Source organism: Archangium sp. Cb G35 (assembly GCF_001896145.1).
GTDB lineage: Bacteria > Myxococcota > Myxococcia > Myxococcales > Myxococcaceae > Archangium > Archangium violaceum.
This window is the reverse complement of record NZ_MPOI01000025.1, coordinates 1-57671: the sequence shown is the minus strand read 5'-3', so window position 1 is coordinate 57671 and position 57671 is coordinate 1. Positions and strand designations below refer to the sequence as shown.

At 66.9% G+C, this 57671-nt stretch carries 44 protein-coding genes (1 of these 44 running past the window's edge); 23 read left to right on the top strand and 21 right to left on the bottom strand.

Going from position 1 to position 57671, the window contains the following annotated elements:
• On the bottom strand, positions 1-274 hold the 5' portion of the coding sequence (locus BO221_RS50115) for an RNA ligase family protein (protein WP_073568087.1). 713 nt of this gene lie to the left of the window's left edge; 274 of the gene's 987 nt are visible here — the first part of the coding sequence; the start codon lies at positions 272-274; its stop codon lies beyond the left edge, outside the window.
• Positions 275-375: 101 nt separating this feature from the next.
• Entirely contained in the window at positions 376-1134 is a 759-nt protein-coding gene (locus tag BO221_RS56915; protein ID WP_233166628.1) for an iron chaperone, read from the bottom strand.
• A gap of 193 nt (positions 1135-1327) precedes the next feature.
• On the opposite strand from BO221_RS56915, the gene BO221_RS50100 reads away from it, so the two are divergent.
• Positions 1328-1843: a peptidylprolyl isomerase gene (locus BO221_RS50100; protein ID WP_073568059.1), complete on the top strand. Its 516-nt coding sequence runs from the start codon at positions 1328-1330 to the stop codon at positions 1841-1843.
• A 71-nt stretch (positions 1844-1914) separates the two neighbouring features.
• Positions 1915-2715 (top strand): alpha/beta fold hydrolase, encoded by an 801-nt coding sequence (locus tag BO221_RS50095; RefSeq protein ID WP_073568085.1) that lies wholly within the window; start codon positions 1915-1917, stop codon positions 2713-2715.
• A 271-nt stretch (positions 2716-2986) separates the two neighbouring features.
• Here BO221_RS50095 and BO221_RS54590 read toward each other — a convergent pair whose 3' ends face one another.
• Complete coding sequence (locus BO221_RS54590; protein ID WP_143196159.1) at positions 2987-3301, bottom strand: hypothetical protein; 315 nt, start codon at positions 3299-3301, stop codon at positions 2987-2989.
• A gap of 388 nt (positions 3302-3689) precedes the next feature.
• Between BO221_RS54590 and BO221_RS50085 the strand changes: the two genes are divergently transcribed.
• Positions 3690-6479: an ATP-binding protein gene (locus BO221_RS50085; RefSeq protein ID WP_073568057.1), complete on the top strand. Its 2790-nt coding sequence runs from the start codon at positions 3690-3692 to the stop codon at positions 6477-6479.
• 16 nt (positions 6480-6495) lie between these two features.
• Here the strand turns inward: BO221_RS50085 and BO221_RS50080 are convergent, their stop codons facing one another.
• The 3 genes from BO221_RS50080 to BO221_RS50070 all read right to left on the bottom strand — a co-directional run bounded on the left by BO221_RS50080 (position 6496) and on the right by BO221_RS50070 (position 10892).
• On the bottom strand, positions 6496-7800 hold the full coding sequence (locus BO221_RS50080; protein WP_073568056.1) for a hypothetical protein: 1305 nt from the start codon (positions 7798-7800) through the stop codon (positions 6496-6498).
• A gap of 141 nt (positions 7801-7941) precedes the next feature.
• The gene (locus tag BO221_RS50075; RefSeq protein WP_073568055.1) at positions 7942-9246 is read right to left on the bottom strand and encodes a hypothetical protein; all 1305 of its coding nucleotides are present in this window, start codon (positions 9244-9246) and stop codon (positions 7942-7944) included.
• Between the two features lie 191 nt (positions 9247-9437).
• Entirely contained in the window at positions 9438-10892 is a 1455-nt protein-coding gene (locus BO221_RS50070) for a hypothetical protein (protein ID WP_073568054.1), read from the bottom strand.
• Positions 10893-11236: 344 nt separating this feature from the next.
• Between BO221_RS50070 and BO221_RS50065 the strand changes: the two genes are divergently transcribed.
• A complete protein-coding gene (locus tag BO221_RS50065; protein WP_073568053.1) occupies positions 11237-11920 on the top strand; it encodes a DUF4386 domain-containing protein in 684 nt (227 codons plus the stop codon).
• On the opposite strand, the gene BO221_RS50060 is transcribed toward BO221_RS50065, so the two are convergent.
• Entirely contained in the window at positions 11898-12569 is a 672-nt protein-coding gene (locus BO221_RS50060) for a Crp/Fnr family transcriptional regulator (RefSeq protein ID WP_233166627.1), read from the bottom strand. The genes BO221_RS50065 and BO221_RS50060 overlap by 23 nt on opposite strands.
• Positions 12570-12723: 154 nt before the next feature.
• On the opposite strand from BO221_RS50060, the gene BO221_RS50055 reads away from it, so the two are divergent.
• The 3 genes from BO221_RS50055 (at position 12724) to BO221_RS50045 (ending at position 15572) form a co-directional block, all read left to right on the top strand.
• Positions 12724-13791: an alpha/beta fold hydrolase gene (locus BO221_RS50055; protein ID WP_073568052.1), complete on the top strand. Its 1068-nt coding sequence runs from the start codon at positions 12724-12726 to the stop codon at positions 13789-13791.
• Positions 13788-14591, top strand: a complete 804-nt coding sequence (locus BO221_RS50050; RefSeq protein WP_073568051.1) for a MerR family transcriptional regulator — start codon at positions 13788-13790, stop codon at positions 14589-14591. Before BO221_RS50055 ends, BO221_RS50050 begins: the two co-directional genes overlap by 4 nt.
• 195 nt (positions 14592-14786) lie before the next feature.
• Positions 14787-15572: a hypothetical protein gene (locus BO221_RS50045; protein WP_073568050.1), complete on the top strand. Its 786-nt coding sequence runs from the start codon at positions 14787-14789 to the stop codon at positions 15570-15572.
• Between the two features lie 11 nt (positions 15573-15583).
• Here BO221_RS50045 and ppk2 read toward each other — a convergent pair whose 3' ends face one another.
• Both ppk2 and BO221_RS50035 read right to left on the bottom strand, forming a co-directional pair.
• On the bottom strand, positions 15584-16384 hold the full coding sequence (gene ppk2, locus BO221_RS50040; RefSeq protein ID WP_073568049.1) for a polyphosphate kinase 2: 801 nt from the start codon (positions 16382-16384) through the stop codon (positions 15584-15586).
• A gap of 7 nt (positions 16385-16391) precedes the next feature.
• Positions 16392-16760 carry a co-chaperone YbbN gene (locus tag BO221_RS50035; protein ID WP_073568048.1) on the bottom strand — a complete coding sequence of 123 codons (369 nt, stop codon included), beginning with the start codon at positions 16758-16760 and terminating at the stop codon, positions 16392-16394.
• Positions 16761-17031: 271 nt separating this feature from the next.
• Between BO221_RS50035 and BO221_RS50030 the strand changes: the two genes are divergently transcribed.
• From BO221_RS50030 to BO221_RS49975, 12 genes are all read left to right on the top strand, one after another.
• On the top strand, positions 17032-18846 hold the full coding sequence (locus BO221_RS50030) for a glycoside hydrolase family 15 protein (RefSeq protein ID WP_073568047.1): 1815 nt from the start codon (positions 17032-17034) through the stop codon (positions 18844-18846).
• 24 nt (positions 18847-18870) lie between these two features.
• Positions 18871-19245 carry a DUF202 domain-containing protein gene (locus BO221_RS50025; protein ID WP_143196158.1) on the top strand — a complete coding sequence of 125 codons (375 nt, stop codon included), beginning with the start codon at positions 18871-18873 and terminating at the stop codon, positions 19243-19245.
• An 18-nt stretch (positions 19246-19263) separates the two neighbouring features.
• Positions 19264-20322: a 2-hydroxyacid dehydrogenase gene (locus tag BO221_RS50020; protein ID WP_073568045.1), complete on the top strand. Its 1059-nt coding sequence runs from the start codon at positions 19264-19266 to the stop codon at positions 20320-20322.
• Between the two features lie 47 nt (positions 20323-20369).
• On the top strand, positions 20370-21827 hold the full coding sequence (gene pyk / locus BO221_RS50015) for a pyruvate kinase (RefSeq protein WP_073568044.1): 1458 nt from the start codon (positions 20370-20372) through the stop codon (positions 21825-21827).
• A 45-nt stretch (positions 21828-21872) separates the two neighbouring features.
• Positions 21873-22958: a zinc-binding dehydrogenase gene (locus BO221_RS50010; protein WP_198956346.1), complete on the top strand. Its 1086-nt coding sequence runs from the start codon at positions 21873-21875 to the stop codon at positions 22956-22958.
• Positions 22959-22973: 15 nt separating this feature from the next.
• Entirely contained in the window at positions 22974-23951 is a 978-nt protein-coding gene (locus BO221_RS50005) for a glucokinase (protein WP_073568042.1), read from the top strand.
• A gap of 80 nt (positions 23952-24031) precedes the next feature.
• A complete protein-coding gene (locus BO221_RS50000; protein WP_073568041.1) occupies positions 24032-25129 on the top strand; it encodes a 6-phosphofructokinase in 1098 nt (365 codons plus the stop codon).
• 285 nt (positions 25130-25414) lie between these two features.
• On the top strand, positions 25415-26944 hold the full coding sequence (locus tag BO221_RS49995; RefSeq protein WP_073568040.1) for an efflux transporter outer membrane subunit: 1530 nt from the start codon (positions 25415-25417) through the stop codon (positions 26942-26944).
• A gap of 10 nt (positions 26945-26954) precedes the next feature.
• Positions 26955-27956, top strand: coding sequence for an HlyD family secretion protein (locus BO221_RS49990; protein WP_233166626.1), 1002 nt, complete (start codon positions 26955-26957; stop codon positions 27954-27956).
• Between the two features lie 36 nt (positions 27957-27992).
• The gene (gene rbbA, locus BO221_RS49985; protein WP_073568039.1) at positions 27993-30773 is read left to right on the top strand and encodes a ribosome-associated ATPase/putative transporter RbbA; all 2781 of its coding nucleotides are present in this window, start codon (positions 27993-27995) and stop codon (positions 30771-30773) included.
• Between the two features lie 2 nt (positions 30774-30775).
• Complete coding sequence (locus tag BO221_RS49980; protein WP_073568038.1) at positions 30776-31900, top strand: ABC transporter permease; 1125 nt, start codon at positions 30776-30778, stop codon at positions 31898-31900.
• 111 nt (positions 31901-32011) lie between these two features.
• Complete coding sequence (locus tag BO221_RS49975) at positions 32012-32809, top strand: isocitrate lyase/phosphoenolpyruvate mutase family protein (protein ID WP_073568037.1); 798 nt, start codon at positions 32012-32014, stop codon at positions 32807-32809.
• Positions 32810-32832: 23 nt separating this feature from the next.
• Here the strand turns inward: BO221_RS49975 and BO221_RS49970 are convergent, their stop codons facing one another.
• The 3 genes from BO221_RS49970 to BO221_RS49960 form a co-directional block, all read right to left on the bottom strand.
• Positions 32833-33180 (bottom strand): VOC family protein, encoded by a 348-nt coding sequence (locus BO221_RS49970; protein ID WP_073568082.1) that lies wholly within the window; start codon positions 33178-33180, stop codon positions 32833-32835.
• Positions 33181-33447: 267 nt separating this feature from the next.
• On the bottom strand, positions 33448-34203 hold the full coding sequence (locus tag BO221_RS49965) for a cyclopropane-fatty-acyl-phospholipid synthase family protein (protein ID WP_073568036.1): 756 nt from the start codon (positions 34201-34203) through the stop codon (positions 33448-33450).
• A gap of 53 nt (positions 34204-34256) precedes the next feature.
• Positions 34257-34763, bottom strand: a complete 507-nt coding sequence (locus BO221_RS49960) for a hypothetical protein (RefSeq protein WP_073568035.1) — start codon at positions 34761-34763, stop codon at positions 34257-34259.
• A 259-nt stretch (positions 34764-35022) separates the two neighbouring features.
• Between BO221_RS49960 and BO221_RS49955 the strand changes: the two genes are divergently transcribed.
• Positions 35023-43170, top strand: a complete 8148-nt coding sequence (locus BO221_RS49955) for a S8 family serine peptidase (protein ID WP_073568034.1) — start codon at positions 35023-35025, stop codon at positions 43168-43170.
• Between the two features lie 53 nt (positions 43171-43223).
• Here BO221_RS49955 and BO221_RS49950 read toward each other — a convergent pair whose 3' ends face one another.
• The 9 genes from BO221_RS49950 to BO221_RS49915 all read right to left on the bottom strand — a co-directional run bounded on the left by BO221_RS49950 (position 43224) and on the right by BO221_RS49915 (position 55142).
• Positions 43224-44759, bottom strand: coding sequence for a PAS domain-containing sensor histidine kinase (locus tag BO221_RS49950; protein WP_073568033.1), 1536 nt, complete (start codon positions 44757-44759; stop codon positions 43224-43226).
• 185 nt (positions 44760-44944) lie between these two features.
• Positions 44945-46984: a molybdopterin-dependent oxidoreductase gene (locus BO221_RS49945; RefSeq protein ID WP_233166625.1), complete on the bottom strand. Its 2040-nt coding sequence runs from the start codon at positions 46982-46984 to the stop codon at positions 44945-44947.
• A 296-nt stretch (positions 46985-47280) separates the two neighbouring features.
• Positions 47281-47667: a VOC family protein gene (locus BO221_RS49940; protein ID WP_073568031.1), complete on the bottom strand. Its 387-nt coding sequence runs from the start codon at positions 47665-47667 to the stop codon at positions 47281-47283.
• A 199-nt stretch (positions 47668-47866) separates the two neighbouring features.
• The gene (locus BO221_RS49935) at positions 47867-48571 is read right to left on the bottom strand and encodes an outer membrane lipoprotein-sorting protein (protein WP_073568030.1); all 705 of its coding nucleotides are present in this window, start codon (positions 48569-48571) and stop codon (positions 47867-47869) included.
• Positions 48572-48644: 73 nt separating this feature from the next.
• Positions 48645-50921 (bottom strand): membrane dipeptidase, encoded by a 2277-nt coding sequence (locus tag BO221_RS49930; RefSeq protein WP_073568029.1) that lies wholly within the window; start codon positions 50919-50921, stop codon positions 48645-48647.
• A 145-nt stretch (positions 50922-51066) separates the two neighbouring features.
• A complete protein-coding gene (locus BO221_RS49925) occupies positions 51067-52257 on the bottom strand; it encodes a cytochrome P450 (RefSeq protein ID WP_073568028.1) in 1191 nt (396 codons plus the stop codon).
• A 53-nt stretch (positions 52258-52310) separates the two neighbouring features.
• Positions 52311-53660, bottom strand: a complete 1350-nt coding sequence (locus BO221_RS49920) for a hypothetical protein (protein ID WP_143196156.1) — start codon at positions 53658-53660, stop codon at positions 52311-52313.
• 130 nt (positions 53661-53790) lie between these two features.
• Positions 53791-53949 (bottom strand): hypothetical protein, encoded by a 159-nt coding sequence (locus BO221_RS55255; RefSeq protein WP_158080055.1) that lies wholly within the window; start codon positions 53947-53949, stop codon positions 53791-53793.
• Positions 53946-55142, bottom strand: a complete 1197-nt coding sequence (locus BO221_RS49915; RefSeq protein WP_198956345.1) for a PepSY domain-containing protein — start codon at positions 55140-55142, stop codon at positions 53946-53948. Before BO221_RS49915 ends, BO221_RS55255 begins: the two co-directional genes overlap by 4 nt.
• A gap of 332 nt (positions 55143-55474) precedes the next feature.
• On the opposite strand from BO221_RS49915, the gene BO221_RS49910 reads away from it, so the two are divergent.
• The 3 genes from BO221_RS49910 to BO221_RS49900 all read left to right on the top strand — a co-directional run bounded on the left by BO221_RS49910 (position 55475) and on the right by BO221_RS49900 (position 57512).
• Complete coding sequence (locus BO221_RS49910; protein ID WP_073568026.1) at positions 55475-55951, top strand: hypothetical protein; 477 nt, start codon at positions 55475-55477, stop codon at positions 55949-55951.
• 66 nt (positions 55952-56017) lie between these two features.
• A complete protein-coding gene (locus BO221_RS49905; protein WP_073568025.1) occupies positions 56018-56398 on the top strand; it encodes a VOC family protein in 381 nt (126 codons plus the stop codon).
• A 109-nt stretch (positions 56399-56507) separates the two neighbouring features.
• Positions 56508-57512 (top strand): hypothetical protein, encoded by a 1005-nt coding sequence (locus BO221_RS49900; RefSeq protein WP_073568024.1) that lies wholly within the window; start codon positions 56508-56510, stop codon positions 57510-57512.
• Positions 57513-57671 lie beyond the last annotated feature (159 nt).

Below are 57671 nucleotides of genomic sequence, written 5' to 3'. Positions count from 1 at the left end.
CGTAGATGTACACGGCGTCCCCTTCAGCCCCCACCGAGCGGGCGATGGTCCGAGCCGCGGCGCCAAGCTGCACGCGCAGCAGTTGCCACCCGAAGAAGGGCTCCTCCTCGGTCAGCCAGGCCTTGCGCTTGCCGAAGTGGACCTGCCCCGCTCCCACCGCCACCACGAGCTGGGCACCATGGAGCTTCTCCAGGGCCACCCAGGACCCTCCGGGTGCGGGCTGCGCCCTGGGCTCACCCGAGGCTGGCATCTTGGCGTATGGACGGAAGCGCATGACCATGGTCGTCAGAGGACGCCGGGCCTGGAGCGGAGCTGACACCTCCGCTCGCCTTCCGCGGAGCAGGCATCAGCGGCGGGGACGTCCATGCTCCCCGGTCACTTCGCTGCTTGGGCGCGCCGCTTCTGGAGGAAGGCGACCACCCGCTCGATGAGCGCGTACGGAATGGGCGCGTTCAGGGGGAACTTGAGCGTGTCCTTCGCGTCGCGGTACGGCGCGAGCTCCTTCTCGATGGGATCGTCCGAGCGGTAGACCGGGTAGAGCCCGATGTGGTGTTTCCAGGCCGCGAAGTACACCGCGTTCCGCTCGTCGAGCATGAGCGCGGGCATCCCATAACTGATCTTCTCGTGGGCCTTGGGGAGCACCTTGCGGATCGTCTTGCGCACCTTCCCGAGGATGGCCTGGACGTCCTCGGGAGCCGCGGCGATGTACGCGTCGATGCTGGAGGGCTTGTTGGCGCCCTTCTTGGCCGGTGGGGACTTCGGGACGGCCTTCGCGCGGGGCGTCTCGCCACTGCCCGGCCGGAAGCGCATGACACTCCACACGGAGTCGAGCGCGACCTGGCGCACGCCCTCGATGCCCTGGTGCTTCAGGTGCTTCCACAGAATGTCCCGGTTGAGGTCCGTGTCCAGCTGTCCCGCCTTGGGGTAGGCCACCCACGCGATGCGGTCCTGCTTCGCGGCCTCGACAAGGGGCGCGCACTTGCTGTCCACCTCGGCGAGCGTCTTGACGAAGACGAGGACGCCTTCCTTGGCCGAGGCCGTGGTCGTGACGTCGTCGAGGTCCACGTCCCTGGGCTTGCCGAGGACACGGATCTTCATGCCTTCCTTGATGTTCAACTTCTTCGCGAGGCTCATGGCGCCATCTTCTCGGGCCTCCCCGGGGCGGTGTCAACGACCGGACGTCCGTTCTCCCTGGCCGGCCCGGCGCGCGATGGCGCTGGGTAACGAGCGCGCGGTGGTCTACAAACTGGAACAGTCGCAGACCTGGACTACATGCTCCGCGCGTACATTCGCTTCCCCACCCGTTCCATAAAAGGAAGGAAAGAACATGGCGAACATCAAGGACCCCGAGAACACCCTCGTGATGGAGACGACCAAGGGCAAGGTCGTCATCGAGCTGCGCCCCGACCTCGCGCCCAACCACTGCGCCCGCATCAAGGAGCTGGCGCGGGAGGGCGCCTATGACGGCGTCGTCTTCCACCGCGTGATCGAGGGCTTCATGGCCCAGACCGGTGACGTCAAGTTCGGCAAGACCTCCGGCCCCGACTTCAACCCGAACCGCGCCGGCATGGGCGGCTCCAGCAAGCCGGACCTGAAGTCCGAGTTCAACAACGCCAAGCACACCCGCGGGGCGTGCTCGATGGCGCGGGCGCAGGATCCCCACTCCGCCAACTCGCAGTTCTTCATCGTCTTCGACAACGCCACCTTCCTGGACAAGCAGTACACGCTCTGGGGCATGGTCATCGAGGGCATGGAGAACGTGGACAAGATCAAGCGCGGCGAGCCGGTGCGGGACCCGGACAAGATCGTCTCGCTGAAGGTCGCGGCGGACATCGCGGGCTGATGGATGTCCAGCGGGAGGCGGTCCTCGGGGCCGCCCTCCGCTCACCCCCTGCCCTTGCCGGCAAGGACACCATGACGACCTGGCGCAGTGGAACCTGCGAAACGAACGGCATCAACGTCCACTACCTCCGAACCGGAGGCGCCAGGCCTCCCGTCGTCTTGCTCCACGGATTGACCGGGAATGGTGCCTGCTGGACGCCCCTGGCTCGCGCGCTCGAGGGTGAGTTCGACGTCGTCATGCCCGACGCCAGAGGGCACGGCGGTTCGAGCGCGCCGCTCCACGGCTACCGGTACGACGATCTCGCGAGCGACGTCGAGGGCCTCATCCGCGGCTTGGAGCTCCCTCGTCCAGTTCTGCTTGGCCACTCGATGGGCGGCATGACCGCCGCGGTGGTGGCGAGCCGATGGGCGGGAGGCCTCCGCGGCCTCATCCTGGTCGATCCGACGTTCTTGAGCCCCGAGCGCCAGCGCGAGGTGCGCGACAGCGATGTCGCCGAGCAACACCGCCGAACCCTCGGCATGCGGAAGTCAGAGCTCGTCGCGCAGCTCCGAGCCCGGCACCCGCGCCGCTCACCCGAGCTCGTCGAGCTTCTTGCCGAGGCGAGACTGAAGACCCCTCTGGGCGCCTTCGACGTTCTCACGCCCCCCATGCCCGACTATCGCGCCGTGATGAGCGCGATTGACGTCCCGAGCCTGCTCGTCATCGGAGACAGCAGCCCTGTCGTCACGCTCGAGATGGCAACGGAGCTGCGGAGACTCAACCCACGCGTGCGAATCGCACAGGTACAGGACGCGGGCCACGGCCTTCCGTTCGAACAACCCAAGCGCCTGGGCGAGGTGGCCGCGTCGTTCTTGCGTGAGCTGGCGCAGTAGGTTGTGCCTCTCGGAGGGACACCCTTGCGGGTACGCCGACCGGCTCGCTCGTGACGTGGTCGATGGATGGGAACCACAATTTCATAGGCAAAGCCGTCGGCATGTTCATGGACATGGACAACATGCTCGGCGCCGACATCGAGAAGGGGCTCGCCCAGCTGAAGACCGTCGCCGAGGGCAAGCAGGTTCCCCTCGGTGGCGGCGTGTCCTGGGATGCCGGACCGGGAGGCCCGGGAGTGAAAGTCCCAGGCCTCGTGGGCGGAGCGGAAGCTCAGCCCTCGGCGGCGGACTGCTCCGCGGCCTGGTTCTCCGCGCTGCAGACGAGCGAGGACGCATCGTCCTGGCGGGACTCCCCCTGCATCACCAGGTCCTCCATCGGGGCGGGCGCGACGCAGGTGGCATCACAGGAGGAGGGGATGTACCGCCCGCAGGTGGTGAGCGTGCCTCCGATGGCGCAAGGGTCACCGCAGCACGACGCCCCGGCCTCACAGATTTCGGAGCACTGCTCCGGAAGGGCGGAAGCAGATAGCGGCGCGAGGAAAAGCAGGGCGGTGGCGGCCAGCAGGGACTTCAGCATCGTGCGCATGGTTGCTCCTTTTGGGTGGGGAACAGCCGCGCCAATGTGAAACGCCTGTCGCTTTTCGTAAATGAGGAGTTTCACGTAACTGGGACTCTCCCGAGGTGTCGGCGGCCCGCCCTCTCAGGCTGCTGCGCCGGATGGACGCCTCCGCTTCCTCGGTTGTGGAGGCCCAGCACAGGGCAGACGTAGCGAGCCCAGGCCTGCCGGGCAGATTCAGGGGTCAACGCTCATCCTCGCTCGCAAAGGGTGTGGGCAGGCATTGGATCCAGCCCACACGCAAATCATGCGCCTGGCATCGGGTTAACAGGACATGTTCTGGCTCCGAATACTGAAGCTCCCCATCGCGCGATGGGCCGCCGCCGTTCTGGCCTCCGGACCGGCACTCGGAATCGGGATGTTGTTCAAGCCGCGCGAGCCAGCCTTCCTCCTGGTGGCACTCGCGATGGTGGCAGCCAGTGCCTCGTATGGAGGGCTCGTCCCGGCGCTTCTGACCCTCGCGCTCGAGTGCCTGATGTTCGCCTTCGTCCCCAACGTGACACAGATGGGGATCTTCGTCCCCCTGGCCATCGGGGTCTCGCTCTTCAACGCGCACGCGCGAAGCACCTCGAGGAAACCTCTCGCCTCGCGGCTGGACGCGGAGGGAGAGTCCCTCCGGCGGGCCTCGAGCAAGGAGCAACGGGACCAGGCTCTCTTCCACTCCGCCATCGAGCAGTTCGGCCAGCGTCTGGTCTCCCGCCCGGATCTGCCCTCGTTCCTCCACGAGGCGGTCTTCCTGCTGGCCAATACCCTCGAGGTAGAGTTCGTCGAGCTCCTGGAACTCAGCAGCGATCGCCAGGCCCTCCACCTCCGGGCGGGGGCAGGCTGGAAGGAGGAGGGGGCGCGCCAATTGAGCCAGGAGATGGGGAAGCGCTCGCCCGCGGGTTTTGCCCTGCTCACGCGCGAGCCAGTCCTCATCGAGGCTCTCCAGGAGGAGGAGCGCTTCCAGGTGCCTCCACGGCTCCGCGACCACGGGGCCGTCAGTGGGCTGTGTGTCCTCATCGAGGGAGTGGACTCCTCCTTCGGCGTGCTCGGGGCGTACACCCGGACGCGGCGGAGTTTCACCCAGGCGGAGCTCCAATTCGTCCGGAGCGCGGCCGGGGTGCTCACGCGCGCCATCCGGCTCCAGCAGCAGTTCGAGGCGCAGCGGCGGCTCGAGGAGTGGCTCCAACTGCTCGCCGAAGAGCTCCGGGACTACGTGCTCTGCCTGCTGAGTCCCACCGGGCACGTGACGGACTGGAATGCCGGAGCCGAGCGGCTCACTGGCTGGAAGGCCGAGGAGATTCTCGGCCAGGAGCTTTCCCGCTTCTACCCCGCCGAGCTCGTGGCCCGGGGGAAGACCGGCCGCGCACTGGGGATGGCGGAGGCCGAGGGGCGCTTCGAGGAGACGGGCTACCGTGTCCGCAAGGACGGCTCGCGCTTCTGGGCGGACATGGTGCTCACCGCGTTGCACGCCCCTGGGGGGGCCCTCCGGGGCTTCTCCCTGGTGATGAAGGACCGCACCTCGCTCCGGCAGGCGGAAGAAGAGCGGGGACGGCTGGTGGAGCAGCTCGCGGAGGAGGAGCGCCTGGCCGCCGTCCTGACACAGCTCCCCGCTGGCGTGCTGATCGCGGAGATCCCCAGCGGGCGGACCGTGCTCTGGAACCGGCAGATGGAGGAGATCACGCGCCTGCCCTTCCAGCCCTTCGCCTCGCTCGAGGAGTACCAACACCACCGCCGGATCCTTCGTTTTCACCCGGACGGCCGGGCCTACCAGCCGCACGAGCTGCCCCTGGCGCGGACGATCCTGACGGGCGAGGTGGTGAAGGACGAGGAGATGATCATCGAGCGGGGGGATGGGACCCGAGGCGTCGTGCTCGTGAGCGCCGCGCCCGTGCGGGATGCGGAGGGACAGCCGATCTGGGCCGTGCTCACCGTCATCGACGTCACCGAGCGCAAGAAGGCCGAAGAGGCCCAGCGCTTCCTGGCGGAGGCCAGCCGCATCCTCGGCGAGTCGCTGGAGCTCGAGGAGACGCTGACGCGGCTGGAGCATCTGGACTTCCACCAGAGCACCAACGGGTGCGGGTTCCTGCTCCTGGAGGAGGATGGGAGCCCCGAGCGGCTCTCGGCGGACGTGCCCCCTGCCCGGGCCACGTTGCTCCACGCAGTCCTTCGGCACACGGTGGGCGAGGTGCTCGAGACAGGCAGGCCGTTGCTGGTACCCGAGGTGGGGGAGCAGCACCTCCGGGCCCTCGCGCCGGACGAGGAGCACCTGCGCCAGTTCCGTGAGGCACCGCTCGTCTCCTATGTGGTCGTCCCCCTGGTGGCCCGGGGCCGGATCATCGGGGTCATCGGCTACGTTTCCACCCGCCCGGAGAGCCCCTTCGGCCAGCAGGAGCTGGCAACCGTGGAGGAGCTGGCCCGCCGCGCGGCGCTGGCCATCGACAATGCCCGGCTCTACCAGCAGGCCCAGGACGCCATCCGCGCCCGGGACGAGCTCTTCTCCATCGCGGCCCACGAGCTGAGGACACCGCTCAACGCCCTGCACCTCAAGGCCCAGGTTCTCCAACGCTCGCTGCACAAGCAGCCCGCCCTCGAGCAGGACAACCGGTTCGGGGAGGGCATCCAGGTCATCGCCCAACAGGCCGATCGGCTCTCCCGGATGATCGGCAACCTGCTGGACATCTCCCGCATCCGGGTCGGTCAGCTCCAGCTCGAGCCCGAGGAGTTGAACCTCGCCTCCCTGGTGAAGGATGTCGTGGAGCGCATGAGGGAGTCGCTCGGCGCCGCCGGCTGCGAGCTCCACGTGGAGCTCACGGAAACGGCTCCCGGCCAATGGGACCGGATGAGGCTCGAGCAGGTGGTGACGAACCTCCTCTCCAATGCGCTGAAGTACGGAGTGGGCAAGCCCATCGAGGTGCGGGTGTGGGAGCACGAACGGTCGGTGATGCTGAGCGTGCGCGACCACGGGATTGGCATCCCGCCCGACAAGATCGAGCACATCTTCGGCCGCTTCGAGCGGGCCGTCTCCGGACGCCAGTTCGCCGGGCTCGGGCTCGGGCTCTATGTCACCCGGCAGATCATCGACGAGCACGGCGGCCGCATCCGCGTGGAGAGCCACCCCGGCGAGGGCTCCACTTTCACGGTGGAGTTGCCGCGCACCGGATGAGCCGGCCCTTCCACGCTCACACGGAACCAGATGCCGCACGCCCCTCGCCAGGAGCCGTCTCCAGAGTGGGCAGGTGCCAGAGGAGTGGCTCCCGCTCCTCCCCGGGCCTGAGGGCCGGGCTCGTCACACTCCGCGGGAGCGGGGCCACCTGGGCCTGCTCGGGGGCTGGAAGAGGGAGGAAGGTGGCCTTCCCCACCGCCAGGTGGCGCTCCAAGCGCACGTCAATCCGGACCGCGCCTCCAGGACCCGCCAGCGCCAGGGCCTGCAGGGCCGCATGGAGCAACTGGCGCGAGAGCACGTGGACGTCGGCTTCGACGCGCACCGGCTCCTGCTCGCCCAGCACCAGCTCGACCCGCTGGCGGAGCGCCTCTTCCCGGAGCAACCCGCTCAGTTCCCGCACCAACCCGGTGAGCGCGAGCGGGCGGCGCTGCCCCTCCTCCAACGAGGCCAGGGAACGCCAGACGAGCGCCCGGTGGCGGATGTCCTGGACAGTCTCCTCGGCGAGCCTCAGCAGGCGGAGGGCATACTCGAAACGGCTCACCGTGGCTTGACGGGCGGCCATCCGAAACCCCTCGAGCGAGGACTCCCTCAACCGCTCCACATCCTCGCGCAACACCCGCAACGCCTGCTCGTCCCCGGGAGCTGCCATCACCTTGCGGATGTCGCGCTCGAGCTGGCGCAAGAGCAGCTCCGCTTCGATGCCATGGGCCGCGCACATCAGCATGTCGCGAAGCCGGCGCGAGACCTCCGGCCGCCAGACCGCGGTGGTGAGGACCCCGGCCACCTTGCCCTCCGCGTCCCGGATGGGGATGCCCTGGCCGGTGTAGATATGGAAGCCACTGATGAAGTGCTCTGGCCCCACCACCTCGAAGAAGCCCCCCGTCACCAGCGGGGTCCCCAGGCCAGTGGAGCCACACACCTCCTCCGACAAAAGAGACCCCAGACCTGGCACCCGCTCGGGTCCGTGCAAGCTCTCCTCGTCCCCCAGGAGGGAGAGCGCGACCGCATTGGGGTCTCCGAGATAGACGGCATGACGCTCGGTCCCCGCGGCCCCGGAGAGGACTTCCATGTAGGGCCGGGCAGCGGTGATGAGCGCCTGCTGCTGCTCGACGAGCCGCTCGAAGTCCCGCTCCGAGAGCCGCTCCGCCTTCGCTGCCTTGGGGTTCGCCCCCAGCTCATGCGCCCGCTCCCAGGCTCGGAGCATGGGCTCGCGAAGCAGTGAGCCGTCGATGAGTCCCGTGGAGACGTAGCGGGCCCAGGCCTGCCGGGCAGATTCAGGAGACGAGGCTTGTTCTCGCGTGCCGAAGGGGTGGGTAGGCATCCGCTTCAGACCTCCAGTTCGCGCGCGAATCACGCGCCGGGCATGGGCTCAACAAGACAGGGTGACCCACTCGTGCCCCGTCCCCTCCGCGCCCTGCCCGCCCGAAGGCCCCTCATCCAGCGTTGCTCCCTCGGGACGCGCTCACACGGGGCCTGATGCCGGACGCCCCTCGCCAGGGGCCGTCTCCAGAGCGGGCAGGTGCCAGAGGAGTGGCTCCAACTCCTCCCCGGGCCCGAGGGCCGGGCTCATCACACTCCGCGGGAGCGGGGCCACCTGGGCCTGCTCGGGGGCCGGGAGGGGGAGGAAGGTGGCCTTCCCTGCCTGCTGCTGGCGCTCCAAGCGCACGTCAATCCGGACCGCGCCGCCAGGACCCGCCAGCGCCAGGGACTGCAGGGCTGCATGAAGCAACTGGCGCGAGAGCACATGGACGTCGGCTTCGACGTGCACGGGCTCCTGCTCGCCCAGCACCAGCCCGACCCGCTGGCGGAGCGCCTCTTCCCGGAGCAACCCGCTCAGTTCCCGCACCAGCTCGGTGAGCGCGACCGGGCGGCGCTGCCCCTCCTCCAACGAGGCCAGGGAACGCCAGACGAGCGCCCGGTGACGGATGTGCTGGGCGGTCTCCTCGGCGAGCCTCAGCAGGCGGAGGGCATACTCGAAACGGCTCATCCCGGCCTGACGGGCTCCAATCCGAAGCCCCTCGCGCGAGGACTCCCTCCACCGGTCCACCTCCTCGCGCAACACTCGCAACGCCTGCTCGTCCCCGGGAGCTGCCATCACCTCGCGGATGTCGCGCTCGAGCTGGCGCAGCAGCAACTCCGCCTCGATGCCATGGGCCGCGCAGATCAGCATGTCGCGCAGCCGGCGCGAGGCCGCCGGCCGCCGGACCGAGGAGCAGAGGGCCCCGGCCACCTTGCCCTCCGCGTCCCGGATGGGGATGCCCTGACAGGTGTAGATATGGAAGCCACTGATGAAGTGCTCGGGCCCCATCACCTCGAAGTAGCCCCCCGTCGCCAGCGGGCTCCCCAGGCCCGTGGGGCCACACACCTCCTCCGACAAAAGAGACCCTAGACCTGGCACCCGCTCGGGTCCGTGCAAGCTCCCCTCATCCCCCAGGACGGAGAGCACGGCCGCGTCGGCGTCGCTGAGCTGGATGGCATGGCGCTCGAGCCCCGCGGCCCAGGAGAGGACCTCCATGTAGGGCCGGGCAGCGGTGATGAACGCCTGCTGCTGCTCGACGAGCCGCTCGGTGTCCAGCACCGAGAGCCGCTCCGCCTTCGCGGCCTTGGGGTTCACCCCCAGGTCATGCGCCCGCTCCCAGGCCCGGAGCACGGGCTCGCGAAGCAGCGAGTCGGAGATGAGGCCCGTGGAGACGTAGCGGGCCCAGGCCCGCCGGGTGGATTCGGGGGTCGACGCTTGTTCCCGCGTGCCGAGGGGGTGGGTAGGCATCCGCTTCAGTCCTCCAGTCCGCACGCGAGTCACGCGCCCGGTATGAGGTTCAACAAGACAGGGAACCTCGACCGTGCCCGGCGCTCTCCGTCCCCTGCCCGCCCGAAGACCCCTCATTCAGCTTGGCGTATAGGGAAGGACTGGAGGCCTGCTGAGGGAGTGGGCAAGAGTTCTGGGCATGGACGTGGAGCTCAGTCCTTCCAGGCGCCGAGCAGCGTGAGCAGGGTCTCCGCCAGCCGGGTGTTCTGGTAGATCTCCCTCATGATCCGGATGGGCGACGAGTAGAGCGAGTCGCTGGCGAAGATCGCGGACCAATCCAGGGCATCTGGATTGATATTCGCGCCATTGACCTTCACACCGGCGTCTCGCATCACCTTCAAGAACTCCCAGGCCATGAGTCCATGACCGATCGCTCCCGGGTGGACTCCGTCGAGACCGATCAACCCGCCCTGACGGAGCCGGCCGGTCTCGTCCGCGTGGTAATACTTGGAATCGACCTTGGGGTAGATGAATTCGAAGGAACTCGGATATTGATAAGGCGGCTGGGCGTCGTTCCTCTTCCAGGCGATGTCGTGAAACGCCTTGCAGAGATCGACGATGAAGAATCTCGGCTTCCCCGCTCGCGCGTTCGCGGCCTTGACCAGGCTCTTGATGGTGTCGTTGTACCGGTGGATGCACCGATCGATGTGCAACGCATCCTGGAGGGACAGCTGGTACTTCGAGGTGTGGGCGAAATCCTCCTCGAAGGGGAAGTACGTGTAGTACTTGTAATAGATGGAGCCGTCGATCTCGTAGGTCTCGCCCACTCCCTTGGCCAGGGGGGCGATGGTCACCTCCGGCACCGTCCCCACGAAGACGCGCCAGTCGTGCGCCTTGTTGGCGGCCATGATCCGGGTGACTTCGGTCATGAGGTGTTCGTACTCCGGGGCGAAGTCGTCGGGGTGCCAGAGATTCCAGCCGAAAGAGTCACGCTCGAAATAGCCGAGCTGGTAGGGGCGATTCCTGGGATCGTTCGGGGTCTGCTGGATGCGGAGCTGAATCACCGTGGCCAGTGCGTTGTTCGCGCCCAGCCAGAGCAGCAGGTTCTCCACGCCCTCGGCCCGGGCATGATGTTCCAGCCAGCCGAGCTGGCTGATGCCATCGAGCGCCGGCTCCAGCCGCGGATTCAGTACCTTGAGCGCGGTCCGGTAGTACGAGGCATTCGGTACGCCCAGGAACTCGTCCCGGCGGCCGTTGGCGGCCCGGATGGCCTGCTTGCAGACGGCGGGCGTCACCTGCCAGGCATCGGCGACGGTGGCCCCCCAGAACGCCGCGTTGTGCCAGAAACGGTCCCCGCCGGGATAGGGCGTGTTCTCGCTGCCCTCGCCTCTTTCGTAGAAGGTCTCCGATTCGTCGAGCACATCGTTGATGGTTTGGAGAACAGTCAGCCACTCGAAGCTGCGGATGTTGCTTCCATAGCGCGCCTCCAACCGGCGCATGACGCGCTCGAGATCCACGGGCAGACCGCCGTGCGGCCAGACGGGGTAGCGATAGGGGCCGGCCTGAAGCACCTGGGCGATCAACGTCGAGTAGCACTGATCCGTCCGGGCGCTCGACAGGGAGCGGAACCCCTGCGCGAGACTGTCTCCCATGGTGAAGAGCTTCATTCCCCCCTCCTCGCGTATCGCTCCACGTTTGGAGCAGCCCACGAGCATGCCCGAGTTGGCTCGCGAGGAGAGCCGGGCCTGAAGTGCAAGAGGCTGTTCACCAGGTTGCTCTTCGTCACCCCGCCGAGCGCGCCGGCACCTGGGCCGCCGGTGGCGATGGCCCAGGCCGGCTTCTCTCCGCCATCACTCCGAGCCGCGGAGCCTGCACACCCACCGCGCCAGGTCTCGACCCGGCCACCGTAGGAAGCGCGGCTCGCATTTATTGACCCTCGTCAATGCGGGCGAGGGCGCCCCTCCCCTACTTTCCAGGCCACACCGTCGCTGAACGTTCTAGAACCCTCGAAATGAACACCACTCGCCTTCACTCCCGCACCCTGGGGATTCTCTTCATCCTTCCGTTCTTCGCCTACGGCATCGGCACCGCGCTCGTCACCTCCGTCCTGAAGGAGCCGGTGAACCTGGCCGCGGTGGCCGGTCAGAGGACTCCATTCGTCGGGGGCGCGCTGCTGCTCCTGTTGAACTCCATCATCGTCGTCGGGATTGGTGTTCTGTTCTTTCCGATACTCCGTGAGCGGAGCCCGAGCATCTCCGTCGCGTACGTCTGCACGCGGGTGATGGAGGCGGTGCTCCTCCTCGTCGGGGTGGTGTTCCTTCTGTCCATCCTGCAACTCGGAGAATCCGCCCAAGGGCAGACGACGCCGGAGCTGGTCACCCTGTTCAAACTTCTCTCGAAGGGGAACTTCTGGGCGTACCAGCTCGCGATGATCATCCTGGGGGCCGGAAGCGTGCCGTTCTTCCTGTCGCTGTACCAGTCCCGGCTGCTGCCCTCGTTCCTCCCGCTGTTGGGCGCGGTGGGCTACGGGCTTCTGGCGCTGGGGTCCGTGTTCGAGCTCTTCGGGCTGCCGTGGGGCGTCCTCTTCTCCGGGCCCGGGGGCCTGTTCGAGCTGTTCCTCGGCGGCTGGCTCATCGCCAAGGGGTTCCGGACGGTCACTCCTTCCGTCGCGGTCACTCCTTCCGTCGCGGCGTAGCCGGCTTGCCGCGCGTGGCGATGCGCTTTCGGATCCGGCTCAGCGACTCGGGCTTCACGCCGATGTAGCTGGCCAGCTGGTACTGGGGAATCCGCTGGAAGATGTCCGGCCGCGTCTTCGAGAGCTTGAGGTAGCGCTGCTCCGGGCTATCGGTGAGATAGGAAGCGAGCCGCTCCTGCTGTTCCCCCAGAACCTTCTGCATCGCCATCCGGGAGATGCTTTCGAAGCGCGGGAAGCGCCGATACAGGTCCTGCTCGCGTTGCTCGTTGCCCACCACCACCGTGGTGTCCTCCGCGCAGACCAGGAAGTGATCCGCCGGGGTCCGGTTCATCAGGCTGTGAATCGAGAGGACCCAGTCGTCCTCGGTGAAGAACCCGTTGCTCCGCTCTTCACCGTCGACGACGTAGTACTGGCGGACGCAGCCCTGGAGGACGAAGTAGGCCTCGGTGCAGACCTGGCCCGCCATGAGCAGGTGCGTGCCCTTCGGCCAGGACTTCACCACCATGCTGTCCAGGATGGCCTGGGCTTCCTCGTCCGACAGCGGTGCGATGCGGCGGAAGTAGTCGACGAGCTTCTGTTTCATGAGCGTGTTCTGGTGAGGCGGACGCACGGGCCCCAGGGTACGCGCCTCCTGGCCCAGATGCTGCATGACTATCGCACCAACACCCAGGGGCTCGGCAACCTCATCCGGGTCCGGACGTGCGGGAGCTGAGCTGGAACTCCCGCACGCGCTTGACTCTGCCCCAGGGGCAGACCTCCACCCTTCGCGCATGTCACCCAGAGACAGGTCGCGGAGGAACATCATGGTTGTAGCACTCGGAGCACTCGCCCTGCTGGTGGGCGCGGCGGTGGGCACCTGGTGGTGGATGGGGCGAGCCCTCTTCGAGCCGGGCACCGTGGAGCAAGCGTTGGCGGAGCGGGGCGAGACACTGGAGGTGCCACCCGGACAGCGAGCCGACGCCTCGAGCTGGCAGGTAGCCCCGGGCGTGCAACTGCACCACGTGGCCGTGGGCCAGGGGCGAGACCTCGTCGTCGTGCACGGCGGCCCGGGCCTGCCCCCGGCGGCTCCGTGGCGGGCGGCCGTCCTCGCCAGCGATACCCTGCGCTGGCACTTCTACGATCAGCGCGGCTGTGGTGCCTCCTCCCGTCCCCTCCTCCACGCTCCGCCTGGAGGCACGTGGCAGGCCATGCAGGAGGTGGAGGCACGGCTGGGGCTTGCCGCACAGCTCGCGGATCTGGAGCGTATCCGGCGCCTCCTCGGGCAGGAGCGCCTCACGCTGGTGGGGCACTCCTTCGGAGCGCTGGTGGCCGCGCTCTATGCGGCGGAGTGGCCGGAGCGGGTGCGGGCCCTCGTGCTGGTGGCGCCCGCGCCGCTCGTGACGATGCCCGCCGGCGACGGCGACCTGTTCACGCAGGTGCGGGCCCGGCTGGATCCGGAAGGGCAGCGCGCGCTGGAGGCATGGATGGAGCACACCTTCGACTTCCCCTCGCGCCTGAAGGAGGACGAAGCGAAGCTGGCCGGGCACTTCGCGGACTTCGGTCCCCTCTACGCCCAGGCCATACAGCGGGAGCGTCCCGAGGCGCTGCTGCCCGGCTCCGGCGCCCCCGGGGGGTGGCTTTCCCTGGGGCTCTACCTGAGCCTGGGACGCCACCACGACTGGAGTGCCTGGCTGCGCCGGGTGCGCTCCCCTACCCTCGTCATCCACGGGGCCGAGGACCTGCAGCCGCGTGCCGCCACCGCCCGTGTGGTACAAGCCCTGCCCCACGCACGGCTGGTGGAGCTCCCGGGCAGCGGACACTTCCCCTTCGAGGAGCAGCCCGAGGCCTTCGCGGCCACGCTGCGCGCCTTTCTCGCGGAGGTAGAGCATTGAGTGGACCGCTGTATGCCATCGGAGAGGTGTCGCGCATCACGGGACTGAGCGTGAAGGCGCTGCGCCTCTACCAGGAGAAGGGGCTGCTGCCTCCCTCGCACGTGGATCCTTCCTCTGGCTACCGCTACTACACCGAGCGTGACATCGCTCAGGCCCACACCCTGCGCGCGCTGCGGGACCTGCAACTGTCGCTGGAGGAGATCCGCGGGGTGCTCGCGCACCTGGAGCAGGGGTCCTCGCTCACCGAGCAACTGACGCGGGTACGCGCCCGGCTCGCCGCGGAGGCGGCCAGCGCGCAGCGGGCGGTGACGGCCCTGGACACATTGCTGCGTCAGCAGTCGCAGGCGGAGGCGTACCTGCGCGCGCCCCCGCCATTGCTCGAGCGGTGGTTGCCACCGATTCGCGCCGCCGTGCACCGCGCCCGGGGGCGCTACTCGGACGCCGCGGTGGTCTTCCCGCGCCTGCTCGCCGCGTGCGGTCCGCGGGTGGCGGGTCCACCCTTCTGCCTCTATCACGAGGCGGAGTATCGCGAGGAGGACGCGGACATCTCCTGGTGCGTGCCACTGGCTTCCGGGGCCCACCCGGAGGGCGTCCATGTGGAGGAGCTGCCCGAGGTGCAGGTGGCCACGCTCGTACATACCGGGCCGCCCGATTCGGTGGGTCCCTCCTGGGCGCGTCTCTTCGCCCACCTTCATGCGCGGGAGCGCACCCCGGCCCTCCCCCTGCGCGAGACGTTCCTGGGGGCGGGCACGACACCCGCTTCCTCGTGGCTCACCGAGCTCGCGCTGGCCTGGGAGTAGCGCCTTCCAACACCGCAGCACCTGGGTGCCGTCTCCAGGGCAACGGGGGTCTCATCCCCAAGGACCCGTTACGGCCCCGAACCCGCTCACTATCTTGCTCGCACACAGGACGAATAGACGCCCTCGTTGCGGCCTCTGCCTCGGAATCCGCGAAGGCGCGAAAACGAGGGCTCTACCTTCTGCAAGGAGCCAACGATGAAGCGCTTCAAGGCGATGGTCTCTCTTTTCGCGATGACCATGACCGGGTGTTACGCCTACTACGACCCCTATTATTACGACTACGCCTATTACGACCCATACTGGTACGGCTACGACGCCTACTACGCCTACAGTTGGGTCGATCCCTATGGCGTCTACTACTTCTCCGCCCCGGTCACGGCTCAGGTCGATGTGAACGCGGCCGCGACGGCGATCGCCGACCGGGCCAACACGTACTACACCCCTGCCGGGTGCGCGGGGGCGGTGGCCTCGGGCTCCACGGTGACCTACAACTTCAACAACTGCTCTGGCGCCTTCGGGCTGAACTCGGTCTCCGGGACCGTGCGGCTCGAGCTCTCTGATGTCAACGGCCAGCTCGTCCTCGTCGCCACCTCCACGGACCTGACCGCGGATGGACGCCCCTATATCCTCGATCTGAACGCGGTCGCCACGCGCTCGGGCACCCAGCGAGTGGTGACGATGACGTCACGCAGCCGCTCTCCAGACACGGCTGACTCCCGGAATGAGCAGATCACCATGAACTGGGAGCAGGGAAGCGGGTGCGTGACCATGAATGGCCAGGGCGGTAGCACCCGCGACGATATGACCACCACCGCGACCGTCACCAACTTCCAGCGCTGCCAGAACCAGTGCCCCTCCGCCGGCAGGGTGACGGTGGAAAGCAAGGACGGCGCCTTCACCACGGAGTTCAACGGCTCCTCGACCGTCAACGTGACCGGCCCCGACGGAGACACGAAGCGCTACGAGCTCAACTGCCCGTGATGGGTGGACGCTCAGTACCTTTCGGGTATGTGATTCTTCCCCTCGAGTGAAGCGCCATCGTCATAGGCCTCGCGCATGGAACGGCGGGGCAGCTTGACCTTCTGGCGCTTCACTTTCTTGTGGGGAATCTTGTCCAGCAGGAAGCGGATGCAGTTGAGCCGCGCCCTTTTCTTGTCGTCGGACCGCAAGATGAACCAGGGTGCATACGGCGTGTCCGTCGCGGCGAACATCATGTCACGCGCACGGGAGTAGTCGTACCAGCGCGTCCAGGACTCGATGTCCATCGGGCTCAACTTCCACTGCCGGAGGGGGTCCGAGATCCGTGCTTCGAATCTCTTCTGCTGCTCCTCCATGCCGACCTCGAGCCAGATCTTCAGCAGGAGGATTCCACTCTCGACCATGTACTTCTCGAAGACGGGGCAGCCTTTCAAGAAGCGTTTGTGCTCCTCGGGAGTGCAGAAGCCCATCACGAGCTCGACTCCCGCCCGGTTGTACCAGCTGCGGTCGAAGATCACGATCTCGCCCGCGGCGGGGAAATGGGGCACGTACCGCTGGAGGAACATCTGGGTCTTCTCCCGGTCCGAGGGCGCCGGGAGGGCCACCACGCGAAACACCCGGGGACTCACCCGCTCCGTGATGGCGCGAATCGTTCCGCCCTTGCCCGCGGCGTCCCGTCCTTCGAACACCACGATGACACGCAACCCCTTCTGCTTGACCCAATCCTGAAGCAGGCAGAGCTGGGCCTGGAGCTTGCGAAGCTCTTTCTCATAGGCTTTCCGCTTCAGGGGTTCCGTGTGAGTGATTGTCGTCATGGCTTTATCATTGCTGAGACCGAAGCTCCACGACCCGCTGGCGGACCTCGTTCATGTCCAGTGCGCGCACCTGGCGGATGAGCTCCTCGAGCTCCGCCGCCGACAGCTCTCCCGCCCGCTCGAAGAGCATGAGGCCGTCGCGGAGGGCCATCACCGTGGGAAGGGAGCGGACCGCGAACGCGTCTGCCAGCTCGGGCTCCTTTTCGATGTCGATCTTCCCGAAGCGGATGTCCGGATACTGCTCGCTGGCCTGCTCGAAGACGGGGGAGAAGGAGTGACACGGGCCACACCAGACGGCCCACCAGTGAAGGATGACGATTCCCTCCTTCGACACGATGTCCTTGAAGTCGTCCTTGCCAATTTCGATGGTCGCCATGGCTCTCACCTTGAGTCGACTCCCAGGAGAGTGCCAGTGCGGCCTCGAAGGCAGGTGAGACTGCCCTGCGGGAAGGCTGCCAGACGATTGGTGCGCCGCCAGAAGTCTCTCAGCCTGGTGCCTGCCTGGTCCAAGAGGTGAGGCTGCGTCAGGGCAAGCCCTTAGTGCAAGTTGACGCCCCGGTGGGGTCGGCCCATTTTTTTCAGGCGAAGCAGACCAGGCGCTGGAGGGCGAGAATATGTCTACGATAGAGACGACGCAAGGCAGGGAAATGCACCGGACTGGATGGGGAAGCGATACCCGGCCAGAGCCTGCTGCCCTCATCGAAGATCATGCGCTCATCGGAGATCTGTACACGGCCGCGCTCATTGCTCGAGATGGGTCCGTCAACTTTCTCTGCCTCCCGGATTTCGACTCGGATGCGTGCTTCGCGTCGCTGCTGGGAACACCCGACAACGGGCGGTGGAAGATTGCTCCGAAGGTGGCTGTACGCGACGTGCGGCGACGCTACCGCGGCAAGACCCTCATCCTGGAAACGGAGTTCGTGACGGATGAGGGCGTGGTACGGCTCGTGGACTTCATGCCCCTGCGGAAGGGATGCCCCCACCTGGTGCGGTGGGTGGAGGGGGTCCGGGGCAAGGTGACGATGCGCTCGGAGCTTCGCCCTCGATTCGCCAATGGCTACACCGTTCCCCTGGTGAGCAGGCGGGACGGGAGCTTCGCCGCCGTGGCCGGCCCGGACGCGGTCTACCTGCGCGGCGGGACCGGCGAAGCGCCACCACCGTTCGACTCGGAGTTCACCGTTCAGGCAGGCCAGCGGATTCCCTTCGTGCTCTCCTGGGCACGGCCCTACGAGGGAATCCCGGATCTGATCGACCCTGAGGCGGCCTTGCGCGAGACGGAGTCCTATTGGGAGGGGTGGGCCGCGCGGATCCGCCCGCCCAGGGAACATGAGGACGTGGTCATCCGATCGCTGATCACCCTCAAGGCATGCACCTTCCAATCCACGGGGGCGATCGTCGCAGCTCCTACGTTCGGGCTCCCGGAGACCCCGGGCGGAGAGCGCAACTGGGACTACCGGTTCTGCTGGATCCGTGACGCGGCCTTGACCTTGAACGCGTTCATGCGTGCCGGCCTCGGGGAGGAGGCGAAGGCGTTCGGTGATTGGTTGGTGAACGCCATTGGAGGCGCGCCGGGCCAGATGCAGATCATGTACGGCATCCGGGGCGAGCGGCGCCTCACCGAGGTCGAGCTGGGCTGGCTGAAAGGCTATGAAGGTGCTCGGCCCGTGCGGATCGGGAACGGTGCCTATTCGCAATTCCAGCTCGACGTCCTGGGCGAGTTCGCCTGGGTTGTCTACCTCCACGCGCAACTGGTGGGCACGTTGCCTGAACGCGGCCAGAAGGCCCTCAAGGCCATCGCGACCCAGGCTTCCAGGGTTTGGACGGAGCCAGACCATGGCATCTGGGAGATGCGGGGCCCGAAGCATTCGTTCACCGCGTCCAAGGTGGCGGCGTGGATCGCCGTCGATCGTTGGGTGCGTGCGATCGATGAGTACGCCTTGAAGGAAGACAAGGCGCCGTGGGTGAAGCTGCGGCAGACCATCTTCGATGAGGTGTGCAGCAAGGGTTACGACTCCAAGCGCAACACGTTCACGCAGTACTACGGCTCCGAGGGAGTGGACGCGAGCCTGCTCGTCATCCCGCTCTCCGGGTTCCTCCCGGCGGATGATCCCCGTGTCGTTGGAACGGTGCGGGCCATCGAGGAGGAATTGATGCCGGACGGGCTGGTGCTGCGCTACCGGACGGAGGAGAGTGTCGACGGTCTCGTCGGAGAGGAGGGAGCCTTCCTCGCCTGCTCCTTCTGGCTGGTGAATACCTACTACCTCATGGGGCGGGACGAGGACGCGCGGCGTCTCTTCGACAAGCTGTCGGGGCTCTGCAACGACGTGGGGCTGCTCGCGGAAGAGTACCTGCCCGGGGCGCGCCGGCAGATCGGCAACTTCCCCCAGGCGTTCAGCCACCTGGCGCTCGTGAACAGCGCCTACAGTCTCGAAGACGAGCGCCAAGCCACGATGTATACGTAGGCCTGAAAATCGAGCTGCTCGCGCATGGACACCTCCTCTCCGCCTTCGAGTGACAAGCCCTCCCGGCTCACGCTCGAAAACACCCACATGGCGGCGACGCGGACCCTCCTCTCGATGGTGAGGACAGGCGCGGCAATCTCGGGCGGCGGCGCGCTTGTCACAGAACTGCTCATCAAGGGGTGGCCCCGCTGGGTGGTGCTCCTCCTCTCTTCCGGCTTCGTCTTCCTGGGTTACGCACTGATGTGGTCGGCATTGAAGAAGGGCCGGAAGATGAGGGCGCAGCTCGAGCGCGAGCAGACCGGGGAGGGATTTCTCCTCCCGCTCGGAGAAGTCACGGCCTGGACGGTGGCCCTGCAGCTCCTGATCGCGACCGTGCTGGTGCTCTATCTCATCAGCTAGGGTGTTTTGAATGGAGGCATGAACATGCTCACCGCCGTCTATGACACAAAGCCTTACGACCAGGCACACCTGCTCGCGGCGGCTCCTCGGGACATCCTCCAGTGGCAGTTCTGGGATTTCCGGCTCAGCGCCGAGACCGCGCGGACCGCGAGCGGGGCACAGGCCGTCTGTGTCTTCGTGAATGACGCGGTGGATCGGCCGTGCCTGCGAACGCTCGGCGAGCTGGGCGTGAAGCTGCTCGCCCTTCGTTGTACGGGGTATAACAACGTGGATCTCCACGCCGCACGGGAGGCGGGCATCACCGTCACTCGCGTGCCCGCGTACTCCCCCTACGCCGTGGCCGAGCACGCGGTGACCCTGCTGCTGACGCTCAATCGGAAGATCCACCGCGCATTCAACCGTGTACGCGAGCAGAACTTCTCGCTGAACGGCCTGGTTGGCACCGACCTGCACGGCAAGACCGCCGGGATATTCGGCACCGGCAAGATCGGCCGCATCACCGCCCAGATCCTGCGCGGCTTCGGCATGCGCATCCTGGCCTTCGACGCGTACCCCGCGGCTGAGTGGGCGCGGCAGACGGGTGTGGAGTACGTCGACGCCAGAACCCTCGCGCGCGAGAGTGATGTCATCTCTCTCCACATTCCACTGACGCCCGAGACGCGGCACATCATCCGCGGTGAGACCCTGGCGCTGATGAAGCCGGGGGTCATCCTGATCAACGTGAGCCGTGGAGGACTGGTCGATACCACGGCGCTGATCGCCGCATTGAAGGAAGACAAGCTGGGCGGCGTGGCGCTGGACGTCTACGAGGAGGAGGAAGGCATCTTCTTCGAGGACCTGTCCGGCCAGGTGCTCCAGGACGATACGCTGGCACGGCTCCTGACGTTCCCCAAGGTCCTGGCCACCGCCCACCAGGCGTTCCTGACCCAGGAAGCACTGAATGACATCGCCCGGACGACGGTGGCGAACCTGGAGGCGCTGGCCGAGGGCCGTCCCTTCGTCGACGGTTCCGTGCTGACCGAGGGCGCGCCCCTCTTCACCAGCTCCGCGCTGGCCGAAGGTCCCACCATCCAATAGCGGAACCCGGTTTCGGGAAACCCTGTTCAGTTCGATACGGAGGCTCCATGCCACTCCCTGCTCAGAAGACCAAGATCGTCGCGACGATCGGGCCCGCTTCCGACAAGCCCGAGGTGCTCGAGCGGATGATCGCCGCCGGGTTGAACATCGCACGACTGAACTTCTCACACGGCGAGTTCACGACGCACGCCGCGACGATTGCCCGCCTCCGGGCGGCGGAGAAGACCGTGGGGCGCCCGGTCACCATCATGGCGGACCTGCCCGGTCCCAAGATGCGGCTCGGCAAGATCGACCCGGAGCCCATCAATCTCCTGGCGAACGACCGCTTCACCCTGACCACGGAGCAGATCACCGGCAACGCGAGACGCGTCTCGATGAGCTTCGAGGCGCTGCCGAAGGTGGTCAAACCCGGTGACCGCCTGTTCCTGAACGATGGACTGGTCCAGCTCGTCGTCGAGCGCGTGACGGGCAACGATGTGGAGTGCGTGGTGGCGGTGGGCGGCGAGCTTCGTTCCCGCAAGGGGCTGAACCTTCCGGGAATCCGCCTGGGAATCAGCGCCTTCACCGACCGGGACCACGCCTGCCTCAACTTCGCCCTGGAGCACGGGGTGGACGCCGTCAGCCAATCCTTCGTGGAAACGGCGGCGGACATTGGGGTCGTGCGCGAGGCGGCCGCCGCGCGTGGGAAGCAGCCCTTCATCATCGCGAAGATCGAGCGCGCCGGCGCCATCCAGCACATCGAGGAGATCCTGGACGCCGCTGACGGAATCATGGTGGCGCGCGGAGACCTGGGCGTCGAGGTGCCGATCCAGGAGGTTACCTTGATCCAGAAGCGGTTGATCTCCCTGGCGAACCTCGCGGGCAAGCCGGTCATCACCGCCACGCAGATGCTCGAGTCCATGGTGTCCAGCCGCCTCCCGACGCGCGCGGAGGCCACGGATGTGGCCAATGCGATCCTCGACGGCACCGACTGCGTCATGCTGTCCGCCGAGTCGGCCATGGGCCTCTATCCGGTGGAGGCCGTCGCGATGCTCGCGAGCATCGCGGCCGCGACCGAGGCGAAGCGCCCGGCCAGGCGGCTCGTCCACCTGCGGGAGCTCTCTCCCGAGTACAAGCCGACGACGGCGGCGGAGGCCGTTGCGTCGGTCGTGGAAGACGCGCTGGAGACCGCCCCATGCGCGGCGGTGGTGGTGCCGACGCAGAGTGGGACGACCGCCCGGATGATCTCCCGGTTCAAGCCAGCGGTGTGGGTGGTCGCGGCGAGCAGCGACCCTGAGGTCTGCCGTGGCCTGGCATTCTCGTACGGAGTGCTGGCCGTCCTGCAGCCTGACGAGCCGGCGGACTGGCGAAGGTTTTCGTTGGACTGGGTCCGCCGGCAGCAGGTCCCAGGACCGCTGGTCATGCTCGTCTCGGGTCCCTCGAAGAGCGACCCGCGGGCGAACTACCGCCTCGAGTTCATCAATACCGGCGAGCGGGACTCCGCTCCCGGGCTGGAAGCTCCGTGATGATGTCCCTGGTTTGACCGAGAACTCTTCGGGGAGGCACGAGCGATGGCACAAGCAGCCGCCAGGCAACGAGAAGAAGTGATGCGGGGCGTGATCCTTCCCGGCAACAGGACGGTGGAGTTCAAGGAGTTCCCCGTCCCCCAGCCGCAGCACGGGCAGGTGCTGGTCAAGATCATGGCCTCGGCCATCTGCGGAAGCGACATCCGCGCCATCTATCGGGCTCACATCGGAGAAGGGGCCGAGCGTTACATCCCCGGCATGATCGCGGGACACGAGCCGTGCGGGCAGATCGCCGCGGTCGGACCGGGTTGTCAGGCGCTGAAGGTCGGCGATCGCGTGTCCGTCTACCATATCAGCGGCTGTGGGGTCTGCGACGACTGCCGCCACGGCTATCAAATCAGTTGCACCAGCCCGGTGCGGGCGGCGTATGGCTGGCAAAGGCATGGAGGCCATGCGCCGTGGATGCTGGCGGACGAGCGCGACTGCATCCCGCTGCCCGCGAGTCTGTCATACGTTGACGGCGCCATGTGCGCTTGCGGTGTCGGTACCGCATGGGAGTCCCTGACGCGCATTGGCGTCAACGGTGGGGACGCCCTGCTGGTGACGGGCCTGGGGCCGGTGGGCATGGGCGTCGCGATGCTGGGCAAGGCGTTGGGCGCCAACAAGGTCATCGGAACGGAAATGTCGCCGGTGCGGCGAAAGCTGGCCATGGACCTTGGCCTGGTCGACGAGGCCCTGGACGTGGATGACAGAACGCTGTCCCGGATCAAGGACCTCACACGCGGGCGGGGATGCGAGGCCAGCATCGATTGCTCGGGGACCGCGGGGGGGAGGCTGCTGGCCTTGCAAGCCACCCGGCAGTGGGGACGATGCGCGTTCGTCGGTGAAGGCGGCAAGATCGAGTTCGACGTCTCGCCATTGCTGATTCATCCGCAGATCACCCTGTTCGGGTCCTGGGTGACCTCGCTCAGGCACATGAGCGATCTCCTGGACCGCCTCGACCGATGGGGGCTGCATCCGGAGAAGATCTGCACCACCCGCTTGCCGCTGAGCGAGGCGGCACGTGGCTACAAGATGGCCGACCAGGGCGAGGCCGCCAAGGTGTGCTTCGTTTTCGACGGCGGAGTTTGAGAGGAGTCACGCCGCATGCTGGTACTTGCCGGAGATGTAGGCGGAACGAAGACCGCGCTTGCCTTGGCGCAAGGCGGGCTCATCATCGAACGGCGCGTCTATCCGAGCGCCGCGTACGCGAGCCTCGAGGCATTGGTGAGCGAGTTCCTGGGCCAGCGGGGCCGGGAAATCTCGCGGGCGTGCTTTGGCATCGCCGGCCCGGTGAGCGAGGACAGCTGCCGGACCACCAACCTGCGCTGGGTCGTCGAGGCGAGGAGCCTCGAGCGCACCCTCGGGATACCGCGCGTCACCCTGGTCAATGATTTCCATGCCCTGGCCATTGGGATCACCGTTCTGCCCGCATCCGACCTCGCCGTCCTGAACGACTCACCGTCGGATCCCAAGGGGCCGTGGGCGTTGATCGGCGCCGGGACCGGGCTCGGAGAGGCGATCGTCGTCCACACGGGGAACGGCTACGAGGTGCTCGCCTCCGAAGGCGGCCACACGGACTTCGCGCCGCGAAACGAGTTGGAGATCGAGCTGTTGAGGTTCCTGTTGAAGAGCCACGCGCGCGTCTCCTATGAGCGGGTCGTCTGCGGGCGCGGCCTGGTGGCACTCTACGAATTCATGCGGGGCCGCTCTCCGGGGGCCGAGTCCCGCATGGTGCGCGAGGAGATCGCCGGCGCGTCCGGCGACGCCGCCCCGATCATCTCCCGCCACGGGCTCGCCGGCGACGATCCGCTCTGCGCTCAGGCGCTATCGCTGTTCGTCTCCATCTACGGCGCGGAAGCGGGGAATCTCGCGCTCAAGGTCGTGGCACGCGGAGGGGTCTTCATCGCGGGAGGCATCGCCCCGAAGATCCTGCCCAAACTCCTCGACGGGACCTTCCGTTCCTCTTTTGTCGCCAAGGGCCGGCTCAGCCCCCTGCTCGAGACGACACCGGTGAAGGTCGTGCTCAACAGCGACGCTGGACTGCTCGGCGCGGCAGCGCTGGCGGCCCGCCTTGCCCTTTAGCGCCGGCAGGCCCCTTCCTTGTTCAAGGTGGGGACGATGGCCAACATGAACAGCGGTTGAAATAAAGGGGATGCACGGTCATGCTTGACCCCAAGAAAATCAAGCGAATCGCAATCAATACCGGCGGCGGCGACGCGCCAGGTCTCAACGCCGTCATCCGGGCGGCCACCCTGGCGGCGATCGAACGTGGCTGGGAGGTCTACGGCATCCGCCACGGCTACCGCGGCCTCCTCGACACCCGGGAGCTCATCCCGCTGACCCGCGAGACCGTGCGCGGTATCACGCACCTCGGTGGCACCATCCTGGGCACCGCCAACAAGGGCAACCCCTTCGAGTACCCCATCCAGACGCCCGAGGGCGTCCGGCTCACCGACATCTCCGACAAGGTGGTCGAGAACTTTCGTGCGAAGCAACTCGACGCCCTCATCTGCATCGGTGGCGACGGCTCGATGCGCCTCGCGCAGAAGTTCATCAAGAAGGGCATTCCCATCGTCGGAGTGCCGAAGACCATCGACAACGACCTCTCGGGCACGGTGACGACGTTCGGTTTTGACACCGCGGTGAGCACGGCGACCGATGCCATCGACAAGGTGCACTCCACCGCGGAGGCACACGAGCGGGTGATGGTCGTCGAGGTGATGGGCCGGTACGCGGGCTGGATCGCGCTGGCTTCGGGCGTCGCCGGGACCGCCGATGTCATCCTCATGCCGGAGATCCCATTCGATCTCGAGAAGGTCTGCGAGAAGGTCATGCAGCGCGAGCGCGCCGGCCGCACCTTCTCCATCGTGGTGGTCGCCGAGGGAGCCACACCCAAGGGTGGACAGTTGATGGTCCGCGGGCCCAAGGAAGCCGGCCGTGAGGTCCTGCTCGGTGGCATTGGCCAGTATGTCGCCGACGAAATCACGCGAAGGACGGGCAAGGAGACGCGCAGCCTGGTGCTCGGGCACTTGCAGCGCGGCGGCGGCCCCACGACCTTCGATCGCCTGATCGCCTTGCGCTTCGGCGCCGCGGCGGTGCGCACCCTCGCGGAGGGGCAGGTCGATGTGATGGTCGTGCTCGATCCTCCCACGGTGAGGACCATCCCACTGGCTTCGGCCATCGAACGAATGAGAGCCGTGCCGCTCGACAGCGACACCGTTCTCACCGCGCGCGCGTTGGGAATCAACCTGGGCGACTGAGCCCCTGGCCAAACGGAAGCCTGCAACGCTTTTGCGTATTTGGAGATTCAGGACACCCGCCTGGTCAAGCGTGGCGGGTTGTGGACACAACCTCGGGCCGGGAGAAACGGGTTCTTGCTCGCACGCGCGGTTAAGGGCAAAGGTCGCTGCGGGGGGGAAGGTCAGACAGCTCCGGGCGCGCTCGTTGACACGCCCACCCTTCTCCCGCCACAGGGGGATTCAGGTATGAGTGGTCATGACGGTGCCAGGCGGGCGAAATCCAGAGGGGGTCCCTCTTTCCTTGGCATGGCGCCACTGCTCGTCGTCGTCGTTGCGCTCGGCGGGTGTACCACCGTGGGGCCCGATTTCACGCGGCCAGAAGTCTCACTGACCGAGAACTGGGGTGCGAAAGGCGATCCGCGGGTCGCTGCCCAGACCGCCACCGACAGTCAGTGGTGGAAGGCTTTCAACGATCCGGCACTCAATCGCCTGGTCGAGCTCGCCAACCAGCAGAATCTGCCCTTGCAGGTCGCTGGCCTGAGAATCGTGGAGGCGCGTGCGCGGTTGGGGGTCGCCACCGGCCAGCAGTATCCGCAGGTGCAGGCGGCCTTCGGCAACGTGACAGCGCAGGGAATCAGCAAGAACGCCGCCAATGTGTCCGGGCTCGACACCCATTTCGTCAATTATGAGTTGGGGTTCGATGCGGTCTGGGAGCTGGATTTCTGGGGCAGATACAGACGGGGCGTGGAAGCGGAAAGCGACATCGTCCTCGCGTCGGTCGCTGACTACTACTCCGCACTCGTCTCGCTGACGGCGGAGGTCGCGCGAACCTATACCGTGATTCGGACCTTCGAGGTGCTCATCGGGCAGGCTCGCGAAAACGAAAGAATTCAGCAAGAGGGCCTGCAGATCGCCGAATCGCGCTTTCGCAACGGCGCGACCTCGGAGCTCGATGTGACCCAGGCCACCACCCTCCTGGAAAGTACCCGGGCGTCCATCCCCGTGCTCCAGACCGGGCTGCAACAAGCCCGCAATGCCTTGAGCACCCTGCTGGGACAGCCACCGGGCATGGTCGAGGAACTGCTCGCGGGACCCCAGGAGATTCCGCAGGCGCCCACCCTTGTCGCCGTCGGCGTGCCCGCGGAGATACTGCGGCGGCGTCCCGATATCCGCGCCGCCGAGCTCTTCGCCGCCGCGCAGTGTGCCCGAATCGGCGTCGCCAAGGCGGAACTCTATCCGTCGTTTACCCTGTTCGGCACGATCGGTCTTCAAGCGACCAGCGGCGCGGGCACATCCTTCAATCTGGGTGACAGCTTGTTCTACTCCCTGGGTCCTCGGATTCGTTGGCCCTTCTTCAATTACGGACGCATCAAGAACACCGTGCGCGTCGAGGACGCACGCTTCCAGCAATTGCTCGTGGGCTACCGCAATGCCGTGCTCCAGGCGGCTCAGGAGGTGGAGAACTCCCTGGCCGGCTACCTCAACGCGCAGGAGACCGTGGTCTTCGAGCAACGGGCCGTGAATGCCGCCCAGAGGTCGGTGGAGCTCTCCTTCGTGCAATACCGGGAAGGCGCGGTGGACTACCAGCGCGTGCTCGACGCGCAGCGCTCACTCTTGCAGCAGCAGAACAACCTGGCGCAGGCGCGTTCCTCGGTCGCGACCAGCTTGATAGCCCTCTACAAAGCGTTGGGCGGAGGTTGGGAGTCGCGCCAGGACCAACCCATCGTCACCGAGCCCACGCTGGACGAGATGAAGAAACGGACCAACTGGGGCGAGATGCTCACGCAGCCAAGCGCGCCCGAAACCAAGCAGTCTCCCGAGCCCGCGAAGCACTAAGGGGTCGAACGTGTCCAAGATTTTCTCGAAGAAGGGTTTCAAGTGGATCCTGGTGGTGGCCGTGGTCGCGGTGGCCGCGCTCTTGGGCTTCCGGTATTGGAAGGGGAAGCAATCCGCGTTGCCAGAGGGGATCGCCTCGGGGAACGGCCGGCTGGAGGCGAAGCTCGTCGACGTAGCCGCCAAGGAACCGCTGAGGGTCCTCGAGCTCCTGGTGGACGAGGGAGCCATCGTGCAACCCGGACAGGTGTTGGGTCGGCTGGACACCACCACCCTTCAGGCGCAACTGACCGAGGCCAACGAGAGCATCGCGGCCGCCGAGGAAAAACTGGCGTTCTCCAAGGCCTCCATCGTCAAGCAGAAGAGCGAGATCGAGCTCGCCGAGATTGAGCTCGAACGTTCCCGTCGATTGGTCAAGGATGGCGCAGGCTCGCAGCGGGAGTTCGATGTCCGCAACGCGAAGGTGGAGACGGCCAAGGCCAGCCTCGCGGAAGCGGAAGCGATGCTGCAGACCTCCAAGCAGCAGGTGGAGGTAGCCCGGGCAAACGCGGCGACGATCCAGACGCGCATCGACGACGCGACGCTGAAGTCCCCCGTTCTCGGGAGAGTCCTCTATCGCCTGGCCGAGCCCGGGGAGGTTCTCGCCGCCGGCGGAAAGGCGCTGACGCTGGTGAATCTGGAGGACGTCTATATGGAGATATTCCTCCCTTCGGAACAAGCGGCCCGCGTGGCGATTGGGGCCGAAGGGCGGATCACCCTGGACCACGCTCCCGACCGCTCCATTCCCGGACAAGTCAGTTTCGTGTCCCCGGAAGCCCAGTTCACTCCCAAGCAGGTCGAGACGCGCAGCGAGCGCGAGAAGCTGATGTTCCGCGTCAAGATTCAGGTGCCCAAGGAACTGGCGAGCCAATACGTCGAGAGCGTCAAGACAGGCGTTCGAGGTGTCGGCTATGTCAAGACCGACTCCTCCGCGCGCTGGCCTGGCTGGCTCCAGAATGTCGTCGCGTCCCGGTAGTGAGCGCCATCCGTTGAGCAGCCCGGAGACTCATCCATGGTCTCATCCGTGTCTTCCGCCGGAGCGAGCGGCAAGCCAGTTGTTTCCGTCAAGGACGTGACCCACCGCTATGGCAAGGTCGTTGCGCTCAATGGAATCTCCCTCGATATCCCCAGCGGCATCATGGCGGGAATCGTGGGCTCCGATGGCGTCGGCAAGTCGACGCTCATGGCGCTGATCGCCGGCTCCAAGGAGATCCAGGACGGGAGTGTCATGGTCCTCGATGGGGACATGCGGGACGTGCGGCATCGGCGCGCCATTGGCCCGAGGGTCGCCTACATGCCGCAGGGCCTTGGAAAGAATCTCTATCTCGAACTGAGCGTCTACGACAACGTCGACTTCATGGCGCGTTTGTTCGGGTTGTCGGCCCAGGAGCGTCAGAGCAAGATCAACGAGCTGCTCGCCGCCACCGGGCTCGACCCATTTCCGGATCGCCCGGCCGGCAAACTCTCGGGCGGAATGAAGCAGAAGGTGGGGCTCTGCGGCGCTCTGGTCCACGAGCCGGACCTCCTCATTCTCGACGAGCCCACCACGGGCGTGGATCCGCTCTCCAGGCGCCAGTTCTGGACGCTCATCGACGAGATCCGGGCGGGACGCCCCAGCATGAGCGTCCTCATATCCACCGCCTACATGGACGAGGCGCAGAACTGGGACTGGATCGTGGCCATGGACGCCGGGCGCGTGCTGGCAACGGGGTCTCCCGCCGAGCTGATGGAGCGGACGGGCACGAAGGATCTGGAGCGATGCTTCATCGCCCTGCTTCCGGAAGAGATGCGGCGGGGGCATACGGAGCTGTCGATTCCGCCCCGGGTCTCGGGCACGTCCGAGATTGCCATCGAAGCCAATGGCTTGACGATGCGCTTTGGCAACTTCACCGCGGTGGACCATGTCACCCTGGCGATCGAGCGCGGCGAGATCTTCGGCTTCCTCGGCTCCAACGGCTGCGGAAAGTCGACGACCATGAAGATGCTGACCGGGCTCCTGCCGCCCACCGAGGGAAGCGCGAAGCTCTTCGGCAGCTCGGTCGAAGCCGGCAGCATGGAGGTGCGCGAAAACCTCGGATACATGACGCAGGCCTTCTCTCTCTACGGCGAGCTGAGCGTCAACCAGAACCTCGCCTTGCATGCGCGCCTGTATCACATCGAGCCCGAGAAGGCGAAAGCCCGCATCGATGAGTTGACCGAGAGGTTCGGGCTGCGCTCGCACCTCGATGCGTTGGCCGACGACCTGCCCATGGGCTTGCGCCAGCGGCTTTCCCTGGCCGTCGCCGTTCTGCACGAGCCCCAGATATTGATCCTGGATGAACCGACCTCGGGCGTCGATCCCGTCGCTCGGGACAGCTTCTGGGAGCTGCTGATCGATCTCTCGCGCAAGCAGGGCGTGACCATCTTCGTGACGACGCACTTCATGAATGAAGGGATGCGCTGCGACCGCATCTCCCTCATGAACGCGGGAAGGGTGCTGGCCTGTGACGCGCCACAGAAGCTGATCGAAGCACGGAACGCCTCCAGCCTGGAGGAGGCCTTCATCGGCTACATGGAAGATGCGATTGCCGACGCCGCGTCACGCCGCGGAGCTCCCGTCCAGGAAACAGCGGTGGAGAAGGCGGGTACCCCCTCAGCACCTCCGCCGGTGCAGTCCGGCCTCCGGCTGCGGGTTGGCCGGATGCTCGCGTATTCCCGCAACGAGACGATGCAGATCCTTCGCGATCCCATTCGATTGACGTTTGCCTTCCTGGGGTCCGCGCTGTTGATGCTGGTCTTCGGATTTGGGATCACCACCGATGTCGAGCGCATCCGCTATTCATGGCTCGACCTCGACCAGTCTCCCGATAGCCGGATGTATCTCGAGCAATTCGCCGGTTCGGGCCGGTTCTTTTCCCCTACCCCGCCGGCCTACTCGGACGAGGAAGCCTTCAGACGCCTGCAATCGGATGACATCTCGGTCGTCCTGGAGATCCCACCCAACTTCGGCAGGGACTTCCGCCGCGGCGTCGGGCCGGAGATCATGGCTCAGGTGGACGGTGCCATGACCTTCCGCGGCGATACGGTCGAGCAGTACGTCCAGGGGGTGCACAATACCGCGCTGAGCGATCCCGCCAGTGGTCTGCAGACGGCCACACCCCAGAAAGGCCAGGCGGGCATCGAAGAGCGGTACATGTACAACCCGACGTTCCAGAGCATCTACTCCATCGTGCCGAGCGTTCCGGCGCTGCTGCTGCTCTTGATACCGGCGATTCTCATGGCGGTCAGCATCGTGCGTGAGAAGGAGCTGGGCTCGATGATCAATTTCTATGTCACCCCGACCGGCAGGTTCGAGTACCTGCTGGGGAAGCAGCTTCCCTATATCGCGATCGGGATGATCAACTTCCTCATCCTGACCCTCCTGGCGCTGATCGTGTTTCGTGTCCCCATCAAGGGCAGTTTCTTGATGTTGATGCTCTGCACGTTGCTGTACGTCACGGCGACCACGGGCCTCGGGATGATCACGTCGATATTCACGAGCAGCCAGGTCGCGGCCGTCTTCGTGACGGCCATTCTCACCATCGTGCCGACGATCCAGTTCTCCGGGCTGCTGCAGCCCGTCTCGACGCTCGAGGGAAGCGCCGGGTTCATCGGCTCGATCTGGCCGGCCTCCTACTACATGCACACGAGTGTGGGTGCCTATACCAAGGGCCTCGGCGCGTCCCTCTTGCTAGGGGACATTGCCTTCCTGGCCTGCTGCATTCCAATCTTCTGGGCGATCAGTGTCGCTGGCCTGAGAAAGCAGGAGAAGTAGCTGTGAAAGCACTGCTGAACATCTTCTGGCTTGGGCTGAAGGAAATCCGCAGCTTGACGAGCGATCTCGTGATGGTCGCCTTCGTCATCTATGCGTTCAGCTTCGCGATCTACGTCCAGGCGACGGGAACCTCGAGCGAGGTCAACAACGCATCGATTGCCTTCGTGGACGAGGACGGTTCCGCCTTGTCCAAGGAGCTGTTCAACGCCTTCTATCCACCGCGGTTCAAGCTGCCGGAGAATATCTCGGCCGACGAAGTCCAGGGGAGGATGGATAGGGGCCAGTACATGTTCGTCGTGGTGATCCCACCCCGCTTCGAGCATGACCTTCGCTCGGGGCGCAATCCCGCCATCCAGGTGAACATCGACGCGACCGCCATGCAGCAGGCGGGCATCGGCGCCGGCTACATCAAGAACATCATCAACGACCGTGTCTCGTCCTTCCTCTCGCGCACGGAAGCCTCGCCCAGCAAGCCGGTCAACCTCGTCGTTCGCAAGCTGTTCAACCCGAACGGAGTCTCTTCGTGGTTCAAGAGCGTGGTGGCCATCATCAATCAGATCACGCTCCTGACGGTCGTTCTCACGGGCGCCGCGGTGATCCGCGAACGCGAACATGGAACGCTGGAACACCTGCTCGTGATGCCGCTGAGCTCGTTCGAGATCGCGATGGCGAAGGTGTGGGCCAACAGCCTCGTGATTCTCGTCGCAACCGGGGCTTCGCTCTTCCTGGTGGTGCGGATGGCGCTGAAGGTGCCGTTCGCCGGGTCGGTCCTCCTGTGGTTCCTGGGGGTCGTCCTCTATCTCTTCTTCGCGACGGCGCTTGGGATCTTCCTGGGGACGGTCTCGCGGTCGATGGCCCAGTTCGCGCTCTTGATCACGCTGGTGATCCTCGTGCTGATGCTTCTTTCGGGCGGGAGCACACCGGTGGAGAGTCAGCCGAAATGGCTGCAGTACCTCACCTACCTCCTGCCCGCGCGGCATTTCGTCAGCTTCTCGCAGGTGATCATCTACCGCGGCGGCGGCCTGAGCGCGGTCTGGACCCAGTTCCTGATGGTGAGTGCGATAGGCCTCGGGTTCTTCACGTACAGCCTGGCGCTCTTCCGGAAATCCATCGCGGCGGCCAAGTAGGTCCCGGGCGGCCGTGGAGCGCGCGGTAGCCCTCACCAGGTCCGAAAACGGCCAGCACCGCGCCGCGGTCCGTGCGATAGAAGCGGCCAGTCGAACACCTGGGAGGAAACAATGACCAAGACCGCCGACTTCCGCCGCCTGCATCAGTCCGGCATCCTGATCCTGGCCAACGCATGGGACGCCGGGAGCGCGCGCCTCATCGAGAGCCTGGGCGGCAAGGCCGTCGCCACCACCAGCGCCGGGGTCGCCTGGGCCTGGGGCTACAAGGACGGCCACGCCCTGCCGCTCGAGCGCCTGCTGCAGACCGCCAGCGCCATCACCCGCGCCATCGATGTGCCCCTGACCCTCGACATGGAGCGCGGCTTCGGCAACACGCCGGAGGAAGTGGCCTCCGCCGTGACCGCCGTCGCGCGCCTGGGCGTCGCGGGCCTCAACATCGAGGATGCCGACCTGCCGCCCGAAAACCTCGCCGCCCGCATCAAGGCGATCCGCGCCGCCCTGAAGCGCGAAGGCCTCGACATCTTCATCAATGCCCGCACCGACGTCTATCTGCGTGGGCTTGCCCCCGAGGGACAGCGCGCCGCCGAATGCATCCGCCGCGCAGGCCTCTACGAGGAGGCGGGCGCCGACGGCATCTTTCCCGCGGGCATGACCGACCTGGGGGATATCGCCGCCATGGTGAAGGGCACCCGCCTGCCGGTGAACATCATGGCCCGCCCCACCCTCGCCCCCGCCGCCGAGTTGGAGAAGCTGGGAGTGCGGCGCATCACGGCGGGCAGCACGATCTCCGAGGCCATGTACGCCCATGCGGCGCGGCTGGCGGGCGGTTTCCTGAAGGATGGGCTGTCGGCCCCGGTCACCGCCGAGTCGATGCCCTATCCGCAGGTGAACGGGCTGATGAAGGCCTGAGAGCGACCTTCACCGCGGTTCCGCTAGGGCTGCCAGAGGCCGTGTTGCACGTCTCCCTGGATGACGATTGCGAAGCTTCCCCGCTGCCCCTGCCGGGTCGGAGGGTAGGCAACGATGGCGCCCTGGTTTTCGGCCTCCTTCGCTGCTCGGTGGATGTCCTCCACCGCGACGTAGGTCCGGATGATGGGCGCCTCGTGCGCGGCCAGGGGCTTGCGAATGCCCACCAGGGATCCATCCCGCGCTGTCGCGACACGGGCTTGCCCGAGGTCCGCATCCGGGGGACCAAAGGTGAGACCGTGCACGCGCTCGTAGAGCCCACAAAGGGCGTCGACGTCGTTGCTGACGATTTCCAGGTAGTAAATGGCCTTCATTGAAGTTCCCTCTGTCCTGGTGTCGGGCCCCAACCGTTGAGCGGACCGGCACCCCAGGGAGCCCGACATTACCGCCACTGCCAGCAGAGCCGCACCAGCCAACGCGCGTTTGAACATGACATCCTCCTCTCGTTCGCAGTCTCCCGGGTCTTGCCAAGGACGTCGACCGAGAAGTCTCGGACCTGCGCGCGCGTTCCCCTCAGCTGGGCCACCCGTCGAGCGGAGCCAGCCCCGCCCCGGATTCGTACAGCAGCGCGATTCGCTCACTCATGTTGGTCCAGGGACGGACAACAGGTAGAAGACGTACCCGTAGGTGCTTCCATGATGAGCGTAGAGCGCGATCTCCCGCTCCGCATCGTCCAGGACAGCAGCCAGGACCCAATCTTCCCGGGCTTGCTCCCGCAGGAATGCCACGCGTTCCTGGAGGGGCTCGAAGTAGCCCTCCCACCAATCCGACGCGGACAATGGAAGGGTGTCGATCACCCCGAGACCCGCCTGGCGGGCCAGCTCCATGTTGGACGCCACCGTGCCCATGGCCGGGTAGACCTCGTGCCAGAAGCCGGCGATCTCGGCCGGGGGTGAGTCCGTGAGCCACGTGGCCTCAGTGATGGCCATCACGCCGCCGGGCTTCAGCAACGGGCGCCACCGCCGCAACCCCTCCGCCCAGCCCAGGTTGTAGATGGCGCCCTCGGACCAGAGCAGATCCGCCTGTCCGGGTGGTTCCTCCAGCGCCCCGAAGTCCGCGCACCGCGTGTTCACGAGGTGCCTGATTCCCTGGGCGGCGGCCTCCGCCTCCAACCTCTGGAGGAAGGAGGCGTTGATGTCCACGGCGGTGATGGGCGAGCCGAGCGCGCGTGCCAGGGCGAGCGTCTGCCGTCCGGGACCACAGCCCAGATCGAGCACCCGGGGGGAGGCGGGGAGCCAGGGTTGGAGGCGGCGCAGTGCCTCGAGGGTCGTCGCGTCACTTCCGGGGCCTGCTCGAGGGAGGCTCGAATACACGCGCCAGAACGCATCCATGGACATGACGGCAGTTTCCGCCAGGCGGCTCCCTCCGTGGAGATTTTCTGGCGCGACGTTCAGCTGCTCGAGACCGTGCCATCCGCGTTCATGAAGAAGTCGTTGTTCCAGAAGAAGACGAAGCTGCCCCGCGCGAGCCACTCGTCCCGCATGCGCTCGTCGTCCGCGCGCCCTTCCGGATCCTGCTCATCGAGCTCGCGGAGGTGGGAGGGCAGCTCCTCGATGCCCGTCTGGTATTCCTCGTCGCCGAACGCCTGCACGCGGATGGGACCCGGCGCGAAGTCCAGCCGCTTCAACCACGCGGAGAACTGCTGCTCGTTCTCCTTGCGCAGAGTGGAGGGAAGCGTCAACAGGAGCCCGGTGCGCGGATTGACGGTCGACGTGTGCTTCCAGGCCTGACGCGTACCTCCACACATGGCCCCCTGGGCATCGAAGAAATAGGCGACCATATGGCCGTGGAATCCGCCCGCGAGCACCTGGGTGCCGTCGGCCCGGACTCCCGTATGGAAGCCGTACTCTTCGTGGGTCTGGAGCGTGAACAGCCGGGGCGTTGTCTCCTGGCTCATGGGCAGATCCACCTTCCGGGTTGAAAAAGAATAGCAGCGAGGACACAGGGAACCTCCGCGTCAACCCATTCGCGTAAAAACCCCCGCTGAAACCGCTGAAGGGGCGCTGCTTCGTCCACTTCTCGACACTCCGCCACGCGAACAAACGCTCCCAGTGAAAAACATGTTTCGTCGAGTGTCGGGTATTTGATACCTGCCTTCCGCTCGACCTCAACGATTCGCGCCGGGCCCGATGGGCGGCGCTGGGGGGCCCTCACCCATGATCATCTCCGCAACCCGGCGTCCCCAGGGGGGCGCCGGTCCGGGCGCATTGCCCTGGCTCGGTGCGACGCTCGTTCTCTTCCTCCTGTCGTGCGGGCCCCAGGAACAGGTCCCCACGGCGCCCACGCGCGAGGGCGTCCGCTCGGGCCTGGCGCGGCACAAGGTCCAGCTCAGCGCCGAGCAGGCGCTGCGCCTGGAGCGCGCGGGAAAGGCCCCGCGGACGCTCGCCGACTATGGCGCCTTCCGGCTGGTGGAGGTGGAGGACGCGGCCCTGGGGACCCTGCCCGAGGGCGAAGGCGTGGACGTCCGGGACGACTCGAATGATCTGCTGCTCAACGCGGGGGTCATCGACACGGCGTCCGCGCATGGGCACTCCCTGCGGGGCATGAAGACGGGGGGGGCGGGCAAGCGCATGCACCTGGTGCAGTTCGTGGGTCCCATCCAGCCCGAGTGGTACGCGGGACTCACGGCCGCGGGCGTGCGGGTGGTGGCGTACATCCCCCACAACGCCTACCTCGTGTACGGCGATGCGGCGGCCCTGGAGCGGCTGAGGACGCACGTGAGCAACACACCCGCCATCCAGTGGAACGGCGAGTACCTGAACGACTACAAGCTGGCGCCCTCCCTGGCCTCGGCACCACGGACGGACACGTATTCCCTCCAACTGCTCCAGGACGACGAGGCGAACCGCGAGACGCTGGAATGGGTACGCCGGCACCAGAAGCGCGAGGCCGTCATCCAGGAGGCCCTGGGCTACGTCAACGTGGTGGTGTCCCTGGAGCGCGAGCGGCTCTTCGAGATCGCGACCCGGCCGGACGTGGTGTCCATCCAGCCCCGCTTCACGCCCCGGAAGGCGGATGAGCGGCAGGCGCTGATCGCCGCCGGGCAACTGTCGGGCACGGGCCCCGCCACCACGAGCTACCTGACGTGGCTGGGGAGCAAGGGCTTCACCCAGGCGCAGTTCACCGCGTCGGGCTTTGGCGTGGACATCACGGACAGCGGGCTGGAGAACGGCTCGACGGTGCCCAACCACTTCGGTCTGTACACGGGGGGCGACGTCACCAGGGCCAGCCGCGTGGCCTACACCCGGCTGGTGGGAACGCCCAACAGCGCCAGCTCGCTCCAGGGGTGTGACGGCCATGGCGCCATGGTGGCGCATGTGCTCGGCGGGCACGCCACCCGGGACGCCTCCCAGTTCAAGGACAGCAGCGGCTTCTACCACGGACTGGGCGTGGCCCCCTTCGTGCGGATGGGCTCCTCGGTCATCTTCGATCCGGACGACTTCACCTATCCCGACTACGAGGACCTCCAGTCGCGCGCCTATGGCGACGGCATGCGCATCAGCACCAACAGCTGGGATAGCACCGACAACGGCTATACCTCGGAATCGCAGCGCTACGACGCCCTGGTGCGTGACGCGCAGCCCACGGGCTCGGCGGTGCCCGCCACGGGCAACCAGGAGATGGTCATCGTCTTCAGCGCGGGCAACAATGGCGGCGCGGCCAACAGCCTGGCCAGCCCTGGCACGGCCAAGAACGTCATCACCGTAGGCGCCTCCGAGAACGTGCGCCCCTTCGGTGGCCCTGACCAGTGCGGCGTCTTCGACACGCTCGCCGACAGCGCGATGGATATGGCGGGCTTCTCCGGACGAGGCCCCACCGCGGACGGCCGCAAGAAGCCGGACCTCGTGGCGCCTGGCACGCACATCGTGGGCGGCGCACCCCAATCCGACGCGCAGCGCAGCAACACTCCGCCCAATGCCTCCGGGCAGGCCCTCACCTGCTTCACGGGCGATGGCATCTGCGGCGGACCCTCCACGGTCTTCTACCCGGCCGGGCAGCAGTGGTTCGTGGCCTCCACGGGCTCCAGCTTCGCAACCCCGGTGGTCGCGGGCGGCGCGGCGCTCGTGCGCCAGCACTTCATCAATCAGGGCAGCACGCCGCCCAGCCCCGCGATGACGAAGGCCTACCTGATGAACTCCGGCCGCTACCTCACGGGCACGGGCGCGGCGGACAGCCTCTTCTCCAACAGCCAGGGCATGGGAGCGGTGGACCTGGGCAGGGCGTTCGACGGTACGGCGCGCATCCTGGATGACCAGAAGACAGCCAGCATGTTCACCGCCACCGGCCAGTCGCGCACCTTCCTCGGCACCATCGCCGACAGCGGCAAGCCCGTGCGCATCACCCTGGCCTGGACGGACGCGCCGGGCTCGACCGCTGGCGCGGCCTGGAACAACAACCTGGACCTCACCGTGGTCCACAACGGCACCACCTACAGGGGCAACGTCTTCGCCGGTGCCAACTCCACCACCGGGGGGGCCGCGGACGGCGCCAACAACGTGGAGAGCGTCTTCCTTCCCGCGGGCATCTCGGGCCCCCTCACCGTGACGGTGATGGCGTCCAACATCTCCTCGGACGGAGTGCCCGGCAACAGCAGCCCGCTGGACCAGGACTTCGCGCTCGTCGTCTACAACGCGACCCCGGCCATCTGCACCGCGGGGGTGACGCCCACGGGCCTGACGGCGAGCGCCGTGGGCAACAACCGCATCGACCTGAGCTGGAACGCCAACGGGGCCACGAGCTACACCGTCTACCGCTCCACGACCGCGGGCGGGCCCCATACCCCGGTGGCCACCGTGGCGACGCCGTCCTATTCCGATACCGGCCTGCCGGGTTCCGTGCGGTACTACTACACGGTCTCCGCCACCGTGTGTTCGGAGTCGCCCAGGTCCGCCGAGGTCTCGGCCGTGGCCAACGGCACGTGTTCGCAGCCCCCCTCCTTCGCGGGGCTCGAGAGCGCGAGCAGCGCCGCCACGTCGACCTGCACCAACACGCTGTCCTGGTCCCCGGCGACCGCCAGATGCGGCGGAACGGTGTCCTACTCGGTGTACCGGAGCACCACCCCGGGCTTCATCCCCTCGGCGGCCAACCGCATCGCCACCGGCATGAGCGCGACCTCCTTCTCGGATGACGCGAACGTGGCGAACGACACCGCGTATCACTACGTGGTGCGCGCCGCAGAGGCCGCCGCCGGCACGATCGAGGAGACCAACACGGTCCAGCGCACGGTCCTGCCCATGGCGAACTACTTCGATGACTTCGATGGCAACCGCCCCCCGAATGCCTCCGCGTACTGGATTCCCACGGCGACGAGCGGGAGCACGGACACCCTCAACATCGTCAGCAACTGCCGCTATCAGTCGGCCACGAACGCGTACCGGTTCGGCGCGAACAACCTGACGTGCGGAGGAGAATACCCAGACGACATGCAGGCCATCCTGTCGCTGGGAGGCAACGGCACGGTGAGCAGTGGCATCAACGGCTTTCGCCTCTCCCCCGGGTCAGGCAACCAGATGACGTTCAACATCTGGTACAGCGTGGAGAGCGGTTACGATGGAGCCTCGCTCGTCTACAGCGTCAATGGCGCCACCGGCCCCTGGACCCCTGTCGGCGATGCGGCGACCAGCTCGGCGCCCTACATCTCCTCGGGAGGCTATGACCGCACCGTGGGTGGAATCAGGGTCTGGTCGAACACGAGCTCGGGTACGAACATGGGCGCGAACGGCTCGCTGAAGGCCGTCACCGTCAACCTGGACGCGCTGCAGAACTCCACCCTCTGGCTTGGCTTCCGCTTCACCTCGGACAACATCTCTGGATACGAGGGTTTCTACGTGGACAACGTCCGCGTCAAGGGGGGCGGGACTGCCTGCACTCCCCGCTCGGTGCCGACGGGCTCGGCCGTGACGTACCGGCTGTCGGGCCTGAGCAGCCCGGTCCTGGCCAACACGTCCATTCCCGTCACGCTGACGGCGTTGGACGCCTCGGGCAACACGGCCACCAGCTACACCGGCACCGCCCACCTCACCAGCACCGATGCCCTGGCCGTCCTCCCGGCCACCGCGGCCTTCAGCGCGGGCATGGCCAACGTGTCCGTCAGCTTCAAGACCTCGGGCACCCAGTCCATCACCGCGGTGGACACGACGAGGAGCGCGGTGAGGGGCAGCGCCAGCACCACCGTCACCTACCTTCCCGCCACCCAGCTCGCCTTCACGGTGCAGCCCGGAACGACCGTGGCGGGAAAGCCCATCACGCCGGCCGTGAAGGTGACCCTGCTGGATGCCTCGGGCAATCCCGCGCCGCAGGCCACGCAGGCCGTCACCCTCTCCGTGGCCAGCAATCCGAGCGGGGGGAGCTTGTCCGGAACGCTCACCGTGAACCCGGTGGGGGGCGTGGCCACGTTCAGCAACCTGTCTCTCGACAAGGTGGGCGCGGGGTACACGCTGGCCGCCAGCGCCACGGGCCTCACGGGCGCCACCAGCTCCACGTTCCAGATCACCGCGGACGCCCCCTCCAAGCTCGCCTTCCTCACCCCGCCCTCGGACGGCGTCGCCGGGGCCGCGTTCACGCCCGAGGTGCGCGTGGCGCTGCTGGACAAATTCGACAACCCCACGAGCGCCACCTCCACCGTCACCGCGTCGCTGGGCAGCAACCCGAGCGGCGGCGCGCTCTCGGGCACGCTCTCGGTGAATGCCGTGAGTGGTGTGGCGACCTTCTTCAACCTGGAGATCGAGAAGGCGGGGGCGGGCTACACGCTGGCGGTGAGCTCGGGCACACTCACGCCCGTGACGAGCGGCACGTTCACCATCGCCGCGGCGGCACCGAGCCGGCTCGTCTTCACCCAGCAGCCCACCCACACCGTCGTGGGAAGCACCCTCACCCCGGCCGTGAAGGTCGCCCTGCAGGACACGTACGGCAACCCGGCCACGGAGGCGACCAACGCGATTTCCATCGCGTTCGCCAACAACCCGGCCGGCGCCGTGTTGGGAGGAAGCACCACCGAGAGCGCGGTGGCGGGCGTGGCCACGTTCAGCACGTTGGCGGTGGACCGGGTGGGCAGCAACTACACGCTGTCCGCCACCTCCCCCGGTCTCACCCCGGCCACCAGCACCGGCTTCAACATTGGCGCCACCACGGCCACGCAGCTCGTCTTCACCCAGCAGCCCCCCACCCGCCCGGCCGTGGGGGCGGCCTTTTCAGTGAAGGTGGAGGTGCGTGACAGCGCGGGTGCGCCCGTGACCGGCTCGCCCTTCCAGGTGGCGCTGTCGCTCGTCAACGCCGCGGGGGCCACGCTCAGCGGCCCCACCACGGCGAGCACCACGGCCGGGGTGGCCACCTTCACCAACCTCTCCGTGGACAGGGTGGGCACGGACTATGCCCTCCAGGCCACCGTCACCGGCCTGCCCGCCAGGACGTCCTCCGCCTTCAATGTGGAACCGGGGACGGTGACGGCGCTGGCCTTCCTCTCGCAGCCGGGCAACACCCCCGCGGGGGAGGCCCTCTCGCCCGCCGTCCGCGTGGCCTTCCAGGACGCCCTGGGCAACACCGTGACGTCCTCCAGTGGCAACATCACCCTGGCGCTGCGGAACAACCCCTCGGGTGCCACCCTGGCTGGCACGCTCACGGTGGCGGCCGTCAACGGCGTGGCCACCTTCTCCAACCTCTCCCTCGACAAGCCAGGCACGGACTACACGCTGCGAGCCACCTTCGGCGCGTTCGCCGCCACCAGCGCGGGCTTCAACGTGACGGACGGCGCGGCGACACGGCTCGTCTTCCGCTCGGCCCCGGCCAATGGCGTGGCGGGCGAGCAGCTCACCGCCCTCGAGGTGGAGCTCCAGGATGCGCTGGGCAACCGCGCCACGGGCTCCACGGGCCCGGTGACCCTGAGCCTGGGCGGCCCCTCGGGAGGCACGCTCTCCGGCACGCTCACGGTGAATGCCGTCAGCGGCGTGGCCACCTTCTCCACCCTCTCCATCGACAAGGCCGCCACGGGCTACACGCTCACCGCGAGCGCCCCGGGGCTCACGAGCGCCACCAGCGTCCCCTTCTCCATCACCCCGGGCGCCGCCTCGGCACTGGCGTTCACCGTCCAGCCGGCGAGCACCAGCGTGGACACGGTCCTCGCCCCGGCGGTGAAGGTGGGCTTCGTGGACGCATGGGGCAACAGCGTGACGTCCATGTCCAGCACCGTCACGCTGGCGCTGGGCAACAACCCCTCGGGCGGAGTGCTCGGGGGGGGCACGTCGGTGGCGGCCGTCAGCGGCGTGGCCACCTTCTCCAACCTCTCCCTCAACAAGCAGGGCACGGGCTACACGCTGGTGGCCTCCGCCAGTGGCGTTTCCTCCGCCACGAGCACGGCCTTCGACATCGTCTCCCTGGCCGGGGCCACCCAGCTGGTGTTCAAGCCGGGCCCCGTCAACACGCCGGCGGGCAACCTGGGCACCATCGCGGTGGAGTTCCAGGACGCCGAGGGCAGGCGCGTGGCGGATACGCGCGCCGTCACCCTCACGCTCCAGGGAGGCTCGGGAGGCACACTCGGCGGCACCACCACGGTGACGGCGAGCGCCGGCCTGGCCACGTTCAACTCGCTGTCCATCACCCGGGCGGCGGTGGGCTACCGGCTCCTGGCGCGCGCGGGCGGCCTGCCCGACCTGCTCAGCGCCCCGTTCGACATCACCCCCGGGGCGGTGACGGGGCTCTCCTTCGTCATGGGCCCGGCCCGGACCGTCGCGGGCGCGGCCATCAGCCCCGCCCTCCAGGTGGCCCTCCTGGATGCCCATGGCAACCGCGTCACCAGCACGTCCCGGACCATCACCCTCTCGCTCGGGGCCAATCCGGCGGGGGGAACACTCTCGGGCACGGCGACACGGAGCACCGTGAGCGGCGTGGCCACCTTCCCGGACCTGTCCATCAACCGGGCGGCCACGGGCTACACCCTGCTCGCCCAGGCCACCGGCGCGGCGGACGCCACCAGCGCGGCCTTCGAGATCACCCCGGGTGCAGCCTCGGCGCTCGTCTTCCGCGTGCCGCCTGGCGAGCACGTGGCCGGCTCCGTCTTCTTCCCGGCGGTGCAGGTGGCCATCACGGACGCGCTCGGCAACACCGTGAGCTCGGCCACCTCCACCATCACCCTGTCCCTGGGCAACAACCCGGGCGGCGGCTCACTCAAGGGGAGCGCCACCGCGGCGGCCGTGGACGGCGTGGCCACCTTCGGCAGCCTGGGCATCGACCGCGCGGGAACGGGCTACACGCTCGTCGCCACGGCGGCCCCCTCCCTCTCCGTGACGAGCCCGGCCTTCAACGTCCTCACCTCGGAGGGCGCGGCCCGGCTGGTGTTCAAATCCAGCCCCACGCGCGCGACGGCGGGTCTGGCCATGGGCGGCATCCAGGTGGAGCTGCGTGACGCCAGTGGCGCGCTCATCAACGACAGCTCCCGCACCGTGACGGTGGGGCTGGGGGAGAACCCGCGAGGTGACACGCTCCTGGGCACCACCTCGGTCACCCTGGTCAACGGCGTGGCCACGTTCGACACGCTGAGCCTGCGCAAGGCTGGCGGTGGCTACACGCTGGTGGCGAGCGCCCCCAGCACGGTCGCCGCCACGAGCGCGGCGTTCGCGGTGGTGGGGGGCCCGGCGGTCCGGCTCGTGCTGGAGCTGGCTCCGAGCGTGAAAGCGGGCCAGGAGACGACGCTGTCCGCCACGGCCTTCGACGCCCACGGCAACGTGGCCACGTCCTACGCGGGCCAGGTCAAGCTCTCGAGCTCGGATTCCAAGGCCACCCTCCCCGCCACCGCGACCTTCGCGGACGGTCTGCTCGGAGGCACCCAGGTGACGTTCCGCTCCGGAGGCCAGACGACCCTCACCCTGACGGACACGGCGAACGCGAGCATCACCGGCTCCACGGACATCCGCGTGGACACCTTCGCCCCGCCCACGGTGGCATTGACCGAGCCCACGGGAGGCACCGTCTCGGGTGCGGTGACCATCACCGCCCGGGGTTCGGTGGCCGCGGGCACCACGGTGGCCAGGCTCGCCATCCTCGTGGACGGGGTGGAGCTCGCCCAGGGCACGGACACCACGTTGAGCACCGTCTGGGACAGCACCCAGCTGCCCGCGGGCGAGCACACCCTCACGGCGGTCATCACCGATGGCTCGGGCAACACGGCGACCTCCGCGCCAGTGAGCGTCACCACCCAGGCCCAGGGTTGTGGGTGTGGGGCCACGTCCGGGAGTGACGCGGGCCTGCTGCTGGGCCTGCTCGTCCTGGCACGCGCCGTGTCCGGACGCCGCCGGGGTGCGGCGGCGGCCTGAGTCCCCTGGAACGTGGTTGGGGCCTGCGCCTGTCTTGCTCCTGCAAGGGTTGATCATCCCCCCGTGGGCCCACTCAGGGGGAGCTCGACGATGAAGGTCGAGCCCAGACCCGGTTCGCTGTGAACGGCGATGGAGCCCCCCAGGTTGTCGACGATCTGCCGGCTGATCCAGAGCCCGAGGCCGAAGCCCCCGTAATGCTGGATCGACACGGCCCGCTCGAACCTCTGGAAGATGCGCTCCTGGTCCTGCGCCGAGATGCCGATGCCATGGTCCCGGACAACGAGGCGCGCGCTTTTCCCCAACCGCTGCAGGTCCACCTCGACGGGTCTGCCCGGTCCGTACTTGATGGCATTGGAGAGCAGATTGCTGACGACCTGATCCACGCGGAGCCGGTCCCACTTGCCAATGACACCCGTGTCCGTCCTCAGGTGCAGGGAGCATCCCGCCCGATCGAGCTCCTCCTTGAACTGTCCCAGCACGTCCTGGAGGACCTCTCCGAGGTCCACCTCCTCGAGATGGAAGTCGAGCCTGTTCGCCGTAATGCGGGACACATCCAGCAGGCTGTTCACGAGCTTCGCCAGCCGATCGATCTGCCCGTGGATCCGCACGAGCTTGCGGCCCCCCTCCCCCTCCGTCTTCCCGGCAGCCACTTCCGTGCGGTGTTCCAGGGCGCGCAGGTTCAGCTTCACCGAGGTCAGGGGAGTCTTGAGCTCGTGAGAGGCAATGGACAGGAACTCGTCCCGGGCCGCGACGGCCTCCTTGAGCTCCTGCAGAAGCCGCTCCCGCTCCTCCTCCGCCTTCCGCTTGTCCGTCACGTCACGCGTCACCTTGGCGAAGCCGCGCAGCCTTCCGTCCGAGTCCCGCAGGGCCGTGGTGACGACATGCGCCCAGTAGCGGCTCCCATCCTTCCGGACGCGCTCGCACTCGGATTCCTGCCGGCCATGGAGGCTCGCCGTCGAGAGATCCTCTTCCACGCTTCCCGCCCGCCGGGCCTCTTCCGTGTACAGCTCCGAGACGTGCTGGCCGACGATCTCCTCCGCTGAATGCCCGTAGAGACGCTCGGCGCCCAGGTTCCAGGTCTCCACCCGGCCCCCCGCATCCAACATGAAGATGGCGAAATCCTTCACCCCCGCGAGCAGCATCCGGAAGCGCTCCTCGCTCTCGCGGAGCGCTCGTGCGACCCGGAGGTGCTCGGTCACGTCCCGCGTGAAGCACCGGGTGTGGAGGAACTTCCCGGTCTCGTCGAAGCGGACGCTGGAGGTGATGGAGACCTCGCGCACGGAGCCGTCCTTGCATCGGAGCCGCGCCGAGTACTCCACGAGCTTCTCCCCCCGCGTGAGCCGCCGGAGGATGTCCGAGATGGCTTCACTGTCCGCGTGGAACTCGGTGATGTTGTGGCCGATGTATTCCTCGGCCGTGTAGCCGAGCGGCTCATAGTCCGACTTGTTCGCCCACAGGATGGTTCCATCGGGCGCGACCCAGTGAAGCCCCAGGGCAGCCGAGTCGACGAAGTCAGCCAGGTCCTCCTGTGAGCGAGGATGGATGGATTCGGTCGCTTCCTTGCCGTTCCCCCTATCAGGGGAGAGCACACAATTCTGTGACGTCAAATGGTCCATTGGAGAGCATGCAAGGTGACGCTTGAGCAACTTGAAGAATTTCAGCTCAAACGACACCGCGGCGGCTGGCCATCCGAGCCTGCTGGAAAGCCGGTACAGGGCAAGCAAGCCGCCTCTCCCTCGGGCCAGTGCAGGCGCATCCGTGAGCCGGACAACCCTCAGCTCACTCCCTCGACCTCCACGAGGTTGTCGTAGAACGTCGCCCCGCCGCCCATGTCGGTCACCGACTGCGAAGTCGTGTGGTTCACGTTCCGCCCATCAGGTGTGAGCGAGCTCGACCAGAGCGACGGAGCGACGACGACCCCCGGTCGCGCCCTCTCCGTCACGACGGCATCGGCCAGGAACGCGCCGCGATCGTTGCGGATACGTACCCTCTGGCCGTTGATGATCGAGCGCGCCGCCGCGTCGGTGGGGTGGATCTCCAGATGCGGGCCCTTCTCGAAGCGCGTCAGCACATTGCTGAACGTGCTGTTCAAGAAGTAATGACCGGGCGGTGAGATCAGCGTCAGCGGATAGCGTGCGAAGAGCTCAGGGCTCGACGCGCTGCTCTCCCGTGGGGGAGTCCATGCCGGCAGCGGGTCATGGCCGTCACGGGCCATCCTCGCGGAGAAGAGCTCGCACTTGCCGGAGGGCGTCGAGAAGCCGCCTTCGGCGTACGGCGCGAACGGCGTCGGAACATTCAGGCGCACCGAGCCCTCAGCTTGAACGCGCTCGAAGGTGATCCCCGCGAGCCATGGGTGCTCGCTCTGCAGCGCCTGCCGCGCCATGGACTCGTCACTGTCCTGGAAGCACGGCTCGTTGAAGCCCATGTGCGCCGCGAGCCTCCGGAAGAGTTCCGTATTCGGAATGGCCTCGCCGAGCGGCGCGATTGCCGCCGCGTTCCACATGACATACAGGTGGCCGTACCCGATGTGCATGTCCACGTGCTCGAGCTGCGTGGTCGCCGGGAGGAGGAGATCCGCGAAGTTGGCCGTGTCCGTGTGGAACTGGTCGTGAACGACCGTGAAGAGATCCTCGCGCCGGAGCCCGGCCTTGACGCGCTCCAGGTCGGGAGCCACGCTGGCTGGATTGGAATTGTAGACAAACAGGGCCTTGACGGGTGGGTCGGAGACCTCCGTGAGGATCCGCCCGAGCTCGACCATGTTGAGCGTGCGGGTGCCGGGCGGGATCAGCTCAAAACGCTGCAACGCGGCATGATTGACCGGGAAGGTTTCGAAGGTCCATAGCTGGAGACCGCCAGAGGCGGAGCGCCATGCGCCGGTCACCGCTGGCAAGCACGAGATGGCGCGCGCCGCCATCCCTCCGCCAGTGTGGCGCTGCATCCCGAAATTCAGGCGGATGGCCGCGGGCTTGCTCGTCGCGTATTCAACCGCGAGGGCCTCGACCGATGCCGCTGGGATCCCGCAGATGGCCGCCACCCGCTCAGGCGGGTACTCGGCGGCGCGCGCTGCCAGCTCGTTCCGGCCCACGCAGTATCGGTCCATATAATCCTCGTCGCCCAGGCCGTCACGGAAGATGACGTGCATCATCCCGAGCGCCAGCGCCGCGTCAGTCCCCGGCAGCAGCGCGATATGCTCATCGCACTGCTCCGCGGTCCGCGTCTTCCGTGGATCGATCGCAATCACCCTCGCCCCTCTCTTGCGCGCCGCGGTGACGAACGGCCAGAGGTGGGGGTTCGAGGTCAGCGTGTTGGTGCCCCACAGGAGGATCGTGCGCGCTCCTTCGAAGCTCTCTGTATCCATGCCCATGGAACTACCCATGCTGTAGGCCATGCCGGCCACGCCGGCGGAGCCGCAGATGGTGCGATCGAGGAGCGAGGCGCCGAGCTTGTGGAAGAACCGTCGATCCATCGAACTGTTGTGCAGGAGCCCGAGCGTACCGCTGAACGAGTACGGCAGGATTGCCTGCGCCCCCCACTCCGCGATGATCCCCTTGAACCGGCGCGCGATCTCGTCGAGCGCCTCCTTCCAGGAGATCGGCTCGAAGCGCCCCTCACCTTTCGCGCCCACGCGGCGCATCGGGTGGAGCACGCGGCCGGCATGATAGGTACGCTCCAGGTACCGAGAGACCTTCGCGCAAAGGAAGCCCCGAGTCGTCGGATGGTCGGGATTGCCTCGTACCTCGACAGCGCGACCAGCCTTGACCGTGGTCAGAATGGAACAGGTGTCCGGGCAGTTGTGCGGGCACACGTTCCGCACGACTGTCGCTCCTGGCTCTTCGGTGATTGTGACGCTCATCCGGAACGATTTACCACACCGGAGTATAGGCGGGATGAGGGCCCTGTGGAGGGTGAGGGAGGGAGCGGAGGGGGCGAGGAAGGCCGCGGAGGGGGGCACCTGGGCACTGGATCCGGCCGAGGATGCTGCGGGGCAGTCAGAATCACTTCGCACGGCACTGCTCCCGAGCGGAGGGGGATCCGCCCTTGGCGGCTTCGATTCCCGCCGCCTTGAGTCGAACCCACTCCTGGCTTTGGCAATGGGCCGTGAGCGCGTCCTCAGCGCTTCGGCTTCGGGACGTGCTGATCAATCAGGATGGGGTTGCCATCGGGGTCCATGAGCATGAGGCTCGCGGGACCCGTGGAGGACTCGTCGGCGGCGGAGACGAGGGTGATGCCACGGGCCTGGAGGGTCCGCTGGAGCTCGCGGACGTCTTCGAAGTCGGCGAGCGACTGGGCGTTGCGGTCCCAGCCGGGGTTGAAGGTCAGGATGTTCTTGTCGAACATGCCTTGGAAGAGGCCGATGGTGCTGGTCTCGTTCTGCAGGATGAGCCAGTTCTGGGCCTGGTCACCGCCGATGACACGAAAGCCGAGCTTCTCGTAGAACGCGCGCGAGACGGCGATGTCCTTGACGGCGAGGCTGACGGAAAAGTTGCCGAGGTTCATGGGTGCGGCTCCTGTGGGCGGAGCGATGGCGGATGGGCGAGAAGGCGCCGCCGCACAGCCGCTCAGGGTGAGGACAACCAGTACGCTGCCGAGGATGCGAAGCATGGGGTGCTCCAAGGCGGCCGGGTGCGGCCGCCACTCGGCAGGGTAGCTGATCTCAGCAGACCAGGCAGAGGGTTCTCCTGGGCGCGGGGGCGCCCTACTCCCCCAGGCTGCGGGACGTGAAGACGCTGTCGGCGATGGCCTCGTTCACCTTCCAGCTCTTGCGGACGAGCCGGGTCCAGTTGCCCCGTGTGTTGTCGACCATCTTGAGCTCGGCCGGGCTGCAGACGTTTCCCTCGCAGGTGTACTGGGAGCGGGTCTCGGTCTTGATGTTCGTGCCCGCCGCATTGAAGTACTGGATCTCGCTCGGCAAGGTCCTGTCCTTGCTCACCGTGAACGTGATCTTCGAGTACGTCGGCGCCTGGCCGGCCTTGGGCGTGGCGATGAGCTTCCACTGCGTGGGCGTTTCCGAGGCGATCTGGGCGGTGTAGGAGCCGCTGTACGACGCCGTGGACATGTCGTCCAGGCTGTAGGCGAGGCCGAGGAAGCCCTGATCGCTGGCGCTGCTGGCGATGCGCCGGACCTTCCCGAAGGCGGGCAGGTAGACGTACATCTCCGTCGGAGAGAGGGTCAGGACCTTGGTCCCCTTCATGTCCGCGGGAGCAAGGAACTCACTGCGTCTTTTGCTTCCCTTGCATTGGACCTTCATCCCCAGCTTCCGCTCCGCCTTGCCGGGCTCCTGGTTGATGACCTCGTAATCGAAGGTCAGGGTCTTGGCGCGGTTCATGGCCGCGTCCATGGCGGCGAGCACCTTGTCACCCGCCGCATCAGCGCGGGCCGTGCCGCTCACAGTGAGGGTCACAGCGACAAGCACCCCGAAAAAGGCCGTCATCCATCTCATTGTCATTGAATCTCCCACAGCGCATTCCACCCGCTCAGGGCACGGTGGCTCCCATGGCCTCGGCGCGCTCCCAGACCTGGAGGTAGCCCTCGGCGGAGTTCATCAGCGGATCCAGATCCTGGCTGCGCAAACCCTGGCGGCGGAGATCCGAGATGAAGTCCGGCATCATGCCCGCGTGGGCCACGCCATCCTCGTTGATGTCGAACACCTTGTTGCCCACCACGCTGCGCTCCAGCTTCGTGACGCTGTTCTCCACGGCGATGCTCAGCGGGTAGCTCGTACGGGCCACCTGTGCGGCGGTGCTGCCACCGTGGCACGCCTCGGCGCCAAAGCGGGGACTCGGCAGGCCCGCGAAGCCGTTGAAGTCCGAGCCGAAGCCCACCGGCATCCCGTTCAGCTGCTTCGTCAGATAGAGGTACGCCTGGGCCCAGCTCTGCGAGGTGCTGCCACACTGGTGCTCCACCACCGGCTGCCCCGCGCCGCGCCAGGTGGGGATCTCCTCGCGATTGCCCTGGTCCAGGATGAGCGACACCATGCCGCCCACGTTGCGGATGCGCTGGAGCTGCTCCGCCTTGAGGCTGCCCTCGTGGCGCTTGTTGCCCCGGGCCGTATCGAACAGCGTGGTGTGGCCGCTCACCACCGGGTAGCCGTAGGGCTCCACCATCCCCAGGGTGTCATCGAAGGCCAGCTTCGACATGTGGTCGATGTCGATCAGCATCTTCCGGCGCATCATTCCGCGCACCAGCGTGCGGCCCAGCGTCGTGAGCCCCTGCGCGCCACAGATGGGATCCCTGGCGATGTCTCGCTTGTAGACATAGCCCTCCTGCTTGCAGTCGCGAGAGTCTCCCTCGGTCGTGATGCTGGTGAGCGCGGAACCGGCGAAGGCGTTCTGCTTGAAGTGGACGGGGAAGAGATGGCGCAGGCCCATGGAATGGTAATGGTTCAGCCGCTCCTCCACGTACGCGCTCGTGCACGAGCTGTCGCGGCGGCAGTCGAAGAGGTAGTCCACCTCGGCGCCCAGCACCACCGCCAGCTTGCCCTGGGCGATGACGGTGCGGGCCTCCGCGGGAGTCTTCACGATGCGGAACCAGCCGCGCCCCGCGCCGCCCGCCTTGTTGTCGAGGTAGCTCTGCATGGCATAGGCCTCGGCGATCTGGAGATCCACCGCCTCCATGTCCTCTCCCGTGCGGCCCGGCGCCTTGGTGGCGTAGATGGGGAAGCCGAAGATGTCCTGGTTGTTGACGGCCAGCATCACGAGCAGCCGCAGGCCGCCCTGCACGGAACGGTAGAGCCAATCCTCATACATGGACTGGTGCGTGTAGCTGTTCCAGCGGGGCCAGCCGTCGTACTGCGGATAGCCGCCCACCCGATGGCCCGAACCGCCCGTACCGTAGCCGAGGGTCGCCATGATGCTGCCGAAGAAGTCCCGAGTGCCCCCCGGCCCGTGGACGGTGTCACACCACGGCAGGGTGGAACTGAGGGGACCGTAGGCCTTGCCGTAGAAGGCCTGGCCGCCGAAACCGAGGTTGGCGAACGGGTGCGCATGGAGATCCGCGTAACCCTTCGCGGGCGCCTTGCAGGTGCAGGTGACGCCGGTGTCGCCTTGATCGGCGGCGACGTCGGTGCAGGCCAGGCAGCTGCCCGTATGAGGGCCGCTGGTGACGAGCCCCCTCACACACGTGCCGCGCTGGCCCCAGTTGGCGTCACGGTTGGCGCAGAAGGCTTCACAGCTCACCGAGCCGTTGTTCCCGGGCTTGGTGAAGGTGCCCGCCGGGAGGGCGGAGTTGCACTCCGTCACCGGGTTGCAGGTGGTGTCATTCACCTCGAACTCGCCCCACATGCCGGAGGTGCCCTTGTTCACACAGCGGGTCGGGCGCAGGAAGGTGTAGCCGGCCACGGTGGCGCCGGTGGCCTGGCACGCGCTCTCCCAGGAGGTGTTGGGAGGGATGTTCAGCAACTGCGCCGAGTGCTGGCGCCGGCCCGAGTCCGTGCACCGATCCTGCTTGAAGGTGCTCCAGGTGGGATTGCACGAGGTGTCGGGTACGTCGAACTGGCCCCACATGTTGGTGCTGGTCCGCACGCAGCGATTCGGCCGTGCGTACCAGCGCCCATCAATGGTGGCGCCCGTATTCGCGCAGGTGGTTTCCCACGAGGTTCCCGAGGGGATGCCCCAGAGGACAGAGGACTTCTGACGCTGGCCGAGGCCCGTGCAGGCATCCGACTGGAAGGTTCCCCAATAAGGAGCGGCGAGTGCTGGTGAGGCGCAACACAGCACCCACCCCATCGAGGCAACGCGAAGCATTTTCATCATGGCGTGGTGACTCCAGCGGTGTCTGGGTCTGGGAGACATTCCACTCTCCCATGCCATTGCTCCGCATATCCAGAGGCAACACACCTTTCTCGCCCAAACCGAAGCGACGCTCACCCAGCCTCACGCACGAGGAGCGGGGTGCGCATCAAGCCGGGATGAACCGGAGCGGCAGGGTGCGCGGCCCCCGCACCGTGATGGCCTGGCTCCAGGTCAGACTCGCGGAGGTCCGCTCGAGGCCGCTGAAGCGCGAAAGCAGTGCTTCCAGGCCACAGCGGACCTCCATCCTGGCCAGCTGCGCGCCGATGCAGAAGTGGGCGCCATACCCGAAGGCCAGACCGGGCTGCCCGCGGTGGAGGTCGAAGCGATCCGGCTCGGTGTACTGGCGCTCGTCCCGGTTGGCCGAGGCGATGATGGCGAGCACCACATCCCCCTTGGGAATCTTCACTCCGGAAATCATCACGTCGGACATGACGATGCGCGGCACGCATTGGACGGGAGTGTCGTAGCGCAGCATCTCCTCGATGAACCTGGGCACCAACGAGAGATCCGCGCGCAGCCGCGCCAACTCGTCAGGGCGCTCGGCCAGGAAGAGCAGCGAGTTGGCCAGCAGGTGCACCGTCGTCTCCAGGCCCGCGATGAGCAGCAGCACCAGGAAGTCGACGATCTCCCGGTCCGTCAGGTGCTGTCCCCCCACCTCCGCGCGCATCAGGTCGCTGACCAGATCATCCGCGGGTGAGCGGCGGCGTGCCTCGATGACCTCGGTGATGTAGCGCGAGAGATCCGCGATCGAGGCGAGCGTGCGCTGGGCGTGCTCGGGGCCCTGGGGCTCGGGGGTGACGCCAACGAAGTCGTCCGACCACGCCTTGAACCGATGGTGGAGCGAGCCGTCCAGCCCGAGCAGTTCGCCGATGACGAACGCCGGCAGCGGCATGGCGAACGTGGAGACGAAGTCCGCCTCGCCCTTCTGGGCCAGCTCGTCCGCGAGCCGGTGGGCGCACTTCCGGATGGGCGCCTCCAGCCGGGTCATGGCGCTGGCATTGAAGGCCCGGCTCACCAGCGTCCGCAGCCGGGAGTGATTCGTCCCATCCAGGGCGAGCATCGAGTTGGCGAGAGGGTTGTACCCCACCCACGCGGGCTGCCACGCCGCCTTGAACCCCTCGGAGGAGAAGAGCTGGGGATTCTTGATGACGAAAGCCACGTCGTCATACCGGCAGATGGCCCAGAACCCAGCGGGGTCCACCTGGACGACGGGGGTGTTGCGGCGCAGCTCGGCGTAGCGGGGATAGGGATTGGCCTGGAACTCTGGCGCCAGGATGTTCACGCGTTGGGTGGTCACGAGGATCTCCAGACAGCACTCAGTACAGCTGGGTAGGTTTCAACGGACCCGGTCTACTTCTTCAGCCACGCCGCGAAGCGCTTGTCGAGGATCGGCGCCGCCTTGTCGACGGCGTCCCAGGTGTCATCATCGAGCTTCGGCTCGTCATGGCCGAACGGGCCCGCGCGCTTTCCGAACGTCTTCTTGAGGTCGGCCGTAATCCAGAGACCGTTCATGTTGTGAAACCAGCGCCACGCCATCTGGCGGAGCCCCGGCACATCGCGGAGGTGATCGTTCCAGAGGCCACGCGGAAGCGCCTGCTTCACGAACTCCGATCCCTTCGCCTTGCGTGTCGCGACCGCCGTGAGCAGCGCGCGATGCGACGGGAAGCGCGACGTGTCGAGCAGGCCTCGTGTCGCGGCATAACCGACGAAGAGCCCGGTCGTGACGTCTGGATCCCGCATGAGCGCGCCCGCGCTCTTCACGGAGAGAGTGACGGAGAGGGAGTCCTCGAACGCGAGCTCGAGCCACACGTGCGCCGCGGTGTCGAGCGAGTAGGCCCAGTAGGCGACGGTGAGCTCATCCTCGTCCGTGAAGGCGGCCCGGCGGCCGGTGGGCGGGCCGAGCAACTTCGTGACCTCCGCCTCCGAGGCCGCCTTCCACGGCACGCCCAGGACATTCTCGCCGATCCCCGCCCGCACCCATGCGTAGGAGACGTAGGGGATGAACGTCTTGGATGTCTTCGGAATGGGCGGATAGGCATCGTTCAGGATGTCGTGAGAGAAGACGAACTCGACGCCGTGTTTGGTTGCCGAGACGTTCACCGAGTCGTTGTTCTCACTGGTGGACAGCGGCACCTTCTTGCCGAGCACCCCGGTCACGTAGCCGATGACCTCGGGGGCGTCCGCGCGCTGTCCGAGGAGTGACGCCAGCCGCTGCGTCTTCGGGCCCAGTTTCTTCATCACCGGGGTTGGCGCGAACGTGCGTACGGCAACGGCCCGCGCCTCCGCCGTGGGAGGAAGCGCGGCGTCACCGTCGAGCCATGCCGCGAAATCGAAGTCCTTCGCCTTCGGCGCCTTGACCTTCTTCGCCTTCAGCCACGAAGCCAGCACCTTCCGCCCGGACGCCCCCTCCTCGTCGTCGAGCTCGTCGATCTCCGTCTCGCCCTTGGACCATAGGAGCAGGAACTCTTCGAGGCTGTTCGCGACCGTCCGCGCCTCGCCCTCCGAACCGAGCAGCGCCACCGCGTGCGGCGCCTTGGCTCCGGTGTTCACGAGCGCGAGCAGCGAACCGTCAGGAAGACTCAGGAACGAGAAGGCCTCGCGGCGAAGCCGGTCCGCCTGCTCGGGGTTCCACTCCTTCGGAATGGCCTCGGCCGCGAGCGCATCGAACCAGCCCAGCGTTCCGTGGGTCTGCTGACGCATCCAGTCGCCGACGTCCTCGAGCAACTGCGGAACCGCATGACCTCTTGGAGCCTTGGAAAGCTTGACCGTGTATTTCGCCATTCGTGCCAGCTTCGGTCATGGGCTCGATGCAGTAAAGATCCGAGGCCACTCAGGCTGAGGGGGGAGCCCGCAGCCAGCAGACGAGGCCGTAACCCAGCGGCGTGGCGGCCAGCAGCAGGCCGGCGAGGTCCACCACACCCTCGCCCAGAAGCATCACCACCAGGCCGATGGCGGTCAGAAACCCCAGATAAGGCTCGCGGTGTTTCATGCTTCGCTCCACTCCATCGCGGGATGCAGCTTCCGCACGCGGCGTTTGTCGAAGAAGAGCCACGCCCCGTTCGCGGTAATGAAGAGCGTGAGCAGGTTGCACAGCGACCAGAGGATCTTCAGCGGCAGCCCGCCGTAGTCCCCGAAGTGGAGCGGTTCCGCCACGTACAACGCCTGAAGGTAGGGCGGCAGCTTCATGTCCCGGACGATCTTCCCCGTTTGTGCATCCACGACCTTCACGTCCAGAAGCTTCGCGTCGAGCCCGGTGCTTCCGTTCAAGAGAACCCCATAGTGCCGCGGCGTCGTGAACTCCGTCCCGGGATACAAGACCGATGTCACGTGGAACCCGGGCTTCGCGACTGCCTCGACCGCCGCAATCGCCTCCGTGACCTTCGCGGGCGGATTCCGGTAGTCCACGGGCGCCTCGTGCGCGAAGTCCTGACGCAGCGTCGCGAGGTCCGTGTACTGCCACAGACCAAAGGCCACCTTTCCCAACCCGAGCGCGAGCCCCGTGACGCTGACCACCAGCGCCCAGCCCAGAATGATCGCCCCGATGAAGTTGTGCAGGTCCAACTGGAAGACCCGCGCACCGCGATTCTTCCGCACGGCGCCGTACGTCACCTTGCGCATGAACGGCTTGTAGATCACCACCGACGAGAAGAGCGACGCGAGCACCAACAAGGCGATCAGCGCACCGATCAACTCGCCCGCGGGTCCCAGGAACCAGTTCGCGTGCAGCTCGAGAACCATGCCCGTGAACGACTTGCCCGGCTCTTGATTACCCAGGAGCCTGGCCGTGCCCAGATCCAGGTAGACGAGGCGGGCACGGTCGAAGCCCGTGTCCTCCGGCGGCCCCACCACCGCGAGCATCACTCCGGGATGGTTCTGGGGATCCAACCCGACACTGAGCACACGTTGATCTGGAAGCTCGCGTGCGAGCGTCTCCATGCACTCCGCGAGGCGTGCCTGCGTGGGCGTCTGTGATGTGGGAACCACGCCGAGCAGCGCGTCGATCTCCTCGTGGAAGATGAGGACCGTTCCGGTCAGGCAGAGAACAAGGAACGGAACCGTCGCGGCCAGACTCGCCCATCGGTGGACCCAGAGGTTGAAACGAAACCAGCGAGACGGGGCAGAAGGCGGGACGGACGTCATCGGGGAGGCTCGCAGCGCCGTGAAGATGTGAGTGATTCGCATGACTCGACCCCTGGGGTCAAGGTCAGGGCCCAAGGCCCTTGAATCCGCTCAGCGAACTCGGAGGCAGGCCCGGTGCCGGAATGAGTCCTTCGGCTCATCCTCGAAGATGAGGGCCAGCGAGCGAAATCGGCCGGAAGGGAGTAACGTTCCGCGTCCAGATGGCTCATCCTCGCGAGCCCGAAGTAACGAGGAGTCAGGCATGAACAAGACAAGAAAAGGCACGATGAATCGCATCCACTCTCAATTCCTCTGTGGCCTGCTGATGCTCCTTCCACCCATGGTGGCATCCGCCGAGACTCCAGCATGATGACAAGGACGCGCTTCTTCCCTTGATGAAGACAGTGGACGCGGGCATCTATGCGCGAGAAGTGAAGGTGCCCGATGGGAACATGAGCTGCCCCGCGGAAGCCGCCCCCGTAGCGGAGCTCGCGACGGCATCGGGAGAGACGATCCGGGCTTATGAATTCAGAGCACCGTTCGTGGGGTTGGAGCTCGAGCATGCTCGGGTCGCTCTGGAAGACGCGTCGGGCAAGGTCCTGGACACCTGGACTCCACCGAAGGGTGCTCTCGACCTGGGACAGGAGAGCCCGCTCGAGCAATTCAACAAGCAGGAGCTTTCCACCGGCTGCGGCTACGAGTTCAAACCAGCCGCTGGCAAGCTCCTCATCGAGCAAGACTGCATGTACGGACACCACGCCGCAGGCGTGGCGGACCGGCAGTCCGCGACCTATGAAGCAACCACGAGCAACGGAAAGCTCGTTGTCACCCGGGTGAGCAAGAGCAAGAAAACGCACCACAGGTGGGAGTGATGGTGCCAGACCTAGGGCCGTACGCCCCAGGAGCCTGATGTCGACAATCCCAGAAGGAGCCCATCCATGAGCGTCCGTTTCAATCACACGATCGTCGCCGCGAAGGACAAGGTGCGTTCCGCGAACTTCCTCGCCGAGCTCCTCGGACTCCCCGAGCCGCAACCCCTCGGGCACTTCCTGGTGGTCAAGCTGTCGGATGGGGCGACGATCGACTACATCCAAACCACCGACGACTTCACCGGCCAGCACTACGCCTTCCTCGTTTCGGAGGACGTGTTCGACTCCCTGATCGCCAAGATCCGCTCCCGCGGAATCGAGCACTGGGCCGATCCGCGCGGCCATCGCCGCAATGAGATCAACACCAACGACGGGGGCCGCGGGGTCTACTTCCAGGATCCTTCGGGCCACTACATGGAGGCCCTCACCGTCCCCTACGGCGGTTGGTGACGGCTCCTCCCCCCGCGAGACCGGAAGGACCGGGCGTGGTGCTGGGGAGGCCTCGAGCGCGGGAAGGACCACGTGTCAGGTTCCCCGGCCTCCCTTCGTCCCGGGCCCCATGAAAGCTGAACATCTCGTCATTCCCACGGCTCCCTATACTCCCGAGTCCCTCTGCTGGAGTGGCGACGCACTCATCGATTGGGTCTCCGGAGGCATCCGCTACGGACTGGACGGAAGCGTCGCCGATCCGTCCATCCGGTATGGCTACCGCTTCGACGCCGCGGTGTCGTCCCAGGACGGCCGGTACGCCGCCCTCTACGAGAAGCTGGGGACCAAGGCGATCCTGCTGCGCGACGGGAAGCAGGTGCGTGAGCTCAACCGCAGCTACTACCACGCGGATGCCTACGAATATCCCATCGCCCTCCATACCCTGCCGAATGGCCGCACGCTCCTGGCCCACTGTCCCGAGGAGTATTGCCGTCTGGAGATAGAGGACGCGGAGACCGGGGAGCGTCTCACCCGGCGGGGCGACGACTCCCCCGACGTCTTCCACTCCCGGCTCCAGTTCAGCCGCGACGGGCGCTTCCTGCTCAGCGCGGGGTGGCTCTGGCATCCCGTGGACGTGGCGTATGCCTTCGACGTAACCCGGGCGCTCGAGCAGCCCGAGTCGTTGGACCGGCCTCAGGACCTCGAGCTGGGCGAGTCCTTCCTGGAAATCCACACCGCGGCCCTGGGAGCGCGAGATACGCTCGTCGTCTGGTGTTCCGGCGTGGACTGGGATGCGATGCCTTCCAAGAAGGAACAGCCGGAGGACGCCGCGGGCTTCGGGGTCTACTCACTCACCGAGCGGCGCTTCCTGTCCATGGTGCCCGTGGAGGAGCCCGTGGGAGCCTTGATGGTGATGGAGAACCACGCGGTGGGATTCTTCGATCACCCCAAACTCATCGAGCTCGCCACCGGCCGTGTCGTGCGGAGCTGGCCCGGGCTCGCCACGGGGAAGCAGGGCAGCAGCATCATCCGCGGCCTCCCGCCACAGCCGCCGCTCGCGATGGACCCCACCGGGTGCCGATTCGCCGTGGGGACGGACAAGGGCATCGAGGTGGTCCGCTTCACCGTTCCGTAGCGCGCCTTCCGAAAAAGAATCGGGGAGGAGCCGCCCCCACGGCAGCTCCTCCCCGCAAACTTCCCTGCCCCCGTACTGCCCGTCCCGTCTCAGCCCCACCCAACCCCAACCCGCCCAACCCCGACCGACCCGCCCAACCCCCACCGCCCCAACCCGCCC

Coding starts and splice junctions, on each gene's coding strand:
- BO221_RS56915 (WP_233166628.1), bottom strand. CDS start 1,134: ATGAGCCTCGCGAAGAAGTTGAACATCAAGGAAGGCATGAAGATCCGT.
- BO221_RS50100 (WP_073568059.1), top strand. CDS start 1,328: ATGGCGAACATCAAGGACCCCGAGAACACCCTCGTGATGGAGACGACC.
- BO221_RS50095 (WP_073568085.1), top strand. CDS start 1,915: ATGACGACCTGGCGCAGTGGAACCTGCGAAACGAACGGCATCAACGTC.
- BO221_RS54590 (WP_143196159.1), bottom strand. CDS start 3,301: ATGCGCACGATGCTGAAGTCCCTGCTGGCCGCCACCGCCCTGCTTTTC.
- BO221_RS50085 (WP_073568057.1), top strand. CDS start 3,690: ATGTTGTTCAAGCCGCGCGAGCCAGCCTTCCTCCTGGTGGCACTCGCG.
- BO221_RS50080 (WP_073568056.1), bottom strand. CDS start 7,800: ATGCCTACCCACCCCTTCGGCACGCGAGAACAAGCCTCGTCTCCTGAA.
- BO221_RS50075 (WP_073568055.1), bottom strand. CDS start 9,246: ATGCCTACCCACCCCCTCGGCACGCGGGAACAAGCGTCGACCCCCGAA.
- BO221_RS50070 (WP_073568054.1), bottom strand. CDS start 10,892: ATGAAGCTCTTCACCATGGGAGACAGTCTCGCGCAGGGGTTCCGCTCC.
- BO221_RS50065 (WP_073568053.1), top strand. CDS start 11,237: ATGAACACCACTCGCCTTCACTCCCGCACCCTGGGGATTCTCTTCATC.
- BO221_RS50060 (WP_233166627.1), bottom strand. CDS start 12,569: ATGCAGCATCTGGGCCAGGAGGCGCGTACCCTGGGGCCCGTGCGTCCG.
- BO221_RS50055 (WP_073568052.1), top strand. CDS start 12,724: ATGGTTGTAGCACTCGGAGCACTCGCCCTGCTGGTGGGCGCGGCGGTG.
- BO221_RS50045 (WP_073568050.1), top strand. CDS start 14,787: ATGAAGCGCTTCAAGGCGATGGTCTCTCTTTTCGCGATGACCATGACC.
- ppk2 (WP_073568049.1), bottom strand. CDS start 16,384: ATGACGACAATCACTCACACGGAACCCCTGAAGCGGAAAGCCTATGAG.
- BO221_RS50035 (WP_073568048.1), bottom strand. CDS start 16,760: ATGGCGACCATCGAAATTGGCAAGGACGACTTCAAGGACATCGTGTCG.
- BO221_RS50030 (WP_073568047.1), top strand. CDS start 17,032: ATGCACCGGACTGGATGGGGAAGCGATACCCGGCCAGAGCCTGCTGCC.
- BO221_RS50025 (WP_143196158.1), top strand. CDS start 18,871: ATGGACACCTCCTCTCCGCCTTCGAGTGACAAGCCCTCCCGGCTCACG.
- BO221_RS50020 (WP_073568045.1), top strand. CDS start 19,264: ATGAACATGCTCACCGCCGTCTATGACACAAAGCCTTACGACCAGGCA.
- pyk (WP_073568044.1), top strand. CDS start 20,370: ATGCCACTCCCTGCTCAGAAGACCAAGATCGTCGCGACGATCGGGCCC.
- BO221_RS50010 (WP_198956346.1), top strand. CDS start 21,873: ATGGCACAAGCAGCCGCCAGGCAACGAGAAGAAGTGATGCGGGGCGTG.
- BO221_RS50005 (WP_073568042.1), top strand. CDS start 22,974: ATGCTGGTACTTGCCGGAGATGTAGGCGGAACGAAGACCGCGCTTGCC.
- BO221_RS50000 (WP_073568041.1), top strand. CDS start 24,032: ATGCTTGACCCCAAGAAAATCAAGCGAATCGCAATCAATACCGGCGGC.
- BO221_RS49995 (WP_073568040.1), top strand. CDS start 25,415: ATGGCGCCACTGCTCGTCGTCGTCGTTGCGCTCGGCGGGTGTACCACC.
- rbbA (WP_073568039.1), top strand. CDS start 27,993: ATGGTCTCATCCGTGTCTTCCGCCGGAGCGAGCGGCAAGCCAGTTGTT.
- BO221_RS49975 (WP_073568037.1), top strand. CDS start 32,012: ATGACCAAGACCGCCGACTTCCGCCGCCTGCATCAGTCCGGCATCCTG.
- BO221_RS49970 (WP_073568082.1), bottom strand. CDS start 33,180: ATGAAGGCCATTTACTACCTGGAAATCGTCAGCAACGACGTCGACGCC.
- BO221_RS49965 (WP_073568036.1), bottom strand. CDS start 34,203: ATGTCCATGGATGCGTTCTGGCGCGTGTATTCGAGCCTCCCTCGAGCA.
- BO221_RS49960 (WP_073568035.1), bottom strand. CDS start 34,763: ATGAGCCAGGAGACAACGCCCCGGCTGTTCACGCTCCAGACCCACGAA.
- BO221_RS49955 (WP_073568034.1), top strand. CDS start 35,023: ATGATCATCTCCGCAACCCGGCGTCCCCAGGGGGGCGCCGGTCCGGGC.
- BO221_RS49940 (WP_073568031.1), bottom strand. CDS start 47,667: ATGAACCTCGGCAACTTTTCCGTCAGCCTCGCCGTCAAGGACATCGCC.
- BO221_RS49930 (WP_073568029.1), bottom strand. CDS start 50,921: ATGATGAAAATGCTTCGCGTTGCCTCGATGGGGTGGGTGCTGTGTTGC.
- BO221_RS49920 (WP_143196156.1), bottom strand. CDS start 53,660: ATGCGTCAGCAGACCCACGGAACGCTGGGCTGGTTCGATGCGCTCGCG.
- BO221_RS55255 (WP_158080055.1), bottom strand. CDS start 53,949: ATGAAACACCGCGAGCCTTATCTGGGGTTTCTGACCGCCATCGGCCTG.
- BO221_RS49915 (WP_198956345.1), bottom strand. CDS start 55,142: ATGCGAATCACTCACATCTTCACGGCGCTGCGAGCCTCCCCGATGACG.
- BO221_RS49910 (WP_073568026.1), top strand. CDS start 55,475: ATGAAGACAGTGGACGCGGGCATCTATGCGCGAGAAGTGAAGGTGCCC.
- BO221_RS49905 (WP_073568025.1), top strand. CDS start 56,018: ATGAGCGTCCGTTTCAATCACACGATCGTCGCCGCGAAGGACAAGGTG.
- BO221_RS49900 (WP_073568024.1), top strand. CDS start 56,508: ATGAAAGCTGAACATCTCGTCATTCCCACGGCTCCCTATACTCCCGAG.